Below are 57,671 nucleotides of genomic sequence, written 5' to 3' on the forward strand. Positions count from 1 at the left end.
TAACGGGTTCTTATGCCTTAGTTGTAAGTGTCTACCATGTCCCCGAACAAGTGTTCACCATGTCCCCGGACTGTACATTGGGAGAGGGCTGGGGTGAGGGGGAACATACGGCTGTGGAGGTTATTCCGTTCACTTTATGTTCCTTGCTACTCTGTAACGACAATACCTGTGAACGTGCCAGGGTGGCTCAGTCGCCACCACCCTGGCGACCCGGGCTCCCGGCGGTAAATCGCCGCTACGCGGTAACTTCGGCTTATTCCTTTCGGCTTATCGGGGACGGGCGGAGGTAACATCCCTGTAAAGCCCGCCCTCTCGGCGCATCCATGCGCCTCGCCCCGGCCTACAGGAAACGCCTCAGCGATTTACAGCCGGACCATGGCGTCGCTGTAAGACCTCTGCCCGCAGTATGCTTCTCATTGCGGTAATTTTGCGAGCCTCTTTCCAGAAATGGTAATATCCTCAGTGACATAGCTCAAATCTGTTGCCGCCTGTTTTGATGAGCAGTAAGTTCTCTTCGCACCTGCAAAATCAGGTGCCGGGTTTAGCATCCTGGCTTATCTTATCGGCGGCACATTTTGTGCAGCATGCTTTGCTACATCTCAATGGTGGGCTGAGCAGGGGCATCGAAAGATGCGCCGGTATCCGATAAGGCCGGTAATGCTAACTCTGTTCAGTCCACCACCAGCGAAATTAGCATTTCCCGTGGTGGAAGCTTTATCACTTATCGGAGGCTGCCAATATGGCTACTACCCCAACCCACGCTCATTCTTTATTCACTCTGCCCTTCAACCACGCGACCGACTTCACCGAACTGGCGGATAACTGCGAACGTTTTACCGACGCACTGGTAGATTGCGAAGAACCCGCTCCAAAAATGGCGCTTTACGGCAGACTCTATGCCTGTCTGAATCTTCTGCAACCCACGCTTCTGGATCCGGTTCCGGACGCTTTAAAAGCCAGCCTGACCGTGAAGGAACTCCCGTCACGCGTTCCAGCTTTCGAACCCGAATGCGATCAGTTGGGGCGCTACTGTCAGGAGATTACGCAGTTGCTGATGAACGGCTCACTGCCGCGACAATCTGAAATCGTGATGGAAGATTTGCTGTGCGAACTGGTCAGCTACTTTGCCGATACACTGAAGGCACCGCGCTGGCTGCAGACGGACGAAGGCACAGTCGCGATCGGCTAAACCTGCCGGATGACGCTGCGCTTATCCGGCCTACAAAAGCCCCATAAAAAAACCCGCCGAAGCGGGTTTTTAGCATTTGTAACAACGGGCACATTACTGCAGCAGCGAAATATCCGCCACGCGCAGGAACAGCTCACGCAGTTTTTCGAGCATTGAGAGACGGTTGATACGCAGTTCTTTATCTTCTACGTTCACCATCACTTTCTCGAAGAAGGCGTCGATCACGTCACGCAGTTCCGCCAGTTCTACCAGCGCTTCCTGGTAGCGACCTTCAGCGAAGAACGGCTCGAGCTTGTCACGCAGCACCACAACCTGCATTGCCAGAGCGATCTCTTCCGGCTCTTTCAGGGTCGCGGCGTTCACGCGCTCGTTCAGCGTTTCATCAGACTTCGCCAGAATGTTGGATACACGCTTGTTGGCCGCCGCCAGGGCTGATGCCGCCTCCAGCGTACGGAAGTGGGAAACCGCCTTCATACGTGCATCGAAATCTGCCGGACGAGTTGGACGACGCGCCAGTACAGCCTGAATGGTATCGACGGTGTAGCCTTCGTCCTGATACCAGGCGCGGAAACGACCGAGCATAAAGTCGATCACATCATCCACGACTTTCGCGTTGGTCAGCTTGTCACCATACAGACGCACCGCTTCTTCGGTCAGGGTCTGCAGATCCAGGTTCAGGTTCTTCTCAACGATGATACGCAGCACGCCCAGCGCAGCACGACGCAGCGCGAACGGGTCTTTATCGCCTTTCGGATGCTGACCAATGCCGAAGATACCCGCCAGGGTGTCCATCTTATCGGCAATCGCGACAGCGCAAGCCACCGGATTAGATGGCAGTTCGTCACCCGCAAAGCGCGGCTGATACTGCTCGTTCAGGGCAACCGCCACATCTTCCGCTTCGCCATCGTGACGCGCGTAGTGCATCCCCATCACACCCTGGGTGTCGGTAAATTCGAACACCATGTTGGTCATCAGGTCACACTTGGACAGCAGGCCAGCACGAGTGGCGTGGTTTACGTCCGCACCAATTTCACGTGCGATCCAGCCAGAAAGCTCCGCGATACGGTCAGTTTTGTCACGCAGCGTACCCAACTGTTGCTGGAACAGCACGGTTTGCAGGCGCGGCAGATTGTCTTCCAGACGCTTTTTACGGTCGGTGTTGAAGAAGAACTCCGCATCCGCCAGACGTGGACGAACCACTTTTTCGTTACCAGAGATAATCTGGATCGGATCTTTGGATTCGATATTGGCAACGAAGATGAAGTTTGGCAGCAGTTTGCCGTCGTTGGCATAAACCGGGAAGTACTTCTGGTCACCCTTCATGGTGTACACCAGTGCTTCAGCCGGAACAGCCAGGAATTTTTCTTCAAACTTCGCGGTCAGTACAACCGGCCATTCTACCAGTGAGGTCACTTCTTCCAGCAGACTGTCGCTCAGATCGGCATTACCGCCAATCTTGCGTGCCGCCTCTTCTGCGTCCGCTTTGATTTTTGCTTTACGCTGTTCGTAGTCAGCAATGACTTTACCGCGTTCCAGCAGGATCTCTGGGTACTGATCGGCGTTGTCGATGGTGAATTCAGGCTCGCCCATAAAGCGGTGGCCACGGATCACACGGTCGGACGCTACACCCAGAATGGTGGCAGGAATAACAGTATCGCCCAGCAGCAGGGTCACTGTGTGCACCGGACGCACGAAGTGTACGTCAGACGCGCCCCAGCGCATCAGCTTAGGAATTGGCAGCTTAGCCAGTGAGGTCGCGATCATGTCCGGCAGCAGCGCTTCCGCGCTTTCGCCTTTCACATGTGCACGATACAGCAGCCACTCGCCTTTATCGGTGGTCAGACGCTCAGCCTGATCAACGGTGATACCGCAACCACGTGCCCAGCCTTCAGCCGCTTTACTCGGTTTACCTTCGGCGTCAAACGCCTGGGCAATTGCCGGGCCACGTTTTTCGACTTCGCGATCCGGCTGAGACGCCGCCAGATTTGCCACTTTCAGCGCCAGACGACGCGGTGCAGCAAACCATTCAATTTTACCGTGTGCCAGGCCAGCGTTATCCAGCTCGGCGGTCACGTTCGCAGCAAAAGATTCAGCCAGGCTGCGCAGGGCTTTTGGTGGCAGCTCTTCAGTGCCGATTTCCACCAGGAAAGTTTTCTCAGACATGGCCGCCTCTTATTTGTTTCGATTGCACATCGGGAAGCCAAGGGCTTCACGGGACGCATAGTAAGCTTCTGCAACGGCTTTGGTCAGGGTACGAATACGCAGAATGTAGCGCTGACGTTCAGTCACGGAGATGGCTTTGCGGGCGTCCAGCAGGTTGAAGCTGTGGGCGGCCTTCAGAATACGCTCGTAAGCAGGCAGCGGCAGCGGAGTCTCCAGCGCCAGCAGCTGCTGCGCTTCTTTCTCGTACTGCTCGAAGCAGGTGAACAGGAAGTCCACATCCGCGTATTCGAAGTTATAGGTGGATTGCTCCACTTCGTTCTGATGGAACACGTCGCCGTAGGTGGTTTTACCCAGCGGGCCGTCGCTCCAGACCAGGTCGTAAACGCTGTCTACGCCCTGAATATACATGGCCAGACGTTCCAGACCGTAAGTGATTTCACCGGTGATCGGCTTACATTCCAGACCACCAACCTGCTGGAAGTAAGTGAACTGGGTCACTTCCATACCGTTCAGCCACACTTCCCAACCCAGACCCCAGGCACCCAGCGTTGGGTTTTCCCAGTTGTCTTCCACGAAACGAATGTCGTGAATGGTTGGATCCATACCCAGCTCTTTCAGTGACCCGAGGTACAGTTCCTGAATATTGTCTGGTGATGGCTTAATCACCACCTGGAACTGATAGTAATGCTGCAGACGGTTCGGGTTCTCACCGTAGCGACCATCGGTCGGACGACGGGAAGGCTGCACATACGCGGTCGCCATTGGCTCTGGCCCCAACGCGCGTAGGCTGGTCATCGGGTGTGAAGTGCCTGCGCCGACTTCCATGTCCAAAGGTTGAACAATGGTACAGCCCTGACGAGCCCAGTAATCCTGTAAGGTCAGGATCAGGCCCTGGAAGGTCTTGGTATCAAACTTTTGCATAGTATTTCGTGCTGGATACGTGTGGTTTTAAATGGAAGGGACCAGTATACCCGCTGGCTGCAAGATATACAGTATGAAACGGGTTTGTTTAGGGAAAATTGGGAAATAAGACGTCCAGCCAGAGCGCTGATGGCGTCTGGCTGTTGATTATACGAGCAGGCTAACGCATGGAGAGGTGTAAAAACTGGCCGTCCGCATCAAATGAGCAGATAAAGCCTTCTTTACGGGATGTATACCCCCTCAGCTCGTAACTTCCCTGAAAGCGCTCAAACCCGGTGACATCAATTTGCTGAACGTCCGAGTTATAGCGCCGGGCCGCCTGCCCCTTACAGAGCTGTTCCATATTCAGCGAACGTTCCGGGCTTATTTTCCCCTGCTGCGCTTTTTGCACGGGGGCTTCCTGTGGCGCACTGCATCCTGCCAGCATGAACAGCAGAAAGAGTGACGCCACACGCTTCATCATCATTTTTATTACCGCCCTGGTCAGTGGCTGTTATTTTTAGTATCAAAGCTTTTATAGATTATGGTCCGGCATTCTGCGAATCTCGCGGCCTCCCTACAAGTCTGCTGAATAAAACTCAGAATTTTCCAGACGAAGACTTTTGGACAATGGTAGTCACACTCAATTTACAGGGAAAACGAGGAACTGATGCAGTCAAAAATTAACTGGATTGATAACCTGAGAGGAATCGCGTGTCTGATGGTCGTCATGATCCACACGACGACCTGGTATGTCACGAATGCCCACAGCATCAGCCCCGTTAACTGGGATATCGCCAATATTCTCAACTCTGCGTCACGCGTCAGTGTGCCGCTGTTTTTTATGATTTCCGGCTTTCTCTTTTTTGGCGAGCGCAGCGCGCAACCGAAGCACTTCATCCGCATCGCTGCCTGTCTGGGGTTCTACAGCGCCGTTGCCTTGCTCTATATCACCCTGTTCACTTCCATTAATGCCGGGTTATCGCTGAAATACGTGCTGCAAAAACCGGTGTTCTACCACCTGTGGTTCTTCTTCGCCATAATCGTTATCTATCTGGTCTCTCCGCTCATTCAGGTGAAAAACGTCAGCGGCAAAATGCTTCTGGCTCTGATGGTGGTGATTGGCATTATCGCGAACCCGAATACAGTCTCGCAGAAAATCGACGGATTTGAGTGGTTACCGGTCAACCTCTATATCAGCGGCGATACTTTTTACTACGTGCTGTACGGCATGCTGGGGCGCGCTATCGGCATGATGAACACGCAAAAACGCGGTCTGAACTGGCTATGTGGGGCGTTGTTTGTCACTGGCGTCATCGTTATTTCGCGCGGGACGCTGCATGAGTTGCAGTGGCGTGGCAATTTTGCCGATACCTGGTACCTGTATTGCGGACCAATGGTCTTTATCTGTGCCGTATCGCTCCTCACGCTAGCCAAAAATACCCTGAATACACGTCCCCTGCCCTTGCTAAGCGTTATCTCGCGGCATTCTCTGGGGATTTATGGTTTTCACGCGCTTATCATCCACGCGCTACGGACGAGGGGCGTTGAGCTGAAAAGCTGGCCGGTGCTGGATATTATCTGGATTTTTGTCGCCACGCTGGTTGTCAGCCTGCTGCTGTCGATGCTGCTGCAAAAAATAGACACGCGGCGTTTCGTTAGTTAGCCCCTCGCTGTCGGGCACGATGGTACTGGCGCGGAGAGGAAAACCCTGCCGCCAGTGAAGCCTGCTCCACACCGCGCCCCTGCAACAACCACTGCTCCGCCACCGCCAGACGCAACTGCTCCAGATAATCGCGAACGCTAATCCCTAAATGCGACTGAAAAAGCCGGGTTAGATGACGTGGGCTGACATGCGCCACGGCGGCGATCTCAGGCAAATTCCATGTTTTTTGCGGCTCGGCGGTGAGTGCATCCTGTGCACGATGGATGGCCGGATGAAGATGATTGCGGTAGCGCAACCACGGGGATAACTGGGGGTCATCTCCGGAACGGCGGAACCAGACCACCATCTCACGTGCCACGGCCAGCGCCTTTTCCGGGCCGCACAGGCGGTTAATCATATGCAACGCCAGATCGATGCCAGAGGTGATCCCTGCGCTGGTCCAGATATTCTCATCCTGCACAAATATCCGGTTTTCTTTAATCGTCGCCGTGGGAGCCGCAGTGCGTAAACGGTTAATAACATCATGATGGGTTGTACACTGACGGTGATTCAGCAGGCCTGATTTTGCTGCCAGCAACGCCCCTGAACAGACGCACATCACGGTAATATCCTGGCGTTGGATCTGCGGCTGCAGGCGCATCAACCAGTGCTGGATCTGCTGCGCCTGCGGCGTTGAAAATTGACAGCGGGAGTCGCTCACTCCCGGCAGGACCAGCAGGCTGCCTGGAGGCAGGCTTTCCGGCAAGGGCTGAATGCCACTCATCGTCAGACCTATCGACGTCGGCACCTCCGGTTGCGGACCAATGTAATGCAGGTGAAACGCGTCGCCTGCCAGCACAAAGGTCTCCGCTGGTCCCGTCATATCTAATGACAGCACCCCGGGCAACATCACGAACCAGACGTCGATGTGCATTACAATGACTCCAGCGTCTCCGCTACTGTTTTAATCTCGGCAAAACGCCCGGACAGCACCGTCTCAGTACGATGACGAATTTCCGCTGCGCTAAGGGTAATTCCCTTGTAGGTCATTGGAAATGTAAGCATTGCCTCGCTAACAAAGGTCACAGCATAACCCAGATCGGATGCCACGCGTGCAGTGGTTTCACAGCATTGTTCAGTGCGAATGCCGCAGATAATAAGCTGGTTGATATCACGCTCGCGCAACCAGCGGTCAAGCCCGGTATCTGTGAAGGCATTATGGACATGTTTCTGGAAAACCACATCAGGTTGATGACGTAAAAAGGCCATCGGTTTGACATAGCCGCTCTGTAGGGTGAAAGGGCCATCTTCATCGACATGAAAGATATCAACGACCGGAATATTGCGTGCCTGGCAGCCTTCAATCAGCCCCAGCATCGCCTGCTGAAAGGCAGGAATGTCGTCCTCCTGCCAGTAATTACGATGATGGAATGACTGCTGCGTATCAATGTTGAGTAAGGCAATGCGTGACATGAGAGATCTCCTCGCCAGTGGGTGTATTACCATACTGGCAAGGAAAGTAAGGCACGCACAGACCAAAAAAGGACATCCTCGTGCCTCTGTCGGACAAGCGAATTTACGACATCAGCGGCAGCAACTGCTGATAGATTTTGCGGAACACGTCGCGCCTTTCCGCGTACCGCGCATGGCGCACCGCATCAGGCAGATGCGCCTGTTCAAGCGTAAGCTGTGGTAACAGTTGCGAAAGCGGTTGTTCCGGATGAATGGCTATCTGCGCCAGACGCGCGGCACCAAGCGCGGGGCCGACATCACCACCGGTGCGAAAATCCAGCTGCAATCCACTGATATCCGCCAGCATCTGTCGCCAGTAAGGGCTTCGCGCACCGCCGCCAATCAGGGTGACGCTCGTCGGTTTCAGGCCGCAGTCATGCACCACGTCCATTCCGTCAGCCAGCGCATAACCCACGCCTTCCAGAACCGCACGCGCCAGTTCTGCCGGGCCATGCTGATGGGTTAAGCCAAAGAACACCCCTTTCGCTTCCGGGTTGTTGTGCGGCGTACGCTCGCCGGAAAGATACGGTAAAAACCAGACGGTACCCGCAGCGTCATCCGCCTGCTGAGCTGCAGAAATGAGTGCCGGAACGTCAGCCATGCCGGTCAACTTCGCCGCCCAGTCCAGGCAAGACGCCGCACTGAGCATGACCGACATCAAATGCCATTTCCCCGGAAGGGCATGACAGAAGCTGTGTACCGCACTTTCAGGATTGCTGCGATATCCGTCGCTGACGGCAAAATAGACGCCGGAGGTTCCCAGCGACAGCATCGCCTGCCCCGCTTCAACCATGCCGACACCGACAGCGCCAGCCGCGTTATCACCGCCACCGGCCACCACCGGTACGGCAGGCATATTCCAGCGTTCAGCAACGGTGGGCAGCAGTGTGCCTGTCACCTCACAACCTTCATACAGCGCAGGCATATGTTCACGGGTCAGATGGCAGGCATCCAGCATCGTCTCGCTCCAGTCGCGTTTCGCCACGTCGAGCCACATGGTGCCGGCGGCATCGGACATATCGCTGGCGAAATCGCCCGTCATGCGAAAACGCAGATAGTCTTTCGGCAGCAGGACTTTCGCCACCTGACGGAAAATCTCAGGTTCATGACGCTGTACCCACAGTAATTTGGGCGCAGTAAAACCAGGCATCATCAGGTTGCCGGTAATCTCACGAGAGTCAGGAACACTCGCCTCAAGAAGCGCACACTCTTCTGCACAGCGGCCATCGTTCCAGAGGATCGCAGGACGAAGCACACGATGCTGGCTATCGAGCAGCGTAGCGCCGTGCATTTGTCCGGCAATCCCCAGCGCTTTCACGTCACGAAGACTGTGTTGCTCACCTAAGGCTTTGATTGCGCGATCCGTCGCCTGCCACCACTGCTCCGGATCCTGTTCCGACCACAGCGGATGCGGACGTGAAACCTGCAGCGTTTCCGTCTGCGTTGCTAACACGTCGCCCTGCTCGCTTAACAGGATGGCTTTCACACCCGATGTGCCAAGATCGATCCCGATGTACATATAGTGGATTCCTTAAGTGAAAATGCCCGGTGGCGCTGTGCTTACCGGGCCTGGATGCTGTTATTTATCGAACAGGTAGTGATTGACCAGATTTTCCAGCAACTCCTGGTGTCCACTCTGGTGCTGCGGTGCCAGTTGATGTTGTTCAGCGTACTTCGCGATTTCCGCAAGTGATAACTGGCCTTTCAAAATTTGCTGACCCAGCTCACTGTTCCAGCCGCTGTAACGCTTCGCCACGCGTTTATCCAGTTCACCGTCTTCAATCATACGAGCGGCCACTTTCAGCGCCAGTGCCATCGTGTCCATCGCGCCAATGTGGCCATAGAACAGATCGTATTTATCGGTACTCTGACGACGCACTTTGGCGTCAAAGTTCAGGCCCCCCGTGGTGAAACCACCCGCTTTGATGATTTCATACATCACCAGCGCATTCTCTTCCACGCTGTTCGGGAACTGGTCTGTATCCCAGCCCAGCTGTGCATCGCCCCGGTTAGCATCGACAGAACCGAAGATACCCAGCGCAATAGCAGAGGCAATCTCGTGATGGAAAGAGTGACCCGCCAGGGTGGCATGGTTGGCTTCAATGTTAACTTTAATCTCTTTTTCCAGGCCGAACTGCTTCAGGAAGCCGTACACGGTCGCCACATCGTAGTCATACTGGTGCTTCGTCGGTTCCTGCGGTTTTGGCTCAATCAGCAGCGTGCCGCGGAAACCGATTTTGTGCTTATGCTCGACAACCATCTGCATAAAGCGGCCAATCTGCTCGCGTTCCTGGCGCAGATCGGTGTTGAGCAGGGTTTCATAGCCTTCACGACCGCCCCACAGAACATAGTTCTCACCACCCAACTGATGCGTGGCGTTCATTGCCGTCACAACCTGCGTAGCCGCCCAGCTAAACACTTCCGGATCCGGATTGGTTGCCGCGCCCGCACCATAGCGTGGATTGGTGAAGCAGTTTGCGGTGCCCCACAGTAGCTTCACACCGCTTTGCTGCTGTTTCGCCGCCAGCACATCCACCATCTGCGCAAAATTGTTCAGATACTCTTTCAGCGACGCGCCTTCCGGCGACACGTCCACGTCATGGAAGCAGTAGTACGGCACGTTTAGCTTGTGGAAGAATTCAAATGCCACATCGGCTTTGCGCTTCGCCAGCTCGATGGCCTCACCAGGCTGCTGCCACGGGCGGTCAAAGGAACCCACACCGAACATATCGGCGCCATTCCAGCAGAAGGTATGCCAGTAACAGGCGGCAAAGCGCAGATGATCCTCCATGCGCTTACCCAGTACCAGCTCATCCGGGTTGTAGTGACGAAATGCTAAAGGATTGGTCGTTTTTGGGCCTTCGTAACGAACACGATCGAGTTGGTCGAAATAAGCTTGCATATTGAGCTCCATAATCAGGGGTATGCGGTGAGTCATAGATACAGGAGTAATAGTGAATAGACATTCTGGGTTGCTCAATTACGTTATTTCACACTGCTATTGAGAGAATGCACAACTGTGCACTGGCTCGCAAAATAATGCGCAAGCAAACTATTTTTCGGTGTGCATTCCAGAATCAAATGCAATTAAGACGTTACGTATTTTAAAATCCGATCGCGGTCATAAATTCAGAAATAAACCAAATATCATAATGAGAAGATAAAAATCTGTAATTGCCAGCCCGCCTTTCCCCGTTAAGAATTTGCTGCGTCTCAGTAGTGAATGTTTCTTTTATCTCAGCAACACATACCCCTACAAAAAGGCCTAATAATTATGAAGATAAAGAACCTGACCCTTACTCTATGCACAACGCTCCTCCTGGCCAGTTTTACCGGACATGCAAAGGAGGTGAAAATCGGTATGGCGATTGACGATCTGCGTCTGGAGCGCTGGCAAAAAGATCGCGATATTTTTGTTAAAAAAGCAGAATCACTCGGTGCAAGCGTGTTTGTTCAGTCGGCTAACGGCAATGAAGAAACGCAAATGTCGCAAATTGAGAATATGATCAACCGTGGCGTTGATGTCCTGGTCATTATCCCCTATAACGGCCAGGTATTAAGTAACGTGGTGAAAGAAGCTAAACAAGAAGGCATAAAAGTCCTGGCTTATGACCGTATGATTAATAATGCGGACATTGATTATTATATTTCTTTCGACAATGAAAAAGTCGGTGAATTACAAGCGCAAAGCCTGATCGACAAGGTACCTCAGGGCAATTATTTCCTGATGGGCGGTTCTCCGGTGGATAACAACGCGAAACTGTTCCGCGAAGGGCAAATGAAAGTCCTTAAGCCGTACATCGACAATGGGAAAATCAAAGTAGTTGGCGATCAATGGGCCGACGGCTGGCTGCCAGAAAACGCGCTGAAAATTATGGAAAACGCACTGACCGCCAACAATAACAAAATTGATGCGGTTGTGGCCTCCAACGATGCCACCGCAGGCGGTGCTATCCAGGCACTGAGTGCCCAGGGGCTGGCCGGTAAAGTCGCGATATCGGGCCAGGATGCCGATCTGGCCGGTGTAAAACGTATTATCGCAGGCACCCAAACCATGACGGTCTACAAACCCATTACCCAGCTTGCCAATACAGCTGCGGAAATCGCCGTAGAACTGGGTAATGGTAAGCAGCCTAAAGCAGACGCGACGCTGAATAACGGGCTGAAAGATGTTCCGGCTCGCCTGCTCACACCCATTGAAGTCAATAAAGAGAACATTGATGCCACTGTCATTAAAGACGGTTTCCACAAGAAGAGCGAACTGTAATCCGGCGCAGCCCCTGCTCTGCAGGGGCGCATCACGTTGTACTGTTCTTCCCTCGGGTTACGTGGAGCAGTTATGTCTTATTTACTTGAAATGAAAAGCATCACTAAGCGCTTCGGTACGGTGAAAGCCGTCGACAACGTGAGTCTCCGGCTGAACCCCGGCGAAGTAGTTTCGCTGTGTGGTGAAAACGGTTCGGGCAAATCAACATTGATGAAAGTGTTGTGCGGAATCTACCCGTACGGCAGCTACGAAGGTGAAATTGTCTTTGCCGGTGAAGTCATCCAGGCGACACACATTCGCGATACCGAACGTAAAGGCATCGCCATCATCCACCAGGAACTGGCACTGGTGAAGCATCTCACCGTGCTGGAGAACATTTTCCTTGGGGCTGAGATTTCCCGCCACGGCGTGCTGGACTACGACACCATGACGCTGCGCTGTGAAAAGCTGCTGGCGCAGGTGAGCCTCAGCATTTCACCAAATACTCGCGTGGGCGATCTTGGCCTGGGGCAGCAGCAGTTGGTCGAAATAGCGAAAGCACTGAATAAACAGGTCAGGCTGCTGATCCTTGATGAACCAACGGCGTCGCTCACCGAACAGGAAACGGCGGTACTGCTCGATATCATCCGCGATCTGCAAAACCACGGTATCGCCTGCATCTACATTTCGCACAAGCTGAATGAGGTCAAAGCCATTTCTGACACCATCTGCGTGATCCGCGACGGGCAACACATCGGCACGCGCGAAGCGGCTGGCATGAGTGAAGATGACATCATCACCATGATGGTGGGACGCGAGCTGACGGCGCTCTATCCGAGTGAGCCTCACACAAGAGGTGATGAAGTGTTACGGGTGGAGAACCTGACCGCGTGGCACCCCGTTAACCGTCACATCAAGCGGGTGAATAACATCTCGTTTTCACTTCATAGCGGCGAAATCCTCGGTATTGCGGGTCTCGTCGGTGCCGGTCGCACCGAAGCCGTACAGTGTCTGTTTGGCGTGTGGCCAGGACGTTGGGAGGGCACTATTTATATCGACGGTCAGCCGGTGAAAATCGACAACTGTCAACAGGCCATTGCCCGTGGCATTGCCATGGTGCCGGAAGACCGCAAAAAAGACGGTATCGTACCGGTCATGGCAGTGGGTAAAAACATCACCCTTGCAGCTCTTGATCAGTTCTCCGGTGCCCTGAGCAGCCTGGATGATGCCGCTGAGCAGCAGTGTATTCTCCAGTCGCTCGCCCGACTGAAGGTAAAAACATCCTCTCCGGAACTGGCGATTGGTCGTCTGAGCGGGGGCAACCAGCAGAAAGCAATTCTGGCGCGCTGCCTGCTTCTCAATCCACGCATATTAATCCTTGATGAGCCAACGCGCGGGATTGATATCGGTGCCAAATATGAAATCTACAAACTGATTAATCAGCTTGTACAGCAAGGGATTGCCGTCATTGTCATCTCGTCTGAATTACCCGAAGTGCTCGGTCTGAGTGACCGCGTGCTGGTGATGCACGAGGGAAAACTGAAAGCCAACCTGATTAACCAGAACCTGACGCAGGAGCAGGTGATGGAAGCCGCTTTAAGGAGCGAACGTCATGTCGAAAAGCAATCCGTCTGATATCAAAGTCGCGGTTCCGACGCCCGGATCATTTGCGGGGCTAAAAGCGCTGAATCTGCAAGTTTTCGTGATGATCGCGGCGATTATCGTCATCATGTTGTTCTTCACGTGGATGACGGATGGGTCGTACTTAAGTGCGCGTAACGTCTCTAACCTGCTGCGTCAGACGGCCATCACTGGCATTCTGGCTGTGGGCATGGTGTTCGTGATTATCTCAGCGGAGATCGATCTGTCAGTAGGTTCGATGATGGGGTTGCTCGGAGGCGTGGCGGCAATTTTTGACGTCTGGCTTGGCTGGCCGCTGCCATTGACCGTTGCGGTGACGCTGGTGCTGGGACTTGTGCTCGGTGCCTGGAACGGCTGGTGGGTTGCCTACCGTAAAGTCCCGTCGTTCATTGTCACTCTGGCAGGGATGCTGGCCTTCCGTGGGGTCTTAATCGGCATTACCAACGGCACCACCGTCTCCCCCACCAGCGCGGCGATGTCGCAGATTGGTCAGAGTTACCTCTCCGATAGCGTGGGCTTTACGATTGGCGTGGTAGGTTTGCTGGCGTTTGTCGCGTGGCAGTGGCGTGGCCGCATGCGCCGTCAGGCGCTGGGGCTGGCTTCTCCTGCATCAACGTCCGTGGTGGGGCGTCAGGCCCTTACGGCGGTTATTGTGCTGGGTGCAATCTGGCTTCTGAATGACTATCGCGGTGTCCCGACACCTGTATTGCTGCTGGCACTGTTACTGCTGGGTGGCATGTTTATGGCCACGCGTACCGCGTTTGGCCGCCGTATTTACGCCATCGGCGGCAATCTTGAAGCGGCCCGCCTCTCAGGGATCAATGTCGAGCGAACCAAACTCGCGGTCTTCGCCATTAACGGTCTGATGGTTGCTATCGCCGGGTTGATTCTCAGCTCACGTCTGGGGGCTGGTTCTCCCTCCGCCGGTAACATCGCAGAACTGGATGCTATCGCCGCCTGCGTCATTGGTGGTACCAGCCTCGCAGGTGGTATCGGTAGCGTGGCGGGGGCCGTGATGGGCGCATTTATTATGGCTTCGCTGGATAACGGGATGAGTATGATGGACGTCCCGACGTTTTGGCAGTATATCGTCAAGGGAGCCATTCTTTTACTCGCCGTCTGGATGGACTCGGCAACCAAACGACGGGCCTGATAACAGTATTATGACTTAATTGGGAAGAGAGCCATGTTCGAAAAGCGTCACCGCATTACGTTGTTATTCAATGCCAACAAAGCCTACGACCGTCAGGTTGTTGAAGGGGTTGGTGAATATTTGCAGGCGTCGCAATCCGAATGGGATATCTTTATTGAGGAAGATTTTCGTACCCGTCTGGAGAACATCAAAGACTGGCTGGGCGATGGCGTTATCGCCGACTATGACGATCCCGTCATTGAGCAACTACTGACAGACGTCGACGTCCCGATAGTGGGCGTCGGCGGCTCTTACCATTCCCCCGAACACTATCCGCCGGTTCACTATATTGCCACCGATAACCATGCCCTGGTCGAGGCTGCGTTTCTCCATTTAAAAGAGAAAGGTGTCCATCGCTTCGCGTTTTATGGCTTACCCGCCACCAGCGGCAAGCGCTGGGCCGCTGAGCGTGAACACGCGTTTTGCCAGTTGGTCGCGCAGGAGAAGTATCGTGGCGTAGTGTATCAGGGGCTGGAAACCGCCCCTGAAAACTGGCAGCACGCGCAAAACCGTCTGGCTGACTGGCTGCAAACGCTGCCACCGCAAACCGGGATTATTGCCGTCACGGACGCCCGCGCACGCCACGTTTTGCAGGTCTGCGAACATTTGCACATCCCGGTGCCGGAAAAACTGTGTGTGATTGGCATTGATAACGAAGAACTTACCCGCTATCTGTCTCGCGTGGCACTTTCCTCCGTTGCACAAGGGACGCGTCAGATGGGCTATCAGGCAGCGAAGTTACTGCATCGCCTGCTGGATAAAGAATCCCTGTCGCTTCAGCGGTTGCTCGTACCTCCTGTCCGCGTCGTAGAACGCCGCTCAACCGACTATCGTTCCTTAAGCGACCCGGCCGTCATTCAGGCCATGCACTATATTCGCAACCACGCCTGCAAAGGGATTAAGGTCGATCAGGTGCTGGACTCTGTGGGTATTTCTCGTTCAAATCTGGAGAAGCGCTTCAAAGAAGAAGTGGGTGAAACCATTCATGCTGTCATCCATGCGGAGAAGCTGGAGAAAGCGCGCAGCCTGCTCATCTCCACATCACTGTCGATCAACGAAATCTCGCAGATGTGCGGCTACCCATCGCTGCAATATTTCTATTCAGTGTTTCGCAAAGAGTATGACACCACGCCAAAAGAGTACCGGGATCGCTACAGTGAGGTGCTGATATAGAAAAGAAAACGCCTTCCAGTGGAAGGCGTTTTTTTGAGATTACATATGGGCGGCGATTAAGCGCTGGTTATCCTGGTACATGGCGAACAGATAGTTGTTATAGCTCTGTCCCTTCGTCGAATAACCTTTCAGCTTGTGGATCATCGTCGTGGCCGTCACTTCCTGATCCGCTTTACGCAGCTGTGCGCGTGATTTACGGAACGATGAGTAGGCCGGATGCGTGTTCAGATTCACCACGTAGGCACTCACGGAATCCTTCACGGATTCAAACTGCGAATAGCCTTTCACCTTACCAGGTGCATTGTTACAACGACCTTTCACACATTTCATGCCGAAAAGGTTGTTGTTGCTACGCGCCAGCTTTGACGTGCCCCAGCCGCTTTCGGCTGCCGCCATGGTCGCAACCATGCTATTCGGGATGATATCCACACGCTCCAGCAGAGAATTCCACGGCACACGACGCGTGTTACCGTTCCAGCTCAGCTTGTAGCGCTTCGTGATATCTTTCAGACGCGCGCGTTCTGACGGCGACCAGCGGCTATCGTACTGTTTGGAAATCAGCCAGTTACGATCCGCAGTAATCGCGGCATTTTGACTCGTGATGTAAGGCATTACCGTCCGGAGAAACGCTTTTTTCCTTGGTGTTCCGGAAGGGTATTTTCGCAAATCAGGAAGTGAACTACTCTTTGCACTATTGCGAGAATACTCTTGTTTACTGCTAACCTTACTACTTGTCGTCTTTATAACGTGGGCTTTCTTACTCGTTGTATCCGTGTGCGTCTTCGCAAGCACCTCACCCGAAAATGCCGTGGTGAGTAACATGAGTATCGCAGCCCCATATCGTCGAATGGGAGTCGATATCATTAGGTCTCCTGGTCGGATGTAATCATCCTAACACCTTATTTTTTTCACAAATTTGAGAGCGGAATCTCAAATCATATCAAAAATAGACTTCAAGAGCACGTATAGAAATAGTCCAATTCCGAAACTATGTCATCTAAAACTTGCTCACAAAAACACCATTCCCGAAAAAATGTGTGCGGTATCGCAGATAACTGCTTAATTTTGCGCGAGATCACTCATCCTCTCGCGTCCTCCTGGCAGAAAGCGATAAGGGATGAGTTTTTACCCACAACCTGATGGCACACTGGTCAAAAATGCCGCGACAGGAAAATGGAATGAAACGCACCGCAATAGCCTTTCTGATGTTACCCGCACTGGCACATGCAGGCTGGTCATCACCGGGGTTTACTGCATTTAACACCGAAGGCACCGGGATTTTCACCAGCCAGACAAAGCTCGCGAAGGGTACGCGTCCTCTTACACTAAGTTTTGACAAGACGTGCTGGCAGCCAACCGATGCGATAAAACTCAACGAGATGCTGTCGCTCAAACCCTGTGACGGCACGCCGCCGCAGTGGCGTCTTTTCCGCGACGGTGAATACCAGATGCGGATTGATACTCGATCCGGCACGCCCACCCTGCTGCTAACCATCCAGAGTGCAGCAGAACAGCCAGTTACCAACGTTATCCGCCAATGCCCGAAGTGGGACGGTAAACCGCTGACACTCGAGGTCAGCCATACCTTCCCGGAAGGCTCCGTCGTGCGCGACTACTACAGTAAACAGACAGCGACGGTGCAAAATGGAAAAATCACTCTGCAACCGGCCGCTAACAGCAACGGTCTGCTGCTGCTTGAGCGCGCCGAAACCGACAAGCCTGCGCCGTTTAGCTGGCAAAATGCCACCGTCTATTTCGTGCTCACTGACCGTTTCGTGAATGGTGACCCGAGCAACGACAACAGCTATGGCCGTCACAAAGACGGCATGCAGGAGATTGGTACCTTCCACGGTGGAGATCTCAAGGGGCTCGCCAGCAAGCTCGATTATTTACAGCAACTGGGTGTGAATGCGCTCTGGATAAGTTCCCCGCTTGAGCAGATCCACGGTTGGGTCGGCGGCGGCACCAAAGGTGATTTCCCTCATTATGCCTATCACGGCTATTACACTCAGGACTGGACGAAGCTCGACGCCAACATGGGTACCGAAGATGATTTACGTCATCTGGTCGATGAAGCGCATAAACGTGGCATTCGTATCCTGTTCGATATCGTCATGAACCACACGGGCTACGCGACGCTTGCGGACATGCAGGAGTATCAGTTTGGTGCCTTGTATCTGCAGGGTGATGAGCTGAAAAAGACGCTGGAAGAACGCTGGACGGACTGGAAGCCGGGCGCAGGCCAAAGCTGGCACAGCTTTAACGACTACATCAACTTTAGCGACAAAGCCGCGTGGGAAAAATGGTGGGGGAAAAAGTGGATCCGCACTGATATCGGTGATTACGACAACCCCGGCTTCGATGATTTAACCATGTCACTGGCGTTCTTACCCGACCTGAAAACGGAATCCACCTCACCTTCCGGGTTGCCTAATTTCTATCAACACAAGCCTGATACCCATGCGAAAGTCATACCCGGGTATACCCCGCGCAATTATCTGACCCACTGGCTCAGCCAATGGGTACGTGACTACGGCATTGATGGTTTCCGGGTTGATACAGCCAAACACGTTGAGCTGGCGGCCTGGCAACAGCTGAAAGACCAGGCCAGCCAGGCGCTGGCTGCCTGGAAAGGTGCTCACCCGGATAAAAAGCTCGACAATGCACCATTCTGGATGACCGGGGAATCCTGGGGCCACGGCGTCATGCAGAGCGATTATTACCGCCATGGTTTCGATGCGATGATTAACTTTGATTATCAGGAGCAAGCGGCAAAAGCGGTGAACTGTCTGGCGGATATCGACCTCACCTGGCAGCAGATGGCGGAAAAATTGCAAAGTTTCAACGTCCTGAGCTATCTCTCTTCGCATGACACGCGCCTGTTCCGCGAAGGGGGTCAACGCGCAGCTGAACTGCTCTTGTTAGCGCCGGGTAGCGTACAAATCTATTATGGGGATGAATCTGAACGTCCATTCGGGCCGACAGGCTCCGACCCACTGCAGGGCACCCGGTCAGATATGAACTGGCAGGACGTCACGGGCAAGCAGGCTTTAACCGTCACCCACTGGCAAACGCTGGGTCAGTTCCGCGCGCGCCATCCGGCGATTGGTGAAGGCAAACAAACCACGCTGTCGCTGAAAGAGGGATATGGCTTCGTGCGCGAGCATAATGGCGATAAGGTGATGGTAGTATGGGCAGGTAATTAATAACGGTTCACTCCTGTTCCCTCTCCCGTTGGGAGAGGGTTAGGGTGAGGGAAAAATCAACAGAACTATTCACTACACAAATCCATTCCCGCCACATAAAACAACAAATCCGACCACACCACCCGATTTGCACCAGCACGGTGCTAGCGTTATGGTTACCCACTTTCAAAATAAGCTCGACAGATCACCTGCTATGACGTTTTCACTTTTCGGCGACAAATTCACCCGCCATTCAGGCATTACTCGCCTGATGGAGGACCTCAACGACGGGCTGCGCACACCGGGCGCAATCATGCTCGGCGGCGGAAACCCGGCTCAAATCCCGGAGATGAATACCTATTTCCAGACGCTGCTCGCTCAGATGCTGGAAAGCGGCAAAGCAACCGATGCGCTTTGCAACTACGACGGCCCACAGGGTAAAACCGAACTGCTGGCACTCCTCGCCGAAATGCTGCGTGAAGAGCTGGGCTGGGATATCGAGCCACAGAATATTGCACTGACAAACGGCAGCCAGAGCGCGTTTTTCTACTTGTTTAACCTGTTTGCAGGACGTCGCGCCGACGGCACCACCAAAAAGGTGTTGTTCCCGCTGGCACCGGAGTATATCGGCTACGCCGATTCCGGCCTGGAAGAGGATCTGTTCGTCTCCGCACGCCCGAATATCGAGCTGCTGCCGGAAGGCCAGTTCAAATATCACGTCGATTTTGAACACCTGCATATTGGTGAAGAGACGGGCATGATCTGCGTATCACGTCCGACGAACCCGACGGGCAACGTGATCACCGATGACGAGCTTATGAAACTGGATGCGCTGGCGAATCAACACGGCATTCCGCTGGTGATCGATAACGCCTACGGCGTACCGTTCCCGGGCATTATCTTCAGCGAAGCACGTCCGCTGTGGAACCCGAACATTGTCCTGTGCATGAGCCTCTCTAAGCTGGGTCTGCCGGGTAGCCGCTGCGGCATTATCATCGCGAATGAAAAAATCATCACCGCCATTACCAACATGAACGGCATTATCAGCCTTTCACCGGGCGGTATCGGCCCGGCGATGATGTGCGAAATGATTAAGCGCAACGACCTGCTGCGTCTGTCCAATGAGGTGATTAAGCCGTTCTATTACCAGCGTGTTCAGGAGACAATTGCAACACTTCGCCGCTATTTACCGGAAGAACGCTGCCTGATCCACAAACCTGAAGGGGCGATTTTCCTGTGGCTGTGGTTTAAGGATCTGCCCATCACCACCGAACTGCTCTATCAACGCCTGAAGAAGCGCGGCGTGTTAATGGTACCGGGCGATTACTTCTTCCCAGGCCTGGATAAACCGTGGCCGCATACACACCAGTGCATGCGCATGAACTATGTGCCCGATCCGGAAAAAATCGAAGCGGGTGTCAAAATTCTGGCCGAAGAAATTGAAAAAGCCTGGCGCGAAGAGGGTTAAGGTTTTACGCCAGATGATGCTGTCGTTCCGTACGTAATCTGGCGGGATCAACACAGCGCAACGCGTGGGTTGGACAGGCCTCCACACAGGCAGGTCCGCCTTCGCGATGCATGCACAAATCACACTTCAGCGCGTGCGCCTTATTTCCCTCCAGCCGAACCTGCATCGCCCCAAACGGGCACGCCAGCATACAGCTTTTGCATCCAATACAGCACGTCTGCTCCACGAGCCAGGCTCCCGCAGTGCGGCGAATGGCATGGGTTGGGCAGACATTGGCGCAGGGTGCATCTTCGCACTGGTGGCAGCCAACAGCCGTGGTATATGACCCCCCTTTAACCACACGAATGCGTGGCGTAAAGGCATGTGCGGATACGGAATCCTGATGCGACACCGCGCAGGCTGCTTCACAGGTACGGCACCCAATGCATTTTGCCGAATCCGCCATGATAAATTGGTTCATCTGTTACGCCTCGCGTACGTTAAAACCCAGTTCTTTTGAAATAGCCTCTGCCGTTTCACGCAGTGGTTTAAGCAAGTTTTTCTCGCCCACCTGCTTCATGCGTGATGTCGATAGTGATATGGAGATCGCATACGGCACACGACCATGAATATCAAACACCGGCACGGCGATACAGGAGACACCCAGTTCGTTCTCTTCTTTGTCCATCGCCATGCTGCGATCGCGAATTTCCGCCAGCTCATCATACATGGCACTCAATTCTGTGATGGTGTTGCGGGTCAAAGGTTGGATCTGTTCCTGATGGCTTTCCCAGTAGCTCGCCACATAGTCCTGGTGACCAAACGCCATGTAGATCTTGCCCATCGCTGAGCAGTAGAGCGGCATATGCTGACCGATATAAGCACGCGTGCGCAGCATACCGGTTGTCGGCTCGAGTTTATAAATCAGGATCGCGTGGTCGTCTTCCCGGCTGGAAAAGTTCACCGTTTCACCGGTAGCAATATTCAGCGCTTCAAGGTGTGGCGCCGCCACGTGGATGATATTGAGCGACGACAGCGCCTTTTGCCCGACGGCGATAAATTTGGTGGTCAGACGATAACTGCCCGCCGCAGGCGCCGGGGTAACGTACCCGCAAGACTGTAACCCCTGAAGTAACCGGTGCACGGTGCTCTTATTCAAACCTGCCAGTTCCGATAAATGCGCAAGCGGGCACCCGTTCGGATAGTTGCTGAGGATCTCAATCAGCATCAGGCCGCGAAACAAGCTCTGGCTACCTGCTGGCCTCTCTTTTTCTTGCGTCATTTCGCTCTCTTTCATGCTCATTAAATGGCTCCTTTTTATCGCGCTCCTGATGGTAGCGCAAAGTGTGGTTTAGTTCACGATCTCAACAGAAAAAACACAACCAATTGATTTTAATGATTTTTGAAAAACATAAATGTCGTTGATCTGACAAATTTTGATCGTTATATTTGAAATCAGATTTCGCATAGTGAAATTTAACGATAAAAAAGCACTCGCACTGCCCCCTAAAATAAACAGGAGAACAGGGATGAAAGTGACCTTTGAAGAGTTGAAAGCGGCGTTTAATCGGGTCCTGCTCGATCGCGGCGTAAAAGCTGACGCCGCAGATGCCTGTGCGGAGATGTTTGCCCGCACCACAGAATCCGGCGTCTATTCACACGGCGTGAACCGTTTCCCGCGTTTTATTCAGCAACTTGAAGCTGGTGACATCATTCCTGACGCCCTGCCAAAACGAGTAACGTCATTAGGCGCCATTGAGCAGTGGGATGCTCAGCGCTCCATCGGCAACCTGACAGCGAAGAAAATGATGGATCGCGCCACGGAGCTGGCATCCGATCACGGTATCGGCCTGGTGGCTCTGCGTAACGCTAACCACTGGATGCGCGGCGGTAGCTACGGCTGGCAGGCGGCTGAGAAGGGTTATATTGGAATTTGCTGGACCAACTCCATTGCCGTGATGCCCGCGTGGGGATCAAAAGAATGCTGCATCGGCACCAACCCGCTAATCGTTGCGATTCCCTCCAACCCAATCACCATGGTCGACATGTCAATGTCGATGTTCTCCTACGGCATGCTGGAAGTGAATCGCCTGGCCGGGCGCGAATTGCCGGTTGATGGCGGGTTTGACGACGAGGGTAATCTCACCCGTGAACCCGGCGTCATTGAGAAAAACCGCCGCATTTTGCCAATGGGCTACTGGAAAGGATCAGGTCTGTCTATCGTACTGGATATGATCGCTACCCTGCTTTCCAACGGTTCTTCCGTAGCGGAAGTGACGCAGGACAACAGCGACGAGTATGGTGTATCGCAGATCTTTATCGCCATCGAGGTTGACCGCCTGATCGACGGGCCAACCCGTGATGCCAAACTGCAACGTATCATGGACTTCATCACCAACGCTGAGCGGTCCGATGAAAACGTCGCCATTCGTCTGCCGGGACATGAATTCACCCGTCTGCAGGAAGAGAACCGCCGTAATGGCATCACGGTCGATGACAGCGTGTGGGCGAAAATCCAGGCCCTGTAAGGAGTGGACGATGATATTCGGACATATTTCACAGCCAAATCCGTGCCGTCTCCCACAGGCGATTGAAAAGGCGCTCGATTTTCTGCGCACCACGGACTTCACGGCACTGGAGCCGGGCGTTGTTGAAATTGAGGGACGCAACATCTTTGCCCAGGTACTCGATCTCACCACCAAAGCGTGGCATGAGAATCGCCCGGAAGTACACCGACGTTATCTGGATATACAGTTTCTGGCATGGGGTGAAGAGCAAATCGGTATCGCTATAGATACCGGCACCAACAAAATAAGCGAATCATTACTGGAACAGCGGGATATTATTTTTTATCACGCCAGCGAAAATGAATCCTTTATCGAAATGATACCTGGCAGTTATGCCATATTTTTCCCGCAGGATGTCCACCGTCCTGCCTGTATTAAGAACAAAGAATCCACAATTCGTAAAATTGTGGTGAAAGTGGCAATCAGTGAATTGAATTAATTTTCTGATAAATACAGGAATGCGAAATGACCAACACCGGTTTTATTATTGGTGCGTACCCCTGCGCACCTTCGTTTCACCAGAAAGGAGAACAAGAAGAACAAACCTTCTGGCGGGAACTTTCCGACACACCCAACATCCGTGGGCTGGAACAACCTTGCCTTGAAAACCTGCATCCGTTTGGTGATGAATGGCTGTTCCGTCATACGCCAGGGGACTGGCAAATCGTGGTGACGGCAGTGATGGAAACCATGCGCCGCCGTGGTACCAACGGCGCGTTCGGTCTGGCCTCCGCCGACGAGCAACAGCGTAAGGCCTGCGTCGAATTCTATCGCCATCTACACCAGAAAATTGACGCCGTGAATGTCCGTTATCCCGGGAAAGTGATCGCCCTGGAGATGCAGGCAGCACCGCAGGCGGGTAACGCCTCTGTCGAACAAGCCACTGAGGCATTCTCTCGCTCCATTCGTGAAATAGCAGGTTGGAACTGGTCATGCGATCTGGTTCTTGAGCACTGCGATGCCATGACCGGCCCCGCACCGCGTAAAGGTTTTTTACCCCTGGAACAGGTACTGGAGGTGGTGAAAGAAACGGATATCAGCGTGTGTATTAACTGGGCGCGCTCGGCCATCGAAGGTCGTAACACTGCCCTTCCGCTTGAGCATGTTCAAACCGCACTCAACGCCGAAAAACTCGGCGCGCTGATGTTCTCCGGGACAACAGCAACCGGTGAATACGGTGACTGGCAGGATCTCCATGCACCGTTTTCTTCGTTCTGCGCCGACAGTTTAATGACCACTGAACACGCAAAAACACTCTTTACTGCGGCGAGCGCCGCAACATTGAAATTCTCCGGTATTAAATTACTGGAAATAAATGTTAATGCTGACGTCAGCCATCGCATTGCCATTTTGCGCGACGGCATTAGCGCCATGAATAAAGCGACACAATAAAAATAAAAATCTTATTCCGGTTACATTTACTGAGATATTAAATATGAACACGACCTCTCATGCTTTACATGCGGATATTCCGCGCCAGCGCTGGTTAAGAATCATTCCCCCTATTCTTATCGCCTGCATTATTTCTTATATGGACCGAGTGAATATTGCGTTTGCGATGCCAGGTGGTATGGATGAAGAATTAGGTATATCCGCCACAATGGCTGGCCTGGCGGGCGGTATCTTCTTTATCGGCTATCTGTTCCTGCAAGTTCCCGGCGGCAAGATTGCTGTTCATGGCAGTGGTAAGAAGTTTATCGGCTGGTCTTTGGTCGCCTGGGCGGTGATTTCAGTCCTGACCGGCCTTGTTACCCATCAGTATCAGCTGTTGGTGTTGCGCTTCTTACTGGGAGTGGCGGAAGGCGGGATGCTACCCGTTGTGCTGACGATGATCAGTAACTGGTTTCCGGATGCCGAACGTGGCCGTGCCAACGCGATTGTGATTATGTTTGTGCCCATCGCCGGGATCATCACAGCACCGTTGTCGGGTTGGATCATCACCGCGCTCGACTGGCGCTGGCTGTTCATCATTGAAGGGCTGATGTCCGTTGTGGTGCTGGTGCTCTGGGCCTTCACCGTGTATGACCGTCCACAAGAAGCTCGCTGGATATCGGAAGCCGAGAAAAACTACCTGGTGAAAACGCTGGCGGCGGAACAGCAGGCGATTGCCGGTAAAGAGGTGAAAAACGCCTCACTGAGCGCAGTGCTGTCCGACAAAACCATGTGGCAGTTAATCGCCCTGAACTTCTTCTACCAGACCGGAATTTACGGTTACACCCTCTGGCTGCCAACCATCCTGAAAGAGCTGACACACACCAGTATCGGCCAGGTTGGGATGCTCGCCATTCTGCCTTACATCGGCGCCATTGCGGGCATGTTCTTGTTCTCGTCTCTCTCTGACCGTACCGGCAAGCGCAAGTTGTTTGTCTCTCTCCCCTTGATTGGCTTTGCGCTCTGCATGTTCCTTTCCGTCGCGCTGAAAGCGAACACCTGGCTGGCCTATGCCGCGCTGGTAGGTTGCGGATTCTTTCTGCAGTCCGCTGCGGGCGTGTTCTGGACTATTCCGGCGCGTCTGTTTAGCGCCGAAATGGCGGGCGGAGCACGCGGTGTCATTAACGCGCTGGGTAACCTCGGTGGCTTCTGCGGCCCGTATGCGGTGGGTGTACTGATCACGCTGTACAGCAAAGACGCAGGGGTTTACTGCCTGGCGGTGTCTCTGGCACTGGCCTCGCTGCTGGCTCTGCTCTTACCGGCGAAATGCGATGCCGGAGCTGAGCCGAATCCCTCGGTGAACTCACATAAACGTGCGGCCTGATGCCCTCACCCAAGCCCTCTCCCACGGGGAGAGGGAGCAACACAAGAGAATCAAAGATGAGTGAAAAAGAGCCCTTCTGGCTGGGTATCGATTGTGGCGGTACTTATCTTAAAGCTGGTTTGTACACCCGTCAGGGAAAAGAGGTCTGTATTGAGCGCCGTTCGGTTGCCACTCTCAGCGCACGTCCTGGCTATGCTGAACGGGATATGCACCAGCTCTGGCAGCACTGCCACACAACCGTCGCACTGCTGCTCAAAAACGCCAGGGTCGATGGCGAGCAGATCAAAGGTGTCGGTATTTCGGCCCAGGGCAAAGGGCTGTTTCTGTTTGATAAACAGGATCAACCGCTGGGCAACGCCATGCTCTCCTCTGACCGTCGGGCACTGGAGATTGTACAGCGCTGGCAGCAGGACGGCATTCCCGAGAAACTCTACCCGCACACGCGCCAGACGCTGTGGACCGGGCATCCGGCTTCGCTCCTGCGCTGGGTCAAAGAGAACGAACCGCAGCGTTATCAGCAAATTGGCTGCGTGATGATGGCGCACGACTACCTGCGCTGGTGTTTGACGGGGGAAAAAGGCTGCGAAGAGAGCAATATCTCGGAGTCCAATCTCTACAACATGAGCACCGGTCAGTACGATCCACAGCTGACACGCTGGCTCGGAATCAGAGAAATAGAAGGCGCACTGCCGCCGATTGTCGGCTCAGCAGAAATTTGCGGGGAAATCACCGCTCAGGCAGCCACTCAGACCGGTCTCGCGGCGGGCACGCCCGTCGTTGGTGGACTGTTTGATGTGGTTTCCACCGCGATCTGCGCCGGGCTGCAGGACGAAAATACGCTTAACGCCGTGATGGGTACCTGGGCCGTGACCAGCGGGATTGCCAATGCGCTTCGTGACAACGAGCCGTTCCCCTATGTGTATGGCCGTTACGTCCACCCGCAGCAGTACATCGTTCATGAAGCCAGCCCGACTTCATCCGGCAATCTTGAGTGGCTCACTGCCCAATGGGGCGATATGTCATTCGATGAAATCAACCATGCCGTCGCCAGCCTGCCGAAAGCGGAAAGCGATCTGTTCTTCCTGCCGTTCCTCTACGGCAGCAACGCCGGGCTGGAGATGACCAGTGGTTTTTACGGCATGCAGGCGCTACATACCCGCGCGCATCTTCTGCAGGCCGTTTACGAGGGCGTGGTGTTCAGCCACATGACCCACCTCAACCGCATGCTTGAGCGCTTTACCCAGGTGCAGGCGCTGCGCGTCACGGGTGGCCCGACCCATTCGGACGTGTGGATGCAAATGCTCGCCGACGTCAGCGGCCTGGCGATTGAGCTGCCGCAGGTGGAAGAGACCGGCTGCTCCGGCGCGGCGCTGGCGGCGCTGGTAGGCACCGGCGTCTACCCCGATTTCCACGCTGCACAGCTCACCCTCAAACACGACATCAGGGTGATTGAACCCGACATGCACGCCCATGCGGCCTACCAGCGCAAATATCACCGTTACCAGTTACTGATTTCAGCACTTCAGGACTATCACGCCCGTATTAAGGAGTACGACCTATGAGCCGACCATTACTGCAGCTGGCGCTCGACCATACCTCACTTCAGGCCGCCCAGCGCGACGTCGCGACGCTTTCAGATCACGTCGATATCATCGAAGCGGGCACCATTTTGTGCCTGACCGAAGGGCTGAGCGCCGTTCGCGCCCTTCGCGAGCAGTGCCCGGACAAAATCATCGTGGCGGACTGGAAAGTCGCCGATGCCGGAGAAACGCTGGCTGAGCAGGCGTTTGGCGCGGGCGCGAACTGGATGACCATCATATGCGCCGCCCCGCTGGCAACCGTTGAGCGAGGCCACGAGGTCGCACTGCGCTGCGGGGGAGAAATCCAGATGGAGCTGTTTGGCAACTGGACGCTGGACGACGCGCGTGCGTGGCATCGCGTTGGCGTGAAGCAGGCAATCTATCACCGCGGGCGCGACGCGCAGGCGAGTGGTCAGCAGTGGGGCGAAGCGGACCTCGCGAAAATGAAAGCGCTCTCTGACATCGGGTTGCAGCTTTCGATTACCGGCGGGATCACTCCTGCCGATCTGCCGCTGTTTAAGCAGATCAACGTCAAAGCCTTTATTGCCGGGCGAGCACTGGCAGGGGCAGAACACCCATCACAGGTGGCACAGGCATTTCATTCACAAATCCGCGACATCTGGGGAGAGTAACCATGCGTCAGCATCCGTTAGGTATTTACGAAAAAGCGCTGTCGAAAGATCTCACCTGGCCGGAACGTCTGGTGCTGGCGAAAAGCTGCGGGTTTGATTTTGTCGAAATGTCGGTTGATGAAACTGACGAACGTCTGTCACGTCTTGAGTGGAGCACCACGCAGCGTGCATCGCTGGTTGAAGCCATGCTGGAAACCGGCGTAGCGATTCCATCCATGTGCTTATCTGCCCACCGTCGTTTCCCGTTTGGCAGCCGCGATGAAGCCGTGCGCGAGCGCGCGCACGAAATCATGACCAAAGCCATCAGGCTGGCGCGTGATTTAGGTATCCGCACCATTCAGCTTGCAGGTTATGACGTCTATTACGAAGAACATGATGAAGGCACTCAACAACGCTTCGCAGAAGGGCTGGCGTGGGCGGTGGAACAAGCCGCTGCGGCACAGGTGATGCTGGCAGTGGAGATCATGGACACCGACTTTATGAACTCCATCAGCAAATGGAAAAAGTGGGACGACATGCTCGCTTCACCGTGGTTCAGCGTTTACCCGGATGTCGGCAATCTGAGCGCGTGGGGCAACGATGTCACCGCCGAGCTAACGCTGGGCATTGACCGTATTGCCGCAATCCACCTGAAAGATACCCAACCTGTCACTGAACACAGCCCTGGACAGTTCCGCGATGTGCCGTTTGGCGAAGGCTGCGTTGATTTTGTTGGCGTCTTTAACACGCTTAACCAACTGAACTATCGTGGCGCGTTTCTGATTGAAATGTGGACTGAAAAAGCAAAAGAACCCGTACTGGAAATCATCCAGGCGCGTCGCTGGATTGAAGCCCGTATGCAGGAAGGAGGCATGACATGTTAGAACAACTCAAAGCTGAAGTGCTGGCAGCAAACCTGGCGCTTCCCGCCCACCAGCTGGTGACATTTACCTGGGGTAATGTGAGCGCGGTCGATCGTGAAAACGGGCTGATGGTGATCAAACCCTCCGGCGTGGAGTATGACGTGATGACCGCAAACGATATGGTGGTGGTTGATATTGCCACGGGTGCGGTAGTCGAAGGCAGCAAAAAACCGTCATCCGACACGCCAACGCATCTTGCGTTGTATCGCCGTTACCCTGAGATTGGCGGCATCGTCCATACACATTCCCGCCACGCCACAATCTGGTCGCAGGCGGGTTTGGATTTACCTGCCTGGGGCACCACGCATGCCGACTACTTTTATGGTGCGATCCCCTGCACACGGCTGATGACCACGGCTGAAATTGCCGGGGAATACGAATATCGGACGGGTGAAGTGATCATCAAAACATTCGAGGAGCGCGACTTAAACCCGATGCAAATTCCGGCAGTGCTGGTCCATTCTCACGGTCCGTTTGCCTGGGGAAAAAATGCGGCTGATGCAGTACACAACGCGGTGGTGCTGGAAGAGTGCGCCTGTATGGGCCTGTTTTCACGCCAGCTGGCACCGCAGCTCCCAGTGATGCAACAGGAGTTGCTGGATAAGCACTATCTGCGCAAGCACGGGGCGAATGCGTATTACGGGCAGTACCCCAGCGATCATCGAAACACCAAATGAGTCATCAACTATTGAGGAAGTAATTACAGGAAAGGAAAACAGTAGACCTGGTGCTATCAAAAAGTACCCGGTGACGCTTCGCTTACGCGGGCTGACTATAACTATAATGATACCCATGAAGGCCGGGTAAGGCGAAGACGCCACCCGGCTTTACCGTATCAGAAACGCCAGGTCAGGCCGGTCATCAGCGCGAAGCTGTCGTCACGGTCGATCATCGGGCTGTTCTTCACGTCATCAGGTAACACGGTATAAACCGCGCTGGCATTGAGGAACAGTTTCTGGGTTAACTGATATTTAGCCGCCAGACCAACGTATGGCGTCCAGCTGTCACCCGCGGTGTATTCGTCCAGGCCTGAACGACGAGACTCACTGCCGGATACCCCGTAGTAGTAGTCGTTATAGCTCTCATCGCTATAGAAAATACCGACAGATGGCGTCAGTGTCAGGCGTTCCATACGGATTGGACGGAAGTAGGATACCTCACCGATCACGCCGCCGCTTTCATCCGTGGCATCACCAGAGACCGCCACTTTCAGCGAACCCCAGCTTTCATGGCGGTAGTATGCACCACCGAGGAAGGCAGAGGCTTTTCGCTCATCAAGCTTTTTCATCTGATGGTCGTCGTTGTCATCAGGATCAAAGTGGAGCGGCATCCAGGATGCAGTCAGGCTGAATTCATTTTTTTCATCTTTCCACAGGATCCACCCTCCTGTGGTCTGGCGCACGTAGAAACGATCGCCTTCGTAGCTAATTAACGGTACTGCGGTAGTATTTTCGTTATATCCTTTGTAAGGAGACTCATTAAATACAGCCCCCGCTCCAAGTGAAAAGTCACCGGCCATTGCAGATGATGTTGCAAATAACGTGGCAGCGATGAGTAAATTGTATTTAATAGTCATTACATGTAATCCATTTAAACGCCAAACAAGCGAGGCGAATAATAATGGTTACAAATTTGTCAATGCAACGCTGCACTTTATATAATATTATATATAAAAGCATATAGATGGGTGTGCATGATGAGTAAATTACAACTAAAGCCACGCGAATTAAAAATTATATCCGTCATCGCAGCAACCCACAGCATTGGTGATGCCGCCGCCCTGCTGGGTATGGCGCAGGCCAACGTCAGTAAATATCTGTCTGATTTTGAAACACGGGTTGGACTCAAGGTTTTTGAGCGCACCACTCGCCAACTGGCCCTAACCCAGTTTGGTGAAGCATTACTCCCTTACATTAACGCTTCGCTGGACAAAAACAGCCAACTTGTTAATTTCATTGCCGATTATAAGCATGAAAAACGTGGAAAAGTCACAATCTATGCCCCAACGGGCATTGTGACCTACCTCGCGCGACACGTGATCCACAAGATAGAGGACATCGGTGATATCCGCATCTCCCTGAAAACGTACAACCTGGATCGTAATGAATATTCTGAAGGTGTTTCCTTTCCGGATGACTGCGATATTTTAATTACCTATGCGCAACCAAAAGACGAAAGTCTGGTTGCGAGTGTTTTAACAAAATATTCGGTTACAGCATTTGCAACCAAAGAGTATTTAAATAAACACCCCTTAACGGGACCTGAAGATTTAATTAACCACTCCTGTATTCTTATAGACTCCATGCTGGTTGATGATGCAAACATCTGGCGTTTCCGCGTGCATGGTAGCGATGAGGTCCATGATTACAGAGTGACCGGGAACTATATTTGCGACAATACGCAGACGGCTCTGGAACTGGCAAGAAATAATCTTGGAATTGTTTTTGCTCCCAAAGAGAGTCTGAAAAAAGAATTAACGCAGGGCATGTTAGTCCCTTGCTTCCCGCATCAGGAGGAGTGGTGGCTCGACCTGACGACGATATTCCGCAAGCGTGAATATCAGCCCTGGCGTGTGCAATACGTCCTGGATGGCGTACTAAACTGCCTGCGCCAGCAAATTGCTCAGGCCGCCCATGGACGACCTGAGCTGAGTGATTAGAACAGTCCCAGAGGTTTATCGGAATAACTGACCAATAGACATTTTGTCTGCTGGTAATGCTCCAGCATCATCTTATGCGTTTCACGCCCGATGCCAGATTGCTTATAACCACCAAATGCCGCATGCGCCGGATAGGCATGGTAGCAGTTAGTCCATACGCGCCCGGCCTGAATGCCTCTTCCCATTTTATAAGCCAGATTTCCATTGCGGCTCCAGACACCTGCCCCCAGGCCATACGGTGTGTCATTCGCAATTTCCAGTGCCTCCTCCATCGTTTTGAAGGTCGTCACTGCCAGAACCGGTCCGAAAATTTCCTCCTGGAAGACTCGCATATTGTTCTTACCGAACAGGATCGTCGGCTCAAGATAATACCCTTCCTGCAGATCCCCACCGAGCACTTTACGGCGGCCACCGGTCAGAATATCTGCCCCTTCTTTCTTGCCGATATCAATATAGTTGAGGATCGTTTCCAGTTGCCCATGAGAGACCTGTGCGCCCATCTGGGTGACACTATCAAGCGGGTTACCGCTGCGGATAGACTCCACACGACGGATCGCGCGCTCCATAAAACGCTCGTAAATAGATTCCTGAACCAGCGCCCGGCTCGGGCAAGTGCACACTTCCCCCTGATTGAAGGCAAACAGAGCAAACCCTTCCAGGGCTTTATCGAAGAAGGCATCTTCTTCATCCATCACGTCCGCAAAGAAGATATTCGGGGATTTCCCCCCCAGTTCCAGCGTTACCGGAATGATGTTCTGCGTGGCGTACTGCATGATCTGCTGACCCACTTCCGTCGACCCGGTAAATGCCACTTTGGCGATACGTTTTGAGGTTGCCAGATATTCACCAATTTCACCTCCGGCACCGTTCACCACGTTGACCACCCCTGGTGGCAACAGATCGCCAATCACTTCCATCAATAACAGGACCGACAGCGGGGTCAGGCGCGCCGGTTTAAGCACAATACAGTTCCCGGCAGCCAGCGCAGGTGCCATTTTCCAGCTCGCCATCAGCAGCGGGAAGTTCCACGGAATGATTTGCCCCACCACGCCCAAAGGTTCGTGGAAGTGATACGCCACGGTATCGCTGTCGACCTCACTGATTCCGCCCTCCTGAGCACGAATACAGGAGGCAAAATAGCGGAAGTGGTCAATGGCCAGCGGCACATCAGCCGCCATTGTTTCCCGGATAGGCTTGCCGTTATCCCAGGTTTCCGCCGTCGCCAGCAGCTCCAGATTTTGCTCCATCCGGTCGGCAATTTTGAACAATATGGCCGCACGGTCCTGGACGGAAGTATGGCCCCATTTATCTTTCGCTTTATGCGCCGCATCCAGCGCCAGATCGATATCACGCTTGCCGGAGCTGGCTATTTCACACAATGGCTGGCCAGTGACAGGTGTCAGGTTGGAATAGTATTCGCCGTCGACGGGAGCCACCCAGGCGCCGCCAATAAAGTTGTCATAACGGGGTTTCAGCTTGAGGGGAAAACCATACTCGCCAGGCTGGATACGCGATGAGGGAGGATTGTTTGTCATGACCGTCTCCTTGCTGTTGGTGTACAACAAGGGTAGTCCCGGCTGACGATTTTCTCGCCAGCCGGTGACGGGTTTACGACAAGGGTCACATCGCGGCGCGATAAATTTCCATTATCTCTTCATGGGTCGCCTGAACCGGGTTGGTGAACCCACAGGCATCCTTCAGCGCATTGGTTGCCAGGACCGGAATATCTTCCTCTTTGACGTTCAGTTCGCGAAGACCCGCCGGGATATTGACCTTGCGGGCAAGCGCACGGATCTCAACGATGCAGGCCTGCGCCCCCTGCATGTCGGTCATCTCACTCACATTCACGCCCATGGCTTTTGCACAGTCGCGCAGACGCCCCGCCGCCGCCTTGCTGTTAAACACCTGAACGTGCGGAAGCAGTACAGCATTACAGACGCCATGCGGCAGATCGTAGAAACCACCCAACTGATGCGCCATCGCGTGTACATAGCCTAGTGAAGCATTGTTAAACGCCATGCCAGCGAGGAATTGTGCATAGGCCATCGCTTCACGCGCCTGAGCGTTACTGCCATCTTCAACGGCATGTACCAGGTTTTCACTAATCATCGTCACCGCTTTCAGCGCACAGGCATCAGTAATAGGTGTGGCCGCCACAGACACATACGCTTCAATCGCGTGCGTCAGGGCATCCATACCGGTTGCCGCTGTCAGTGAGGGTGGCATTCCTGACATGAGCGAGGAATCGTTAACAGACAGTACTGGCGTAACGTGCTTATCCACTATCGCCATTTTAATATGACGCGTCTCATCAGTAATAATACAGAAACGCGTCATTTCCGACGCCGTACCCGCGGTAGTATTAATCGCAATCATCGGCAATTGTGGTTTTGCAGAGCGATCGACACCTTCATAATCACGAATATCACCGCCGTTCACTGCCACCAGTGCAATACCTTTTGCACAATCGTGAGGTGAACCACCACCCAGTGAAATAATACAGTCACACTGATTTGCTTTTAATATTTCCAGACCTGCCGCCACATTTGCTGTCGTCGGATTAGGGTGCGTGCCGTCATACACAACGCTGGAAATATCACGTTCTTTCAGAGCATGTTGAATACTGGCGACCATACCCAGCTTGCTCAGCATGGTATCGGTGACAATCAGCGCGCGGCGCCAGCCGTAGTCGCGCATGGTATCCATTGCGGTGTCTAATGAATCAGAACCAATAATATTCACGGAAGGAATATAAAATACGGATGCAGCCATGATATTTCCTCAAAGAGATAAAAATTGTCGGCAGCATAAGGTAAAGATTACGCAAAAAACATGATCAAAAATATGATTTTGCGAAGACCTTCGCAGGTTGAATAAATTTAACCCTGCGAAGGTGTGAATTAATATTTAAATCTCTTTCTATCTATTCTATTTTTGTATTAATTCCTGCTTTATGTTTGCGGAAATAATAGTGAATCGCGTAATAAATGATCATTCCCACGACGACGGGTAAACCCGATACGGTTGAAATATTCCAGGATCTGGATCGCCAGCTTGCGGCCAACATTCAACCGGTCGCGGAAATCGGCTGCACAGGTAGAGCCTCGTTCCTGATCCAGCTCGCGGATCAAGTTGGCAAACGCAACAATGCGATCGTTACGATAATAACGATCTTTCACGATCGCGACGATAAGCCCCTGCTGAGCCGCATGGCGCAATACCTGGCGCATCACTTGCTCGTCAGTGTTCGTTTGGCGGGCCAGGTCGCGAACCCACCATGGCTCATCGCCAAACAGTGATGCCACTTTTTGCCATACTGCCTCTTGCTCAGCGGTAAACCCGGCTTTGTGATCCGGCAGATGCAGCCAACCGTGGTGACTTTTAATCACCCCCGTTTCGCGCATATTTTCAATCAACAGCAGCACCAGCGCATCGTCTTCCATCGGCAGCGCCATGCGTCGCAGACGCTCGCGGCCGGGGCCCGGTTCATCCTGATGCTGTTCGTGGTAAGTCGCAAGCGTGTTCAATATTTTACGCTGCCAGTGTGCCGCCACCGGGGCGTTCAGCAGACTGTTGCCAGCCTGAATAAATCCCGGCTCCTGGGTCAGCTGACGTAAACCTTCTTCACTCAACTGGCGAGCCCATGCAAAATCAGCAAGATTCACCGCACCGCGCTCGAGATGAACCAGCAACGCTGTTTTATCATCCGTCGCCTGCGCCAGCGCAGACAGCCAATGCAGATACTCAGGTTTACGCTTGCCACGTCGCGGTGAGTGGAGTGTCACCACTCGCGCCCCGGCCAGCGTTTCCCGCGCTGAAATATCGCGCAGAACCAGACGGTCATTATCTGCAAGCCAGAGTGGTGAATCGAAAACCAGCTCGGCAAGGTCGTTTTCCAGCAGCGAGATGCGTCCGGTAATATGGCTGGCCGCGTGGTGAATATGCAGCGGTTGCCATTGAGTCAGCGGCAAGTGCGTCTGCAGAGAGACGATCACGCGCTCAGACGGTTCTGGAGGAGTGCCAGCCAGCAGCCAGTCACCACGGTTAAGCTGGTCTTTTTCCGCATCACCGGCAATATTAAGTGCGATTCGCTGCCCGGCATGAGCATGCTCTACGGGCTGGTTTTGCGCATGTAAACCACGCACACGCATCGGTTTGTTAACGCCCGTCAGCCATAAAGTGTCACCCACTCTCACTTCGCCGCTTAGCGCCGTACCCGTGACGACCAAACCCGCACCTTTAACAGTAAACGCCCGATCAATCGCCAGACGGAAACGATGATGGCTGGCGTGATCGCGCGATGATAATTGCTGCAAATGGCGGCGAAGATCGTCGATACCGCGACCTTCAGTCGCTACCGTGACAAAAAGCGGCGCATCGGCAAAACCATATTCACGTAAGGTCGCCTGTACCGTTTCGCGCACTTCACTGATGCGCGCCTCATCCACGCGATCGGCTTTGGTCAGCGCAACGGTTAACTGCGGGTTGCCCGTCAACTGCAGGATCGCCAGATGCTCGCGCGTTTGCGCCATTACACCGTCATCACAGGCCACCACCAGCAGGGCATGATCGATACCCCCCACGCCCGCCAGCATGTTTGAAAGAAACTTTTCATGCCCCGGAACATCAATAAAACCCAGTACACGACCATCAGGCTGAGGCCAGTAGGCATAGCCCAGATCGATGGTCATGCCGCGCTTTTTCTCTTCCGGAAGACGATCGGCATTTACGCCTGTAATCGCCTGCAATAACGTGGTTTTTCCGTGGTCGACGTGACCGGCGGTGGCAATAATCATTTCAACAACATCTCCAGAAATCGCTCTTCATCTTCAAGACAGCGTAGATCCAGCCACATTCTGCCGTCGTAAATCCGCCCGATAACCGGCGTCGGCAACGCGCGCCAGCGCGACGACAGGGTGTCAAGGTGGCTACCGCGCCCGTCACGCGGGGTGAACGTGAGCGCTTCACTCGGTAGTCTGTCCACTGGCAATGAACCGCTACCAATCTGCGACTGGCAAGGTTCAATGCGAACGTCAAAATCAGGGTAATGAGGGGCAACGCGGGGTAGCAGCAATTCACCCTGAGCACGAATTGAAGCAGCATCCCGGGTTAGCAGACGCAGCGTAGGCAGGCGGTCAGCCAGTTTCTCCGGATGCAGATAGAGCCGCAATGTTGCTTCCAGTGCCGCGAGCGTCATTTTATCCGCACGCAGGGCTCGCTTGAGCGGATGCTGCTGCAACTGTGCAATCAGCTCATGCTTACCCACAATGATCCCCGCCTGCGGTCCCCCCAGCAGTTTGTCGCCGGAAAAGCTCACCAGGCTAACACCCGCCGCAATCATCTCTTGTGGCATCGGCTCTTTTGGCAAACCGTACTGGCTGAGATCGACCAGGGAACCACTACCGAGATCGGCAATCACCGGTATATTCAACTCGCGCCCAATCGCCGCCAGTTCAGCTTCTTCAACGGTTTTGGTGAAACCTTCAATATGGTAATTGCTGGTATGAACCTTCATCAGCAGGGCGGTATTTTCATTCACCGCCGCGCGATAATCTTTCGCATGAGTGCGGTTAGTGGTGCCCACTTCATGCAGCGAACAGCCTGCCTGACGCATCACGTCCGGAATGCGAAACGCACCGCCAATCTCCACCAGCTCGCCACGGGAAACCACCACCTCTTTGCCGCTGGCGGTGGCCGCCAGCATTAACAGCACCGCCGCGGCGTTGTTATTCACAATGCAGGCATCTTCCGCGCCGGTCAGCTGGCAGAGAAGGTCCGCCAGTGCGCGATCACGATGTCCTCGCCCTGCACCGTCCAGATCGTACTCCAGCGTCACAGGCATTCGCATGGCCTGCACGACCGCAGCAACCGCCTCTTCCGCCTGTTGCGCGCGCCCCAGGTTGGTGTGCAGTACCGTACCCGTCAGGTTAATCACCGGACGAAGTGCGCTTTGCGTTTTCTCATCCAGACGCTTTTCAACTTCCTGTTCCCACGCCGCGCACCAGTCAGGCAATGTGTTTTCTGCCTGAATGTGGTGTCGGGCTTCGTTCTGAAGCAGACGTAACATCTCAACCGTCGCGGTATGGCCGAAACGCTCAACTGCAGCATGAATACGAGGTTCGTGAAGAAGACGGTCGGTAGCAGGAATCTGGCTGTACAGCGAATGATGAGTAGTCATGAAAGCGCCTGGCGAGTAAATATCATCCCCCCTCCCGACGGGAGAGGGAGTTAACATGTGGAGGGATTGTACCGCCTCCGGCAGCGAAGTGTTATAACCCGCATCAAGCCTTTGGCGGTTCGGTGCGGGCAAAACTCTCACGGCTAAAAAGCGTTTCGGCTAGTTTTACCAGCAACGGGCGGTCGACGCACCAGCCAGGGGAAACATGACGGAAGTTGAGATAACCGATGGCACAGGCGATCGCAATCGTCGCCAGATCCACTCTGTCGGGCTGGATTTTTCCCTCCTTAATGAGCTGCTCACACATATCCAGGCTGCGGCTGATTTTTTCACGCTGGCGTAGCAGTTCTGTTTCCGACTGTTGGGCTGCGGGTCTTGCCTGCTCACGTACGGAGGTTAACGCCGCATCCATAATGCCATCGGCCAGGGCTTCAATTTGCTTCACAGCCAGCGCCGCTTTTGGGTCGGCCGGTAGCATTGCCGGGGCGACGCCCAGCAACTCGATGTACTCCGCAATAATCGGGGAATCAAACCAGTATTCACCCTCGTTCGTCACCAGTGCCGGGACTTTACCTAGCGGGTTGTACTGCGCGACGCCGTTTTCGGCGTTGTAAGGCTGTTCATTGACGAATTCAAATTCAATCCCTTTCTCCAGCAGGAGAATCGATATTTTTCGCACGAAGGGACTGGTGTAGCTACCGATGAGTTTCATTGCCTGATCCTTGATGCCGGAAAAAAATCAGTATGGATCAAGCAACGAAAAAAGGGCAGGTATGCATGTCGCATTCCTGCCCTGAAAGGATTAGTGATCGAGGTAGAGGTAGTGCATCCAGCTGGTCATACGCAGCAGCACTTTACGCATCACCGAAACATGAGCGAAATGGTCCGAATAAACCGCCACCTGGGCATAAATACCGTCTGGCAGTGCATCGACATCGGCATTCGGGTCAAGCTCGATAGTCCCCAGCACGCCATCCGTACCCGGCGTTACCGTCAGAGACTGCAACGCACCCTGAGCCTGATATGATCCTCCCGGCACCACCGGCAGAATGCTGGTGAGCTTACCTGAGAAGACCTGCCCCGGTAGGGCATTGAACACCACTTCGGCCTCATCACCCGGTTTCAGACGCAGCAATGAGTTCTGACGGAACTGCGCCACAATCTGACGTTTCTGTTCCGGGATAAAGACCATAACCGGACGCAGAGGCAGCGCCGCGGCATAGGTCCCCGGACGAATCAGCACCTGGGTGATATAGCCATTGCTTGGCGCACGTACCACGGTCTGTTCCAGGTTGTATTTGGCTTCGGCAAGCTGAGCACGCAGAGAGGCAACCTGAGATTGCTCACCGTTAACCATGCTGTCTAACTGAGTCTGGATTTGTGTCTGTTCGGCTACAGAGCCTTTAACCAGCGCGTCTTGTGCCAGATAGTTCTGGCGCGCATTGTCGATATCGCTTTCAGAGAACGGGTTAACCTTTGCCTGGCTGCCTTTCAGGTAGCGCTGATAATCTTTATACAGACGATCGCGTTCCGCAGACACCCGCGTGGTATTGGCGACCGCTTCCGACAGTTGTGCCTTAAGGTTGTCGATATTGTGCGTCGCAGTCACCAGGTCAGCCTGGAGTCTGTCTACACGCGCCTGGTAGCGACCTGGATCAAGTTTAAATAACACTTCACCCTTTTTAATGAGCTGATTATTTTTATCAGTCACTTCACTGACCACCCCGGTAACCTGCGGCGTAATCGGAATAGAAATAACCGCCTTTTGAGCCGTAAAGGTATACGGGTGGTTATAGTTCATTAGCAGGATAAGTCCGGCGACAATAAATATCCCGCCTAATGTCGCGGTGGCGAGCGTCCACTGGTTAACGGGAATACGGAATATTTTAAAGATGGCCCAGGCAAATGCCACATAGGTCAGAATAATCAACAGATCCATGATTAGTGCTCCAGCGTGTTCTTATCAGCAGTGGGTTTTACCGCTGCCAGCTTTTGTTCAAGCTCCGCCACGCGTTTGGTCAGTGCATCCATGCCGGGAACCTCATCAGGCTTCACGATGTGGTTCTGCATCCCCCAGCCGCGATCTTCACGGTACAGCGTGGCCCAGATCCACAGGAACGGCCAAATGGCATGGAGCGTAAACAGGCTGATCCATCCTGCCGTATGAATCGCATCAGCATGGGGATGGTTACGCTTTTTGGCCATATTATACGGGATGTCATGAATGGCGATGACGCCGTAAAAAAGGACCAGGAAAACAAAAATCAATACGCCCAGCGCAAAATAGTTGAGAAACATATTCTCCTCACTTAAACAACGTCAACTCATTAAATTAATAAAACAATACGCAGCCTAATTAGTTTTTTATAGAAACAGTAATCACTTGCTATTTTCAGCAGCCGGGGAGTATGGATTTTTATAATATCTCCATGCAAGTTTATAAACGTGTCAAAATATAACCTGAATAATAATAGACTTAACCTTACAATATGAGCGTAATCCACGTTTTAACTTTTCGCCATACCACATATGAAAAGTGGTTTTTTAGCTTTCTGTGTCGCCTGATGCCATCCTGACGCTAAATCACAAAACAGAATTTGTTGAGGATCACAGCCGGAGAATTCTGCATAAAAATATTTTGTGAATGAGGTCACAATACAGAGACAAACCCGCCACAATCAAATGTGACAAAAATCACAAAAAAGGGTGCTTTCTGCTCCATTTTTCGTCATCGTATTTTTTTTGCCCGCTTATTTTGTGATTAAGATCACCTCATTGATATCCATACCCCCTACCTTTACGTGACACGCATCACACAAATTTTCGTCATCTGGACAGTTGAACGATTCAGTGCCAGATTTCACAGCATGAACAGGGCCCGGCTACCTCTGCCGCCTCACATTAACAATAAACCTCGGGCCGCAAGCCTAAGCGTAAACAGAAGAAGGGGTGTTTTATGTCATCCGATTTCAAGATCAAAGTACAAAGCTTTGGTCGTTTCCTCAGCAACATGGTGATGCCAAATATCGGCGCGTTTATCGCGTGGGGTATCATCACCGCATTATTCATTCCTACAGGGTGGTTGCCTAACGAAACGCTGGCGAAACTTGTTGGCCCAATGATTACTTATCTGCTGCCACTGCTCATCGGTTTCACCGGTGGTCGTCTGGTGGGCGGTGACCGTGGCGGTGTAGTGGGTGCAATCACCACCATGGGTGTGATTGTCGGTGCGGATATGCCAATGTTCCTGGGCGCAATGATTGCGGGTCCTCTGGGCGGTTGGGCAATCAAACACTTTGATTCCTGGGTAGACGGTAAGATTCGCTCTGGCTTCGAAATGCTGGTGAACAACTTCTCCGCAGGCATCATTGGTATGATCCTGGCGATTCTGGCGTTCCTCGGCATTGGCCCTGCGGTTGAAGTGCTGTCCAAAATTCTGGCAGCAGGCGTTAACTTCATGGTTGCGCACGACATGCTGCCGCTGGCGTCTATCTTTGTTGAACCGGCGAAAATCCTGTTCCTTAACAACGCCATCAACCACGGTATCTTCTCACCGCTGGGTATTCAGCAGTCTCATGACCTCGGCAAATCCATCTTCTTCCTGATTGAAGCGAACCCGGGCCCAGGTATGGGTGTTCTGCTGGCGTACATGTTCTTTGGTCGCGGTAGCGCGAAGCAGTCTGCTGGCGGTGCGGCTATCATTCACTTCCTGGGTGGTATCCACGAAATTTACTTCCCGTACGTGCTGATGAATCCGCGTCTGATCCTGGCCGTTATCCTCGGCGGTATGACCGGTGTGTTCACCCTGAGCGTGCTGGGCGGTGGTCTGGTTTCTCCGGCGTCTCCGGGTTCTATCCTGGCAGTACTGGCGATGACGCCAAAAGGGGCTTACTTCGCAAACATCGCGGCTATCTGTGCAGCAATGGCGGTCTCCTTCGTGGTCTCTTCTATCCTGCTGAAAACCAGCAAAGTGAAAGAAGATGATGATATCGAAGCGGCTACCCGTCGTATGCATGACATGAAAGCGGAATCCAAAGGCGCTACACCGCTGGCGGCTGGTGATGTCTCTAACGACCTGAGCCACGTGCGTAAAATCATCGTTGCCTGTGACGCCGGTATGGGTTCCAGCGCAATGGGTGCAGGTGTGCTGCGTAAGAAAGTGCAGGATGCGGGTCTGACTAACATCTCTGTAACCAACAGTGCCATCAACAGCCTGCCACCGGATGTGGACCTGGTTATCACGCACCGCGATCTGACCGAACGCGCCATGCGTCAGGTTCCACAGGCACAGCATATTTCGCTGACCAACTTCCTCGACAGCGGCCTGTACACCAACCTGACTGAGCGTCTGGTTGCCGCACAGCGTCACGAAGACAACGAAGTGAAAGTGCGTTCCAGCCTGCAGGACAGTTTCGACGAGAGCAACGCCCACCTGTTCAAACTGGGTGCGGAGAACATCTTCCTCGGTCGTACTGCGACCAACAAAGAAGAGGCGATTCGCTTTGCCGGTGAGCAACTGGTGAAAGGTGGCTACGTTCAACCTGAATACGTTGATGCGATGCTGGAACGTGAAAAACTGACGCCAACCTACCTGGGTGAATCCATCGCGGTTCCGCACGGTACGGTTGAAGCGAAAGATCGCGTGCTGAAAACCGGCGTCGTATTCTGTCAGTATCCGCAGGGTGTGCGCTTCGGTGAAGAAGAAGACGACATCGCCCGTCTGGTGATTGGTATCGCCGCTCGCAACAACGAGCACATTCAGGTGATTACCAGTCTGACTAACGCCCTGGATGATGAGTCTGTCATTGAGCGTCTGGCCAGCACCAGCAGCGTGGAAGAAGTACTGGCACTGCTGAACAAGTAAACGCATTTCCACCCTCTCCCCACTGGGGAGAGGGCTAGGGTGAGGGGAAAGTTATGCGGTTCCTCACCCCAGCCCTCTCGGGTAAAAACATTGATGAAGGTTAATACTATGAAAGCATTACATTTTGGCGCAGGTAATATCGGTCGTGGCTTTATCGGCAAACTGCTGGCAGACGCGGGCATTACGCTGACATTCGCCGATGTGAACCAGGTGGTGCTAGACGCCCTGAATGCCCGTCATAGCTATCAGGTTCACGTAGTGGGAGAAAACGAGCAGGTTGAAACGGTTTCAGGTGTGAATGCAGTAAGCAGCATTGGCGACGACGTTATCGACCTTATTGCCAGCGTTGACCTGGTTACCACTGCTGTGGGTCCGGTCGTGCTTGAGCGTATCGCTCCTGCGGTGGCGAAAGGCCTCGCAAAACGTAAAGCGCAGGGCATTGATACCCCGCTGAACATCATCGCCTGTGAAAACATGGTGCGCGGCACCACGCAGTTGAAAGGCCATGTGCTCGCTGCTGTTGCCGACGAAGATAAAGCCTGGGTTGAAGCGCACGTGGGGTTTGTTGATTCCGCCGTTGACCGTATCGTCCCGCCGTCAGAATCCGCTACCCACGATCCGCTGGAAGTGACTGTAGAAACCTTCAGCGAGTGGATCGTCGATAAAACGCAGTTTAAAGGCGCGCTGCCAACCATTCCGGGAATGGAATTAACTGATAACCTGATGGCATTTGTCGAACGCAAACTCTTCACGCTGAACACCGGGCATGCTATAACCGCGTACCTCGGAAAATTGGCCGGTCATCAGACCATCCGTGACGCGATTCTCGATGAGAACATCCGCGCTGTGGTAAAAGGGGCAATGGAAGAGAGCGGCGCGGTGCTGATCAAACGCTACGGTTTTGATGCTGATAAACATGCAGCATACATCCAGAAAATCCTCGGTCGTTTTGAAAACCCGTATCTGAAAGATGACGTTGAGCGCGTTGGCCGTCAGCCGCTGCGCAAACTGAGCGCGGGCGATCGCCTGATTAAACCGCTGCTGGGCACGCTGGAATACGGCCTGCCGCACGCCAACCTGGTGAAAGGGATTGCCGCCGCAATGCACTACCGCAGCGAGCAGGATCCGCAGGCGCAGGAACTGGCTCAACTGATTGACGATAAAGGCGCGCAGGCTGCGCTGGCGCAGATTTCAGGTCTGGATGCCAACAGCGACGTGGTTGTGGAGGCGGTTAACGCATACAACGCAACCAAATGATGCAGAGTGTGGCGCAGGTAACCCTGCGCCCTGATTACAGATTGTCAGATATGCAGGCAATAATGGAACAAACCCAGGCCTTTGAAAATCGTGTGCTTGAGCGTCTGAATGCTGGCAAAACCGTACGAAGCTTCCTGATTGCCGCCGTCGAGTTGCTAACCGAGGCGGTGAATATCCTGGTGCTTCAGGTGTTTCGCAAAGACGACTACGCGGTAAAATATGCTGTAGAACCGTTACTGGACGGAGATGGCCCGCTGGGCGATCTCTCAGTGCGTCTGAAGCTGATTTATGGTCTTGGTGTGCTAAGCAGACCAGAGTATGAAGACGCTGAGCTGTTGATGGCACTGCGCGAAGAGTTAAATCATGACGGTAATGAGTACACCTTTACCGATGATGAGATCCTTGGACCTTTCGGCGAGTTGCATTGCGTCACTGCCCTTCCCCCTGCACCTCAGTTTGATAACAGTGATCCTGAACTATACGCGATGCAAAAGCTGCGTTATCAACAGGTTGTTCGCTCCACAATGGTTCTCTCCCTGACTGAGCTGATTTCCCGAATCAGCTTAAAAAAAGCGTTTCAGAAGTAAGCCTGCTCACATTGGTGTATCCTTCCCTGTAAATTCCCCGTTTTCAGAGTTATTTGTCATGAAAGAAGTCGAAAAGAACGAAATTAAACGCCTGAGCGACCGTCTGGATCTGATCCGTCACCAGATGGCTGGCCTGTCACTGGTCGATTCCGCCGAGAAGTACGCTGAGCTGGAAAAAGAGGTCGCCACGCTGAAAACCGAAATCGAGCGCCTGCGCGAAGTCAAAGGCCAGAAGCTGAGCAAAGAAGCGCAGAAGCTGATGAACATGCCGCACCGCCGTGCGATCACCAAAAAAGAGCAGGCCGACATGGGCAAGCTTAAGAAAAGTGTTCGTGGTCTGGTGGTTGTGCACCCAATGACCGAGCTGGGCCGTGAAATGGGCCTGAAAGAGATGACGGGTTTTTGTAAGACCGCGTTCTGATCATTCTCTCTCTCCCGTTGGGAGAGGGCCGGGGTGAGGGCAACAGACCTTACCCCACTCAAATTGGCCCAACCAATCCCCCTTTTCTTTCTTCCCCGCTTCACAAATCCATCATTTCTGCTCACAAAACCATTGCCAGCTCATAACATCTGGTTAACCATTTGTTGTCATTACCCCTACAACACAACATTGGCAGGACCACTTTTACACAGATTGTGACGCAGAGATGAGCGGAGACTCACCCGCAGCACAGGCTGTCTGGTCCCCAGGAGACCTGCATGAGCCTCTGGCAACAAAACTACGACCCGGCCGGAAATATCTGGCTGTCGAGCCTGATCGCATCGCTTCCGATCCTGTTCTTCTTCTTTGCGCTGATTAAGCTCAAGTTGAAGGGCTACCTTGCCGCCACCATCACCGTTGCCATTGCGCTGATGGTGGCATTGTTGTTCTACAAAATGCCTGTCGACCGTGCGCTGGCTTCTGTGGTTTACGGTTTCTTCTATGGCCTGTGGCCGATTGCGTGGATCATCATCGCCGCGGTCTTTGTCTATAAAATCTCGGTGAAAACCGGACAGTTCGACATCATCCGTTCGTCGATTCTCTCCATTACCCCTGACCAGCGCCTGCAGATGCTGATTGTCGGCTTCTCCTTTGGGGCGTTCCTGGAAGGGGCGGCAGGTTTTGGCGCACCGGTGGCGATCACCGCCGCGCTGCTGGTCGGTCTGGGCTTTAACCCGCTGTATGCCGCGGGCCTGTGCCTGATTGTGAACACCGCGCCGGTTGCGTTTGGCGCGATGGGCATTCCGATTCTGGTGGCCGGACAGGTGACCGGGCTGGATAGTTTTGAGATTGGCCAGATGGTTGGCCGCCAGTTACCGTTCCTGACCATTATCGTGCTGTTCTGGATCATGGCGATTATGGACGGCTGGCGTGGAGTGAAGGAGACCTGGCCTGCGGTGATGGTGGCGGGTGGTTCGTTCGCCATCGCCCAGTATCTCAGCTCCAACTTCCTCGGCCCTGAACTGCCAGACATTATCTCTTCGCTGGTTTCGCTGGTTTGTCTGACGCTGTTCCTGAAACGCTGGCAGCCGGTACGTATTTTCCGTTTTGCCGATATGGGTGCCTCGCAGGTTGATCAAACCCTGGCGCGTACAGGCTATACGGCAGGACAGGTGATCCGCGCCTGGTCGCCGTTCCTGTTCCTGACTGCAACGGTCACGCTGTGGAGCATCCCACCTTTCAAAGCCCTGTTTGCCCCGGGTGGCGCGCTGTACGACATGGTGATTAACATCTCCGTACCGTTCCTCGACAAGATGGTCGCCCGTATGCCGCCAGTGGTCCACGCCGCAACGCCGTATGCCGCGGTGTACAAATTCGACTGGTTCTCCGCGACCGGTACGGCGATTCTGTTTGCCGCTATCCTTTCTGTTGTCTGGCTGCGCATGAAGCCTGTCGCCGCAGTACAAACCTTTGCGGCGACCATTAAAGAGTTGATGCTGCCGATTTACTCCATCGGCATGGTGCTGGCGTTCGCGTTTATCTCAAACTATTCCGGTTTGTCATCAACGCTGGCTCTGGCGCTGGCGCATACCAGCCACGCATTTACCTTCTTCTCGCCGTTCCTCGGCTGGTTAGGGGTGTTCCTGACCGGTTCAGATACCTCGTCTAACGCCCTGTTTGCTGCTCTGCAGGCGACGGCGGCCCAACAGATTGGCGTGTCAGACGTCCTTCTGGTGGCGGCTAACACCACTGGTGGCGTGACCGGGAAAATGATCTCCCCACAATCCATCGCCATTGCCTGTGCGGCGGTGGGACTGGTCGGTAAAGAGTCGGACCTGTTCCGCTTTACCGTGAAACACAGCCTGATATTCACCTGCATGGTCGGGGTGATCACCACCCTGCAGGCCTATGTCTTAACCTGGATGATTCCATGATAGTGATGCCCAGACGCCTGTCCGACGAGATCGCCTCTCGCGTGCGGGCGCTGATTGAAGAACAACAGCTGGAAGCGGGCATGAAATTGCCCGCCGAACGCCAGCTCGCCGCCCAGCTAGGTGTATCACGTAATTCGCTGCGTGAAGCACTGGCGACACTGGTCAGCGAAGGGGTACTGGTGAGCCGCCGCGGTGGTGGCACCTTTGTCCGCTGGCAGCATGATGACTGGTCTGAGCAAAACATCGTTCAGCCGCTGAAAACGCTGATGGAGAACGACCCGGACTACAGCTTCGACATCCTTGAAGCGCGTCACGCCATCGAAACCAGTACCGCCTGGCATGCAGCCATGCGGGCAACCGAAGCCGATAAAGAGAAGCTAAAAGCCTGTTTTGAGGCCACGCAAAGCAGCAACCCGGATATCGCCTCCCAGGCGGACGTACGTTTTCACCTGGCGATTGCCGAGGCATCGCACAACGTGGTTCTGCTGCAGACCATGCGCGGTTTCTTCGACCTGCTGCAATCCTCCGTGAAGCAGAGCCGCCAGCGTATGTATTTGGTCCCGCCAGTGTTTGCCCAGCTAACCGAACAACATGAGGCGGTGCTCAACGCCATTCTGGCCGGTGATGCCGAGGCCGCGCGAAAAGCGATGATGGCGCATCTGGGCTTCGTACACACCACCATTAAACGATTCGATGAAGATCAGGCCCGACAGGCGCGCATTACCCGTCTGCCTGGCGACAGTGATATTTCCAGGGAGAACAAAGCATGATTATTTCAGCAGCTAGTGACTATCGCGCCGCGGCGCAGCGTATTTTGCCACCATTCTTGTTTCACTATATCGACGGCGGAGCCTATGCCGAGCACACCCTGCGTCGTAACGTGGAAGACTTGTCGGAAGTGGCTCTGCGCCAGCGCGTGCTGAAGAATATGTCTGACCTGAGCCTTGAGACGAAATTGTTCAATGAAACGCTCTCAATGCCTGTCGCGCTCGCCCCCGTAGGCCTGTGTGGCATGTACGCTCGTCGTGGCGAAGTACAGGCGGCCGCAGCGGCAGATGCCAAAGGTATTCCGTTTACGCTATCCACCGTTTCCGTCTGCCCGATTGAAGAAGTCGCCCCAACCATTAAGCGCCCGATGTGGTTCCAGCTGTACGTTCTGCGCGATCGCGGGTTTATGCGTAACGCGCTGGAGCGCGCCAAAGCGGCGGGTTGCTCAACGCTGGTCTTTACCGTTGATATGCCAACTCCCGGCGCACGCTACCGTGATGCTCACTCAGGCATGAGCGGCCCGAATGCCGCCCTGCGACGTTACTGGCAGGCGGTGACGCATCCGCAATGGGCCTGGGATGTCGGTCTGAACGGACGTCCACACGATCTGGGCAATATCTCGGCTTACCTCGGTAAACCGACCGGGCTGGAAGATTACATCGGCTGGCTGGCGAATAACTTCGACCCGTCCATCTCCTGGAAAGACCTGGAGTGGATCCGCGAATTCTGGGACGGCCCGATGGTGATCAAAGGGATCCTCGACCCGGAAGATGCCCGTGACGCGGTACGCTTTGGCGCAGACGGGATTGTGGTTTCTAACCACGGCGGACGCCAGCTTGACGGTGTGCTCTCTTCCGCACGAGCCCTGCCTGCGATTGCCGATGCAGTGAAAGGCGACATCGCTATCCTGGCCGACAGCGGTATCCGCAGCGGGCTGGACGTGGTGCGTATGATCGCGCTGGGCGCTGACAGCGTACTGCTGGGGCGTGCGTACCTGTATGCCCTGGCGACGGCTGGCCAGGTCGGCGTGGCAAACCTGCTTAACCTGATCGAAAAAGAGATGAAGGTGGCGATGACGCTGACCGGCGCGAAAACGATCGGTGAAATCAGCAGAGATTCTCTGGTACAGGAGTTTAATAAATTATCGACGACGCTGGCTCCCCTTGCTCAGGGAAACGCAGCCTGAGTCTTCCCCCGTTAACACCTCTTTTTCACGCGCCCGCTTCCCCCTCGGGCGCTTTTTTTATACCGAAAATAACATCCAGATAACATATTAGATAAGAAAATTTGACATCGACCTGCTCCGCGCAATTGTATAGACAAGCAAATACAAGAACACAAAAACAACATCTGATCAGAGGGGAGCGTATGACGTATTCAGGTAAGGTGGATATTCAGCAGGTGATCGATGAGAGTCCCTTTTCAGGGTTTCACTGGCTTCTTATCGTGCTGGGTTTTCTGGTTCTGGCGATCGATGGTTTTGATACGGCGGCGATGGGTTACATCGCGCCTACGTTATCGGCAGAATGGGGGATACACAAACAGGATCTGGGGCCGGTGCTAAGCGCTGCGCTACTGGGGCTTTCGTTGGGTGCGCTGATCGCTGGTCCGGTATCGGACCGGATGGGACGCAAGCGCGTGTTGGTCTTTTCGTGCCTGTTCTTCGGTCTTGCAAGCCTGGGAACGGCCTGGGCGCAAAGCCTGAACACCCTTACGCTGTGGCGCTTTCTTACAGGCCTGGGACTCGGTGCTGCAATGCCTAACGCCATTACGCTGATCTCCGAGTTTGCCCCCCAGCGCTGCCGCGCAATGGCGATTAACACCATGTACTGTGGCTTCCCTCTGGGTGCTGCAGGCGGTGGAGCGATCTCTTCATGGCTTATCCCCCACCACGGCTGGCGAAGCGTGCTGCTGACCGGCGCAATTGCTCCACTGATTTTAACGCTGCTTCTGGCACTGCTTTTACCAGAGTCTGTGAAGTTTTTGGTACAACGCGGGAAAGACGTCATGCAGGTCCGCCGCATCGCCAGCCGGTTTGCACGCAGCACGCTGGATAGCGTCACGGGCTTTTTCCTGGCGGAAGAAAAGGTGGTCGCTAAAAAAGGGAGCGTGGCGCAACTGTTTGCTATGCCCTGGCTGCCCGGCACCCTGATGCTGTGGGTGACCTACTTTATGGGGCTGGTCATTTACTACGTCCTGCTGAGCTGGATGCCAACGCTGATGCAGGGGATGGGTTATGCTCTGGCGGAATCCGCCTGGCTCACCTCGCTGTTCACCTTCGGTGGTACCGCAGGCATTCTGCTCGCGGGCTGGATGATGGACCGCTGGGAAGCGCACAAGGTGGTCGCAGGGGGATTTGTCCTGACAATGGGACTGATCCTGCTACTCGGCCTTGAGCATAACCATATCGCCCTGTTTGGCGGGTTGATTTTCCTGATGGGGATCGCGATGAACGGCGCGCAATCGGGCATGCAAACCCTGGCCGCTACCTTTTACCCTACCGAGTGCCGTGCGACGGGCATCGCCTGGATGCAGGGGATCGGCCGCTTTGGCGGGGTGGCGGGAACCATGACCAGCGCCCAGCTTCTTTCCATGCAGTGGCAGGCAGACAGTATTTTAATGATCCTCAGCGTGCCTGCCCTGGTGGCCGCTGCGGCAACCGTCTACAAAATGCTGTATAGCCGCTCGCAGGAACCCGGCGTCGCGTAGTTCCTCTCTTTTCTGCTATTCTGCCCCCGCAATTAAGGGGGCATCATGCTTAACATCGTTTTATTCGAACCAGAAATCCCGCCGAATACCGGCAATATCATCCGCTTGTGCGCAAACACCGGTTTTCGACTGCATATCATTGAGCCAATGGGCTTTACGTGGGACGACAAACGTCTGCGGCGTGCGGGGCTCGATTATCATGAATTTACTGCCGTGGTGCGCCATCATGATTACGCCGCGTTTCTGGAAGCCGAAAAGCCGCAGCGCATGTTCGCCCTGACTACCAAAGGCACGCCAGCGCATAGCGCCGTGAGCTATCAGGCAGGTGACTATCTGATGTTTGGCCCGGAAACCCGTGGCCTGCCCGCAACAATCCTGGATGCCCTGCCCGCTGAGCAGAAAATCCGGATTCCAATGATGCCCGACAGCCGCAGCATGAACCTGTCGAATGCGGTGTCAGTGGTCGTGTATGAAGCATGGCGCCAGTTGGGATACCCGGGCGCCATTCTTAGAAGTTAAATACCGTCGCCATACTCAAAGGTATGGTGGATACCATTGAAGTGCTGATCCATATCCATTGACGGTTTATCGCTGTCTGGCTTGCCGACAATACGTGCCGGTACGCCAGCGGCGGTGGTGTGTGGCGGAACAGGTTGAAGTACCACTGAACCCGCACCAATCTTCGCCCCGCGCCCTACTTCGATATTCCCGAGGATCTTGGCGCCTGCGCCAATCATCACCCCTTCACGGATCTTCGGATGACGATCACCGCTGGTTTTGCCCGTACCACCCAGCGTGACCGATTGCAAAATAGACACGTCATCTTCAATCACCGCCGTTTCACCGACAACAATGCCGGTGGCGTGGTCGAGCATGATCCCGCGGCCAATTTTCGCTGCCGGGTGAATATCAACCTGGAACGTCACGGACACCTGGTTTTGCAGGAAGATAGCTAGCGCACGGCGGCCTTCTTTCCACAGCCAGTGGCCAATGCGGTAGGCCTGTAAGGCGTGGAAGCCTTTCAGGTACAGCAGCGGCGTAGAGTATTTATCGACTGCCGGGTCACGCGTGCGCACGGCCTGGATATCACAGGCGGCAGAGGCGATCATTTCCGGGTCTGCGGCGTAGGCTTCTTCCACCACTTCGCGTATGGCGATGGCAGGCATAATTGAGGAAGCCAGTTTGTTGGCAAGCATATAGCTCAGGGCGCTGCCGAGGTTTTCGTGCTTGAGTAGCGTCGCGTGGTAGAAACTGGCCAGCATAGGCTCACAGTCGGCCAACGCCCGGGCTTCGGCTTTAATATTGTTCCAGACGATATCCAGTTCTTCACACGGCATTGCTTACTCCAGACGTAATAGTACGATCGGCCAGTCTTTGCTGGCCGTATCGTTGAGGTGACAACGGTTCCCTGCGACTAGTTGCTGCTGCGCTCGTCCTTGCGCGCACGACCTAATAAGGTCAATGCTGCCTCGCGCGCATTTTTTCCGCAATACAATACCTGATAAATTTCCTCGGTTATTGGCATTTCAACGCCAAACCGATGCGCCAGTTCGCGAACTTCTTTGGTATTGCGGTAGCCTTCAACCACCTGACCAATCTTCTCCTGCGCGCCTTTTACATCGCTGCCCTGTCCGAGCATCATGCCAAAGCGGCGGTTACGCGACTGGTTGTCGGTACAGGTCAGCACCAGGTCACCCAGGCCAGCCATCCCCATAAAGGTCGCCGGATCGGCACCCAGTGCCGCTCCCAGACGGGACATTTCTGTCAAACCACGGGTGATCAACGCCGTACGTGCGTTGGCGCCAAAACCAATGCCGTCGGACATCCCGGCACCAATCGCAATCACGTTCTTCACCGCGCCACCCAGTTGCACACCGATAAAATCGGGGTTGCTGTAGACGCGGAAGCTCTTGCCACAGTGCAGCAGGTGCTGAAGATCGTCAGAAAAAGCCTGATCGGTTGAAGCCAGCGAAATCGCCGTTGGCAGGCCAGCGGCCAGCTCTTTGGCAAACGTCGGCCCGGAAATGACTGCCAGCGGGATGGTATCGCCCAACGCTTCGCGGGCGACATCCTGCAGCAGACGTCCGGTTTCAGCTTCCAGTCCTTTCGTCGCCCATACAATACGTGCATCCGGACGCATCAGCGGCTTGATCTGGCGCAGCACTTCGCCAAATACATGGCTTGGTACCACAATCAGAATGTTGCGGCTGGCTGCCAGCGCTGTCGCAAGATCGCTTTCCAGGTGTAGGGTGTCAGGGAACGGAACGTCAGGGAGAAACGCCACGTTGCAGCGGTCGTGTTGCAACGTCGCGATATGTTTTGGATCGTGGCCCCACAGAACCACATCGTGACCATTTCTTGCCAGTGTGATGGCAAGAGCGGTGCCGTATGAGCCGGCACCGATCACAGTCATTGACGCATTAACAGTGCTCATCAGGCATCCTGATGTTGTTCAGCACCTTCGCCAGCTTGCTGCTGCAGATAGTTCATGAACAGCGCATCAAAGTTTACTGGCGCAAGGTTCAGTTGCGGGAATGTACCGCGAGAAACCAGGCTGGTGATGCATTCACGCGCATACGGGAACAGGATGTTCGGGCAGTATGCACCCAGGCAATGCGCCATCTGGTTGCCTTCAATGCCGCCAATGGAGAAGATACCGCCCTGCTGTACTTCACACAGGAAAGCCGTTTCTTCGCCCAGAGAAGCGGTAACTGTCACACGCAGTACGACTTCATACACATCATCCGCCAGTTGGGTGGATGCGGTATCCAGATCAAGTTTAACCTCTGGCTGCCAATCTTTCTGGAAAACGTGTGGCGCATTTGGCGCTTCGAAAGAGACATCCTTGGTGTAGATGCGCTGGATCTGGAAAGTCATTTCGGTGTTGTTTTGTTCTGACATGGAAAAACCCTTTTTAATTGTCCTAAAGTCTCTTAGCGCAGCAGGGGATCGAGTCCACCACGTGCGTCGAGCGCATACAAGTCATCACAGCCGCCAATGTGCTGCGCATCAATAAAAATCTGCGGAACCGTCGTGCGACCACTACGTTGAATCATCTCTTCGCGTTTAGTCGCGTCACCGTCGATAGGCATTTCCTGGAACGTGACGCCTTTGCTGTTAAGCAGTGCTTTCGCACGATGGCAGAACGGGCAGGTTGCTTTGGTGTAGATCTCAATATTGGCCATCACTGAACTCCTTATTTACCGCGAACCAAAGGAAGGTTTTCCCCGCTCCAGCCGGAAATGCCTTCTTTCAGTACCGTTACGTTTTCGAAACCTGCTTTGTGCAGTGCGTTAGCCGATTCCTGCGCCTGCATGCCAGTACCATCCACGACGATAATTGGCTGGGCTTTATACTTATCCAGCTCACCAACGTTATTCGCTTTGATTTCAGCAGGCAGCAGGTTGATAGAACCTGCGATGTGGCCTTTGCGGAAATCATCACGCTGACGGAGATCGACAACCACAGCGTCTTCTTTGTTGATCAGGCGCGTGGCTTCACCACGGGTGATCACCTTAATTTTAGACGTCAGCCCTTTAAAGGTGGTGAACAGCACAGCGGCCAGCAGACCAATCCACGCGATGCTCAGAACCGGGTGGCGGCTAACAAATTGCATAATTTCTTGCATGGGGGGTAACAACTCCCGACTAAGTGATTAAAAAAACCAGGACAGGAGTATACCTGTGCGTTGTGGCAAATACAGCCAGCGACATTAAGCTAATCCATTTTCTGCGGCATGCCACGAAAAAAAAGCCTCAAAATGACCAGAGAAGCGCCTTGCCCCTACGCATTCTTTGATCTTCTGCGGCTATTTGATCGATTCAGCTGTAGTAAAATTACGCAAATTTTTTGTCTCTTGAGCATGAGGTTGTCGCAATGTCGGTTTCTAAAAAACCTATGGTACTGGTGATTCTGGATGGCTATGGCTACCGTGAAGATCAACAGGATAACGCCATTTTCAACGCCAAAACCCCGGTCATGGATGCACTGTGGGCAAAACGTCCCCATACCCTGATTGATGCATCCGGCCTGGAAGTCGGTCTGCCGGATCGCCAGATGGGTAACTCCGAAGTGGGTCACGTTAACCTGGGCGCGGGCCGTATCGTGTATCAGGATCTGACCCGCCTGGACGTTGAAATCAAAGAACGCACCTTCTTCTCCAACCCTGTTCTGTCTGGCGCGGTAGATAAAGCCGTGGCTGCAGGTAAAGCCGTTCACATCATGGGCCTGCTCTCTGCTGGCGGCGTTCACAGCCACGAAGATCACATCATGGCGATGGTTGAACTGGCCGCTGAGCGCGGTGCGGAAAAAATCTATCTGCATGCTTTCCTGGATGGTCGCGATACGCCACCACGCAGCGCTGAAGGTTCGCTGAAAGCCTTCGAAGACAAATTTGCTGCATTAGGCAAAGGCCGCGTGGCATCCATTATTGGTCGTTACTACGCGATGGACCGCGACAATCGCTGGGATCGCGTTGAACAGGCCTATGACCTGATGACCCTGGCGAAAGGTGAATTCCAGTTCGCCACCGCTGTTGAGGGTCTGGAAGCTGCTTACGCGCGTGATGAAAACGACGAATTCGTGAAAGCAACCGTCATTCGTGCTGAAGGCCAGGCTGATGCCGCCATGGAAGATGGCGACGCGCTGATCTTCATGAACTTCCGTGCTGACCGTGCGCGTGAAATCACCCGTGCGTTCGTTAACAGCGATTTCGACGGTTTTGCCCGTAAGAAAGTGGTAAACCTCGATTTCATCCAGCTGACTGAATACGCGGCAGACATCAAAGCCCCATGCGCATATCCACCAGCCTCGCTGGCCAATACTTTTGGTGAGTGGATGGCGAAGAACGACAAAACGCAGCTGCGTATCTCCGAAACTGAAAAATACGCACACGTGACCTTCTTCTTCAACGGTGGTGTGGAAGAGCCATTCAAAGGCGAAGACCGTATTCTGATCAACTCGCCGAAAGTCGCCACCTACGATCTGCAGCCAGAAATGAGCTCTGCGGAACTGACCGAAAAACTGGTTGCGGCTATCGAGAGCGGCAAGTACGACACCATCATCTGTAACTACCCGAATGGCGACATGGTTGGCCATACCGGGGTCATGGAAGCAGCGGTAAAAGCAGTTGAAGCGCTGGATCATTGTGTTGATCAGGTCGCGAAAGCTGTTGAATCTGTTGGCGGTCAGCTCCTGATCACCGCTGACCACGGTAACGCTGAACAGATGCGTGACCCGGCAACCGGCCAGGCACATACTGCCCATACCAACCTGCCTGTTCCACTGATTTATGTCGGTGATAAAGCTCTGAAAGCAGTGGAAGGCGGCAAGCTTTCTGACATCGCGCCAACCATGTTGTCGCTGATGGGTATGCCGATCCCTGAAGAGATGACTGGTAAGCCGCTGTTCATCGTGGAATAATCCCTCCCCATGAGGGGAAAGGCGATTTTTTCAATCACATGGGTCGTGAAGCCGCTTAGGTTATCAGTCAGACCTCTGCTTTACGCCAGCGCACTCAGCGCTGGCGTATTGCTGTGCGCCGCATCCGCCCACGCGGATGACCGGGACCAACTCAAATCTATTCAGGCCGATATCGCCGCTAAAGAGCGTGCGGTACGTCAGCAACAACAGCAACGCTCCGCACTGCTTGCTCAGCTTAAGCAGCAGGAAGAGGCGATCTCCGCTGCCGCACGTAAACTTCGTGAAACACAAAACACCCTTGCCCAGTTGAATAAACAGATCGACGAGATGAACGCGTCGATTGCCAAACTGGAACGTCAGCGTGATGCGCAGGAACGTAACCTTGCGGCGCAGCTTGATGCCGCATTCCGCCAGGGTGAGCACACCGGCCTTCAGCTGATCCTCAGCGGTGAAGAGAGCCAGCGTGGTCAGCGCCTGCAGGCTTACTTTGGCTATCTGAACCAGGCGCGTCAGGAGACTATCGCGCAGCTGAAACAGACACGCGAAGAGGTCACCACACAAAAAGCCGAGCTGGAAGAGAAGCAGAGCCAGCAGCAGACGCTGCTCTACGATCAGCAGGCCCAGCAGGCAAAACTCGAGCAGGCACGTAACGAGCGTAAGAAAACCCTTTCCGGTCTGGAATCCTCCATTCAGGAAGGACAGAGCCAGCTGAGCGAAATGCGTGCCAACGAATCAAAACTGCGCAACAGCATCGCCCGTGCAGAAGCCGCAGCGAAAGCACGTGCCGATAAAGAGGCCCGTGAGGCACAGGCCGTTCGCGACAAACAGCAGGAAGCGTCCCGCAAAGGGACAACCTACAAACCAAGCGAAAGCGAACGTTCCCTGATGTCGCGAACCGGTGGTTTAGGCTCTCCTCGCGGTCAGGCATTCTGGCCCGTACGCGGTTCAATTCTGCATCGTTATGGCGAACAACTGCAGGGTGAGCTACGTTGGAAAGGGATAGTTATCGGTGCGTCTGAAGGTAGCGAAGTGAAAGCCATTGCCGATGGCCGTGTGATCCTGGCCGACTGGCTGCAGGGTTACGGGCTGGTGGTAGTGGTCGAACACGGTAAAGGTGATATGAGTCTTTACGGCTACAACCAGAGCGCGCTGGTCAGCGTCGGCACTCAGGTGCGCGCTGGCCAACCCATCGCCCTTGTGGGCAGTAGTGGCGGTCAGGGCCGCCCGTCACTCTATTTCGAAATTCGTCGCCAGGGTCAGGCGGTCAATCCACAGCCGTGGTTGGGAAGATAAGTTTTGCTTCAATTTCGTCGAATTGTTCTCTCCGTCGCCAGCGTACTGGCGCTGGTCGCACCGGTATACGCCGGTAAACTCGCTATAGTGATTGATGACTTCGGTTATCGTCCGCAAACTGAAAACCAGGTGCTGGCCATGCCGTCAGCCATCTCTGTTGCCGTCCTCCCCAATGCACCGCACGCGCGCGAAATGGCAACCAAGGCCCATAACAGCGGGCATCAGGTTCTCATCCACCTGCCGATGGCACCGCTCAGCAAGCAGCCACTGGAAAAAGATACCCTGCGCCCGGATATGAGCAGCGATGAGATCGAGCGCATCATCCGCGATGCATACAACAAAGTGCCGTATGCCGTAGGGCTGAACAACCACATGGGCAGCGCGATGACATCGAGCCTGTATGGGATGCTCAAGGTGATGCAGGCGCTGGAGCGTTACAACCTCTACTTCCTCGATAGCATGACGATTGGCAACAGCCAGGCGATGCGCGCCGCTCAGGGAACGGGTGTGAAGGTGATTAAGCGCAAGGTGTTCCTGGATGATACGCAAAATGAAGCGGACATTCGTGTACAGTTCAATCGTGCCGTGCAGTTGGCCAGACGTAATGGCTCAGCTATTGCTATCGGTCACCCGCATCCGTCTACCGTCCGTGTCCTGCAACAGATGCTGCCGACATTACCGTCTGACATCACGCTGGTACGCCCGAGCGACCTGCTGAATGAACCGCAGGTGGACACATCTACACCGAATTCTGGGCAACCCGCCCCAACAGCTCCGCGTAATCCGTTCCGCGGCGTGAAGAGTTGCAAACCAAAACAGCCTCCAGCGCCGGTCTACGCGACCCGCTTCTT

52 protein-coding genes and 1 pseudogene (1 of these 53 running past the window's edge) are annotated in these 57,671 nt (G+C 54.0%); 30 read left to right on the forward strand and 23 right to left on the reverse strand.

Going from position 1 to position 57,671, the window contains the following annotated elements:
• Positions 1-626: 626 nt before the first annotated feature.
• Both V6E55_RS20520 and V6E55_RS20525 read left to right on the forward strand, forming a co-directional pair.
• Positions 627-851, forward strand: a pseudogene (locus V6E55_RS20520) (hypothetical protein); the annotation flags it as partial.
• Positions 812-1,189: a hypothetical protein gene (locus V6E55_RS20525; RefSeq protein WP_332637323.1), complete on the forward strand. Its 378-nt coding sequence runs from the start codon at positions 812-814 to the stop codon at positions 1,187-1,189. The pseudogene V6E55_RS20520 and the gene V6E55_RS20525, both read left to right, overlap by 40 nt.
• 93 nt (positions 1,190-1,282) lie before the next feature.
• Here the strand turns inward: V6E55_RS20525 and glyS are convergent, their stop codons facing one another.
• From glyS to V6E55_RS20540, 3 genes are all read right to left on the reverse strand, one after another.
• Positions 1,283-3,352 carry a glycine--tRNA ligase subunit beta gene (glyS, locus tag V6E55_RS20530; RefSeq protein ID WP_129996935.1) on the reverse strand — a complete coding sequence of 690 codons (2,070 nt, stop codon included), beginning with the start codon at positions 3,350-3,352 and terminating at the stop codon, positions 1,283-1,285.
• 9 nt (positions 3,353-3,361) lie between these two features.
• Positions 3,362-4,273 (reverse strand): glycine--tRNA ligase subunit alpha, encoded by a 912-nt coding sequence (gene glyQ / locus V6E55_RS20535; protein ID WP_003860141.1) that lies wholly within the window; start codon positions 4,271-4,273, stop codon positions 3,362-3,364.
• Between the two features lie 160 nt (positions 4,274-4,433).
• On the reverse strand, positions 4,434-4,739 hold the full coding sequence (locus tag V6E55_RS20540) for a YsaB family lipoprotein (RefSeq protein ID WP_316943776.1): 306 nt from the start codon (positions 4,737-4,739) through the stop codon (positions 4,434-4,436).
• Positions 4,740-4,922: 183 nt separating this feature from the next.
• Between V6E55_RS20540 and V6E55_RS20545 the strand changes: the two genes are divergently transcribed.
• Positions 4,923-5,918 (forward strand): acyltransferase, encoded by a 996-nt coding sequence (locus V6E55_RS20545; RefSeq protein ID WP_316943777.1) that lies wholly within the window; start codon positions 4,923-4,925, stop codon positions 5,916-5,918.
• On the opposite strand, the gene V6E55_RS20550 is transcribed toward V6E55_RS20545, so the two are convergent.
• From V6E55_RS20550 to xylA, 4 genes are all read right to left on the reverse strand, one after another.
• Positions 5,911-6,831, reverse strand: coding sequence for a GlxA family transcriptional regulator (locus V6E55_RS20550; protein ID WP_316943778.1), 921 nt, complete (start codon positions 6,829-6,831; stop codon positions 5,911-5,913). The two genes, V6E55_RS20545 and V6E55_RS20550, sit on opposite strands and share 8 nt — an antisense overlap.
• A complete protein-coding gene (locus V6E55_RS20555; RefSeq protein ID WP_316943779.1) occupies positions 6,831-7,370 on the reverse strand; it encodes an isochorismatase family protein in 540 nt (179 codons plus the stop codon). The genes V6E55_RS20550 and V6E55_RS20555 overlap by 1 nt, the downstream gene beginning before the upstream one ends.
• A gap of 103 nt (positions 7,371-7,473) precedes the next feature.
• On the reverse strand, positions 7,474-8,928 hold the full coding sequence (xylB, locus tag V6E55_RS20560; protein WP_114978930.1) for a xylulokinase: 1,455 nt from the start codon (positions 8,926-8,928) through the stop codon (positions 7,474-7,476).
• 60 nt (positions 8,929-8,988) lie between these two features.
• Positions 8,989-10,311 carry a xylose isomerase gene (gene xylA / locus V6E55_RS20565; protein WP_014830210.1) on the reverse strand — a complete coding sequence of 441 codons (1,323 nt, stop codon included), beginning with the start codon at positions 10,309-10,311 and terminating at the stop codon, positions 8,989-8,991.
• Between the two features lie 372 nt (positions 10,312-10,683).
• Here xylA and xylF point away from each other — a divergent pair, with 372 nt between their 5' ends.
• From xylF to xylR, 4 genes are all read left to right on the forward strand, one after another.
• The gene (gene xylF, locus V6E55_RS20570; protein WP_114979056.1) at positions 10,684-11,676 is read left to right on the forward strand and encodes a D-xylose ABC transporter substrate-binding protein; all 993 of its coding nucleotides are present in this window, start codon (positions 10,684-10,686) and stop codon (positions 11,674-11,676) included.
• 72 nt (positions 11,677-11,748) lie between these two features.
• The gene (locus V6E55_RS20575; protein ID WP_316943780.1) at positions 11,749-13,290 is read left to right on the forward strand and encodes a xylose ABC transporter ATP-binding protein; all 1,542 of its coding nucleotides are present in this window, start codon (positions 11,749-11,751) and stop codon (positions 13,288-13,290) included.
• Complete coding sequence (xylH, locus tag V6E55_RS20580) at positions 13,268-14,449, forward strand: xylose ABC transporter permease XylH (RefSeq protein ID WP_114978933.1); 1,182 nt, start codon at positions 13,268-13,270, stop codon at positions 14,447-14,449. The genes V6E55_RS20575 and xylH overlap by 23 nt, the downstream gene beginning before the upstream one ends.
• 33 nt (positions 14,450-14,482) lie before the next feature.
• Complete coding sequence (gene xylR, locus V6E55_RS20585) at positions 14,483-15,661, forward strand: D-xylose utilization transcriptional activator XylR (RefSeq protein WP_114978934.1); 1,179 nt, start codon at positions 14,483-14,485, stop codon at positions 15,659-15,661.
• A 39-nt stretch (positions 15,662-15,700) separates the two neighbouring features.
• Here the strand turns inward: xylR and V6E55_RS20590 are convergent, their stop codons facing one another.
• Positions 15,701-16,525 carry a protein bax gene (locus V6E55_RS20590; RefSeq protein ID WP_032666887.1) on the reverse strand — a complete coding sequence of 275 codons (825 nt, stop codon included), beginning with the start codon at positions 16,523-16,525 and terminating at the stop codon, positions 15,701-15,703.
• Positions 16,526-16,839: 314 nt separating this feature from the next.
• On the opposite strand from V6E55_RS20590, the gene V6E55_RS20595 reads away from it, so the two are divergent.
• Together V6E55_RS20595 and avtA are read left to right on the forward strand one after the other, a co-directional pair.
• The gene (locus tag V6E55_RS20595; protein WP_316943781.1) at positions 16,840-18,867 is read left to right on the forward strand and encodes an alpha-amylase; all 2,028 of its coding nucleotides are present in this window, start codon (positions 16,840-16,842) and stop codon (positions 18,865-18,867) included.
• A 193-nt stretch (positions 18,868-19,060) separates the two neighbouring features.
• Complete coding sequence (gene avtA / locus V6E55_RS20600; RefSeq protein ID WP_114978936.1) at positions 19,061-20,314, forward strand: valine--pyruvate transaminase; 1,254 nt, start codon at positions 19,061-19,063, stop codon at positions 20,312-20,314.
• 4 nt (positions 20,315-20,318) lie between these two features.
• Here avtA and V6E55_RS20605 read toward each other — a convergent pair whose 3' ends face one another.
• The gene (locus V6E55_RS20605; RefSeq protein WP_316943782.1) at positions 20,319-20,774 is read right to left on the reverse strand and encodes a 4Fe-4S dicluster domain-containing protein; all 456 of its coding nucleotides are present in this window, start codon (positions 20,772-20,774) and stop codon (positions 20,319-20,321) included.
• Positions 20,775-20,777: 3 nt separating this feature from the next.
• The gene (gene yiaJ / locus V6E55_RS20610; RefSeq protein WP_021242452.1) at positions 20,778-21,596 is read right to left on the reverse strand and encodes an IclR family transcriptional regulator YiaJ; all 819 of its coding nucleotides are present in this window, start codon (positions 21,594-21,596) and stop codon (positions 20,778-20,780) included.
• Between the two features lie 226 nt (positions 21,597-21,822).
• Here yiaJ and yiaK point away from each other — a divergent pair, with 226 nt between their 5' ends.
• From yiaK to araD, 8 genes are read left to right on the forward strand one after another with little or no spacing between them, the layout of a single operon-like run.
• Positions 21,823-22,821 carry a 3-dehydro-L-gulonate 2-dehydrogenase gene (yiaK, locus tag V6E55_RS20615; RefSeq protein WP_114978938.1) on the forward strand — a complete coding sequence of 333 codons (999 nt, stop codon included), beginning with the start codon at positions 21,823-21,825 and terminating at the stop codon, positions 22,819-22,821.
• Positions 22,822-22,831: 10 nt separating this feature from the next.
• Positions 22,832-23,299, forward strand: a complete 468-nt coding sequence (locus V6E55_RS20620) for a YhcH/YjgK/YiaL family protein (protein WP_316943783.1) — start codon at positions 22,832-22,834, stop codon at positions 23,297-23,299.
• Positions 23,300-23,325: 26 nt separating this feature from the next.
• The gene (locus tag V6E55_RS20625) at positions 23,326-24,252 is read left to right on the forward strand and encodes a DUF4862 family protein (RefSeq protein WP_316943784.1); all 927 of its coding nucleotides are present in this window, start codon (positions 23,326-23,328) and stop codon (positions 24,250-24,252) included.
• A gap of 43 nt (positions 24,253-24,295) precedes the next feature.
• Positions 24,296-25,615 (forward strand): MFS transporter, encoded by a 1,320-nt coding sequence (locus tag V6E55_RS20630; RefSeq protein WP_316943785.1) that lies wholly within the window; start codon positions 24,296-24,298, stop codon positions 25,613-25,615.
• 56 nt (positions 25,616-25,671) lie between these two features.
• Positions 25,672-27,177 (forward strand): FGGY-family carbohydrate kinase, encoded by a 1,506-nt coding sequence (locus V6E55_RS20635; RefSeq protein WP_316943786.1) that lies wholly within the window; start codon positions 25,672-25,674, stop codon positions 27,175-27,177.
• Positions 27,174-27,827, forward strand: coding sequence for a 3-keto-L-gulonate-6-phosphate decarboxylase UlaD (ulaD, locus tag V6E55_RS20640; RefSeq protein WP_316943787.1), 654 nt, complete (start codon positions 27,174-27,176; stop codon positions 27,825-27,827). Before V6E55_RS20635 ends, ulaD begins: the two co-directional genes overlap by 4 nt.
• Positions 27,828-27,829: 2 nt before the next feature.
• Complete coding sequence (locus V6E55_RS20645; RefSeq protein ID WP_316943788.1) at positions 27,830-28,690, forward strand: L-ribulose-5-phosphate 3-epimerase; 861 nt, start codon at positions 27,830-27,832, stop codon at positions 28,688-28,690.
• Positions 28,684-29,406: an L-ribulose-5-phosphate 4-epimerase gene (gene araD, locus V6E55_RS20650; RefSeq protein ID WP_316943789.1), complete on the forward strand. Its 723-nt coding sequence runs from the start codon at positions 28,684-28,686 to the stop codon at positions 29,404-29,406. The genes V6E55_RS20645 and araD overlap by 7 nt, the downstream gene beginning before the upstream one ends.
• A 158-nt stretch (positions 29,407-29,564) precedes the next feature.
• Here araD and V6E55_RS20655 read toward each other — a convergent pair whose 3' ends face one another.
• Positions 29,565-30,305: a MipA/OmpV family protein gene (locus V6E55_RS20655; RefSeq protein ID WP_049006241.1), complete on the reverse strand. Its 741-nt coding sequence runs from the start codon at positions 30,303-30,305 to the stop codon at positions 29,565-29,567.
• 117 nt (positions 30,306-30,422) lie between these two features.
• Between V6E55_RS20655 and V6E55_RS20660 the strand changes: the two genes are divergently transcribed.
• Positions 30,423-31,388: a LysR family transcriptional regulator gene (locus tag V6E55_RS20660; RefSeq protein ID WP_114978947.1), complete on the forward strand. Its 966-nt coding sequence runs from the start codon at positions 30,423-30,425 to the stop codon at positions 31,386-31,388.
• Here V6E55_RS20660 and aldB read toward each other — a convergent pair.
• From aldB to V6E55_RS20695, 7 genes are all read right to left on the reverse strand, one after another.
• On the reverse strand, positions 31,385-32,923 hold the full coding sequence (aldB, locus tag V6E55_RS20665; protein WP_028018230.1) for an aldehyde dehydrogenase AldB: 1,539 nt from the start codon (positions 32,921-32,923) through the stop codon (positions 31,385-31,387). The genes V6E55_RS20660 and aldB overlap by 4 nt on opposite strands.
• Positions 32,924-33,008: 85 nt before the next feature.
• Positions 33,009-34,160: an L-threonine dehydrogenase gene (gene yiaY, locus V6E55_RS20670; RefSeq protein ID WP_316943790.1), complete on the reverse strand. Its 1,152-nt coding sequence runs from the start codon at positions 34,158-34,160 to the stop codon at positions 33,009-33,011.
• A 179-nt stretch (positions 34,161-34,339) separates the two neighbouring features.
• Complete coding sequence (gene selB, locus V6E55_RS20675; RefSeq protein WP_316943791.1) at positions 34,340-36,184, reverse strand: selenocysteine-specific translation elongation factor; 1,845 nt, start codon at positions 36,182-36,184, stop codon at positions 34,340-34,342.
• A complete protein-coding gene (selA, locus tag V6E55_RS20680) occupies positions 36,181-37,566 on the reverse strand; it encodes an L-seryl-tRNA(Sec) selenium transferase (protein WP_316943792.1) in 1,386 nt (461 codons plus the stop codon). Before selA ends, selB begins: the two co-directional genes overlap by 4 nt.
• A 103-nt stretch (positions 37,567-37,669) precedes the next feature.
• Positions 37,670-38,278: a glutathione S-transferase gene (locus V6E55_RS20685; RefSeq protein ID WP_316943793.1), complete on the reverse strand. Its 609-nt coding sequence runs from the start codon at positions 38,276-38,278 to the stop codon at positions 37,670-37,672.
• Between the two features lie 90 nt (positions 38,279-38,368).
• The gene (locus tag V6E55_RS20690; protein WP_114978953.1) at positions 38,369-39,505 is read right to left on the reverse strand and encodes an HlyD family secretion protein; all 1,137 of its coding nucleotides are present in this window, start codon (positions 39,503-39,505) and stop codon (positions 38,369-38,371) included.
• A 2-nt stretch (positions 39,506-39,507) separates the two neighbouring features.
• Positions 39,508-39,864: a DUF3302 domain-containing protein gene (locus V6E55_RS20695; protein ID WP_129996956.1), complete on the reverse strand. Its 357-nt coding sequence runs from the start codon at positions 39,862-39,864 to the stop codon at positions 39,508-39,510.
• Positions 39,865-40,522: 658 nt separating this feature from the next.
• Here V6E55_RS20695 and V6E55_RS20700 point away from each other — a divergent pair.
• The 9 genes from V6E55_RS20700 to trmL all read left to right on the forward strand — a co-directional run bounded on the left by V6E55_RS20700 (position 40,523) and on the right by trmL (position 50,625).
• Entirely contained in the window at positions 40,523-42,430 is a 1,908-nt protein-coding gene (locus V6E55_RS20700) for a PTS mannitol transporter subunit IICBA (protein WP_114978955.1), read from the forward strand.
• A 108-nt stretch (positions 42,431-42,538) separates the two neighbouring features.
• Positions 42,539-43,687 carry a mannitol-1-phosphate 5-dehydrogenase gene (gene mtlD / locus V6E55_RS20705; protein ID WP_129996958.1) on the forward strand — a complete coding sequence of 383 codons (1,149 nt, stop codon included), beginning with the start codon at positions 42,539-42,541 and terminating at the stop codon, positions 43,685-43,687.
• Positions 43,684-44,274 (forward strand): mannitol operon repressor MtlR, encoded by a 591-nt coding sequence (gene mtlR, locus V6E55_RS20710; RefSeq protein WP_028018221.1) that lies wholly within the window; start codon positions 43,684-43,686, stop codon positions 44,272-44,274. Before mtlD ends, mtlR begins: the two co-directional genes overlap by 4 nt.
• Positions 44,275-44,332: 58 nt before the next feature.
• Positions 44,333-44,695, forward strand: coding sequence for a YibL family ribosome-associated protein (locus tag V6E55_RS20715; RefSeq protein WP_316943794.1), 363 nt, complete (start codon positions 44,333-44,335; stop codon positions 44,693-44,695).
• A 278-nt stretch (positions 44,696-44,973) separates the two neighbouring features.
• Entirely contained in the window at positions 44,974-46,629 is a 1,656-nt protein-coding gene (gene lldP / locus V6E55_RS20720; protein ID WP_114978957.1) for an L-lactate permease, read from the forward strand.
• Positions 46,626-47,399 carry a transcriptional regulator LldR gene (lldR, locus tag V6E55_RS20725; protein ID WP_114978958.1) on the forward strand — a complete coding sequence of 258 codons (774 nt, stop codon included), beginning with the start codon at positions 46,626-46,628 and terminating at the stop codon, positions 47,397-47,399. Before lldP ends, lldR begins: the two co-directional genes overlap by 4 nt.
• A complete protein-coding gene (gene lldD / locus V6E55_RS20730; protein WP_316943795.1) occupies positions 47,396-48,583 on the forward strand; it encodes an FMN-dependent L-lactate dehydrogenase LldD in 1,188 nt (395 codons plus the stop codon). The genes lldR and lldD overlap by 4 nt, the downstream gene beginning before the upstream one ends.
• A gap of 182 nt (positions 48,584-48,765) precedes the next feature.
• Complete coding sequence (locus V6E55_RS20735) at positions 48,766-50,106, forward strand: MFS transporter (RefSeq protein ID WP_114978960.1); 1,341 nt, start codon at positions 48,766-48,768, stop codon at positions 50,104-50,106.
• Between the two features lie 45 nt (positions 50,107-50,151).
• A complete protein-coding gene (gene trmL, locus V6E55_RS20740) occupies positions 50,152-50,625 on the forward strand; it encodes a tRNA (uridine(34)/cytosine(34)/5-carboxymethylaminomethyluridine(34)-2'-O)-methyltransferase TrmL (protein WP_033147028.1) in 474 nt (157 codons plus the stop codon).
• Here trmL and cysE read toward each other — a convergent pair.
• The 5 genes from cysE to V6E55_RS20765 all read right to left on the reverse strand — a co-directional run bounded on the left by cysE (position 50,622) and on the right by V6E55_RS20765 (position 53,734).
• The gene (cysE, locus tag V6E55_RS20745; protein ID WP_013094922.1) at positions 50,622-51,443 is read right to left on the reverse strand and encodes a serine O-acetyltransferase; all 822 of its coding nucleotides are present in this window, start codon (positions 51,441-51,443) and stop codon (positions 50,622-50,624) included. The two genes, trmL and cysE, sit on opposite strands and share 4 nt — an antisense overlap.
• Positions 51,444-51,520: 77 nt before the next feature.
• Positions 51,521-52,540 (reverse strand): NAD(P)H-dependent glycerol-3-phosphate dehydrogenase, encoded by a 1,020-nt coding sequence (gene gpsA, locus V6E55_RS20750; protein WP_114978961.1) that lies wholly within the window; start codon positions 52,538-52,540, stop codon positions 51,521-51,523.
• Positions 52,540-53,007, reverse strand: a complete 468-nt coding sequence (gene secB, locus V6E55_RS20755; RefSeq protein ID WP_003860835.1) for a protein-export chaperone SecB — start codon at positions 53,005-53,007, stop codon at positions 52,540-52,542. The genes gpsA and secB overlap by 1 nt, the downstream gene beginning before the upstream one ends.
• 32 nt (positions 53,008-53,039) lie before the next feature.
• Positions 53,040-53,291 (reverse strand): glutaredoxin 3, encoded by a 252-nt coding sequence (gene grxC, locus V6E55_RS20760; protein WP_114978962.1) that lies wholly within the window; start codon positions 53,289-53,291, stop codon positions 53,040-53,042.
• 11 nt (positions 53,292-53,302) lie between these two features.
• Positions 53,303-53,734, reverse strand: a complete 432-nt coding sequence (locus V6E55_RS20765; RefSeq protein ID WP_316943796.1) for a rhodanese-like domain-containing protein — start codon at positions 53,732-53,734, stop codon at positions 53,303-53,305.
• Positions 53,735-53,982: 248 nt separating this feature from the next.
• On the opposite strand from V6E55_RS20765, the gene gpmM reads away from it, so the two are divergent.
• The 3 genes in view from gpmM to V6E55_RS20780 are tightly spaced (at most 33 nt apart) and all read left to right on the forward strand, a layout consistent with a single transcriptional unit that may run on beyond the window.
• Entirely contained in the window at positions 53,983-55,527 is a 1,545-nt protein-coding gene (gpmM, locus tag V6E55_RS20770) for a 2,3-bisphosphoglycerate-independent phosphoglycerate mutase (protein ID WP_236920079.1), read from the forward strand.
• Positions 55,528-55,560: 33 nt separating this feature from the next.
• A complete protein-coding gene (gene envC, locus V6E55_RS20775; protein ID WP_316943798.1) occupies positions 55,561-56,820 on the forward strand; it encodes a murein hydrolase activator EnvC in 1,260 nt (419 codons plus the stop codon).
• Between the two features lie 3 nt (positions 56,821-56,823).
• Positions 56,824-57,671 carry the 5' portion of a divergent polysaccharide deacetylase family protein gene (locus tag V6E55_RS20780; RefSeq protein WP_316943797.1) on the forward strand. Its footprint extends 88 nt past the window's final position, so only the first 848 of its 936 coding nucleotides appear in the window; it begins with the start codon at positions 56,824-56,826; its stop codon lies off the right edge, out of view.

This window comes from Enterobacter sp. 342 (genome assembly GCF_036663495.1).
GTDB lineage: Bacteria > Pseudomonadota > Gammaproteobacteria > Enterobacterales > Enterobacteriaceae > Enterobacter.

What these genes read in the sequence shown, in the direction of transcription:
- glyS (WP_129996935.1), bottom strand. Translation starts at nt 3,352, where the DNA reads ATGTCTGAGAAAACTTTCCTGGTGGAAATCGGCACTGAAGAGCTGCCA.
- glyQ (WP_003860141.1), bottom strand. Translation starts at nt 4,273, where the DNA reads ATGCAAAAGTTTGATACCAAGACCTTCCAGGGCCTGATCCTGACCTTA.
- V6E55_RS20540 (WP_316943776.1), bottom strand. Translation starts at nt 4,739, where the DNA reads ATGATGATGAAGCGTGTGGCGTCACTCTTTCTGCTGTTCATGCTGGCA.
- V6E55_RS20545 (WP_316943777.1), top strand. Translation starts at nt 4,923, where the DNA reads ATGCAGTCAAAAATTAACTGGATTGATAACCTGAGAGGAATCGCGTGT.
- V6E55_RS20550 (WP_316943778.1), bottom strand. Translation starts at nt 6,831, where the DNA reads ATGCACATCGACGTCTGGTTCGTGATGTTGCCCGGGGTGCTGTCATTA.
- V6E55_RS20555 (WP_316943779.1), bottom strand. Translation starts at nt 7,370, where the DNA reads ATGTCACGCATTGCCTTACTCAACATTGATACGCAGCAGTCATTCCAT.
- xylB (WP_114978930.1), bottom strand. Translation starts at nt 8,928, where the DNA reads ATGTACATCGGGATCGATCTTGGCACATCGGGTGTGAAAGCCATCCTG.
- xylA (WP_014830210.1), bottom strand. Translation starts at nt 10,311, where the DNA reads ATGCAAGCTTATTTCGACCAACTCGATCGTGTTCGTTACGAAGGCCCA.
- xylF (WP_114979056.1), top strand. Translation starts at nt 10,684, where the DNA reads ATGAAGATAAAGAACCTGACCCTTACTCTATGCACAACGCTCCTCCTG.
- V6E55_RS20575 (WP_316943780.1), top strand. Translation starts at nt 11,749, where the DNA reads ATGTCTTATTTACTTGAAATGAAAAGCATCACTAAGCGCTTCGGTACG.
- xylH (WP_114978933.1), top strand. Translation starts at nt 13,268, where the DNA reads ATGTCGAAAAGCAATCCGTCTGATATCAAAGTCGCGGTTCCGACGCCC.
- xylR (WP_114978934.1), top strand. Translation starts at nt 14,483, where the DNA reads ATGTTCGAAAAGCGTCACCGCATTACGTTGTTATTCAATGCCAACAAA.
- V6E55_RS20590 (WP_032666887.1), bottom strand. Translation starts at nt 16,525, where the DNA reads ATGATATCGACTCCCATTCGACGATATGGGGCTGCGATACTCATGTTA.
- V6E55_RS20595 (WP_316943781.1), top strand. Translation starts at nt 16,840, where the DNA reads ATGAAACGCACCGCAATAGCCTTTCTGATGTTACCCGCACTGGCACAT.
- avtA (WP_114978936.1), top strand. Translation starts at nt 19,061, where the DNA reads ATGACGTTTTCACTTTTCGGCGACAAATTCACCCGCCATTCAGGCATT.
- V6E55_RS20605 (WP_316943782.1), bottom strand. Translation starts at nt 20,774, where the DNA reads ATGAACCAATTTATCATGGCGGATTCGGCAAAATGCATTGGGTGCCGT.
- yiaJ (WP_021242452.1), bottom strand. Translation starts at nt 21,596, where the DNA reads ATGAGCATGAAAGAGAGCGAAATGACGCAAGAAAAAGAGAGGCCAGCA.
- yiaK (WP_114978938.1), top strand. Translation starts at nt 21,823, where the DNA reads ATGAAAGTGACCTTTGAAGAGTTGAAAGCGGCGTTTAATCGGGTCCTG.
- V6E55_RS20620 (WP_316943783.1), top strand. Translation starts at nt 22,832, where the DNA reads ATGATATTCGGACATATTTCACAGCCAAATCCGTGCCGTCTCCCACAG.
- V6E55_RS20625 (WP_316943784.1), top strand. Translation starts at nt 23,326, where the DNA reads ATGACCAACACCGGTTTTATTATTGGTGCGTACCCCTGCGCACCTTCG.
- V6E55_RS20630 (WP_316943785.1), top strand. Translation starts at nt 24,296, where the DNA reads ATGAACACGACCTCTCATGCTTTACATGCGGATATTCCGCGCCAGCGC.
- V6E55_RS20635 (WP_316943786.1), top strand. Translation starts at nt 25,672, where the DNA reads ATGAGTGAAAAAGAGCCCTTCTGGCTGGGTATCGATTGTGGCGGTACT.
- ulaD (WP_316943787.1), top strand. Translation starts at nt 27,174, where the DNA reads ATGAGCCGACCATTACTGCAGCTGGCGCTCGACCATACCTCACTTCAG.
- V6E55_RS20645 (WP_316943788.1), top strand. Translation starts at nt 27,830, where the DNA reads ATGCGTCAGCATCCGTTAGGTATTTACGAAAAAGCGCTGTCGAAAGAT.
- araD (WP_316943789.1), top strand. Translation starts at nt 28,684, where the DNA reads ATGTTAGAACAACTCAAAGCTGAAGTGCTGGCAGCAAACCTGGCGCTT.
- V6E55_RS20655 (WP_049006241.1), bottom strand. Translation starts at nt 30,305, where the DNA reads ATGACTATTAAATACAATTTACTCATCGCTGCCACGTTATTTGCAACA.
- V6E55_RS20660 (WP_114978947.1), top strand. Translation starts at nt 30,423, where the DNA reads ATGATGAGTAAATTACAACTAAAGCCACGCGAATTAAAAATTATATCC.
- aldB (WP_028018230.1), bottom strand. Translation starts at nt 32,923, where the DNA reads ATGACAAACAATCCTCCCTCATCGCGTATCCAGCCTGGCGAGTATGGT.
- yiaY (WP_316943790.1), bottom strand. Translation starts at nt 34,160, where the DNA reads ATGGCTGCATCCGTATTTTATATTCCTTCCGTGAATATTATTGGTTCT.
- selB (WP_316943791.1), bottom strand. Translation starts at nt 36,184, where the DNA reads ATGATTATTGCCACCGCCGGTCACGTCGACCACGGAAAAACCACGTTA.
- selA (WP_316943792.1), bottom strand. Translation starts at nt 37,566, where the DNA reads ATGACTACTCATCATTCGCTGTACAGCCAGATTCCTGCTACCGACCGT.
- V6E55_RS20685 (WP_316943793.1), bottom strand. Translation starts at nt 38,278, where the DNA reads ATGAAACTCATCGGTAGCTACACCAGTCCCTTCGTGCGAAAAATATCG.
- V6E55_RS20690 (WP_114978953.1), bottom strand. Translation starts at nt 39,505, where the DNA reads ATGGATCTGTTGATTATTCTGACCTATGTGGCATTTGCCTGGGCCATC.
- V6E55_RS20695 (WP_129996956.1), bottom strand. Translation starts at nt 39,864, where the DNA reads ATGTTTCTCAACTATTTTGCGCTGGGCGTATTGATTTTTGTTTTCCTG.
- V6E55_RS20700 (WP_114978955.1), top strand. Translation starts at nt 40,523, where the DNA reads ATGTCATCCGATTTCAAGATCAAAGTACAAAGCTTTGGTCGTTTCCTC.
- mtlD (WP_129996958.1), top strand. Translation starts at nt 42,539, where the DNA reads ATGAAAGCATTACATTTTGGCGCAGGTAATATCGGTCGTGGCTTTATC.
- mtlR (WP_028018221.1), top strand. Translation starts at nt 43,684, where the DNA reads ATGATGCAGAGTGTGGCGCAGGTAACCCTGCGCCCTGATTACAGATTG.
- V6E55_RS20715 (WP_316943794.1), top strand. Translation starts at nt 44,333, where the DNA reads ATGAAAGAAGTCGAAAAGAACGAAATTAAACGCCTGAGCGACCGTCTG.
- lldP (WP_114978957.1), top strand. Translation starts at nt 44,974, where the DNA reads ATGAGCCTCTGGCAACAAAACTACGACCCGGCCGGAAATATCTGGCTG.
- lldR (WP_114978958.1), top strand. Translation starts at nt 46,626, where the DNA reads ATGATAGTGATGCCCAGACGCCTGTCCGACGAGATCGCCTCTCGCGTG.
- lldD (WP_316943795.1), top strand. Translation starts at nt 47,396, where the DNA reads ATGATTATTTCAGCAGCTAGTGACTATCGCGCCGCGGCGCAGCGTATT.
- V6E55_RS20735 (WP_114978960.1), top strand. Translation starts at nt 48,766, where the DNA reads ATGACGTATTCAGGTAAGGTGGATATTCAGCAGGTGATCGATGAGAGT.
- trmL (WP_033147028.1), top strand. Translation starts at nt 50,152, where the DNA reads ATGCTTAACATCGTTTTATTCGAACCAGAAATCCCGCCGAATACCGGC.
- cysE (WP_013094922.1), bottom strand. Translation starts at nt 51,443, where the DNA reads ATGCCGTGTGAAGAACTGGATATCGTCTGGAACAATATTAAAGCCGAA.
- gpsA (WP_114978961.1), bottom strand. Translation starts at nt 52,540, where the DNA reads ATGAGCACTGTTAATGCGTCAATGACTGTGATCGGTGCCGGCTCATAC.
- secB (WP_003860835.1), bottom strand. Translation starts at nt 53,007, where the DNA reads ATGTCAGAACAAAACAACACCGAAATGACTTTCCAGATCCAGCGCATC.
- grxC (WP_114978962.1), bottom strand. Translation starts at nt 53,291, where the DNA reads ATGGCCAATATTGAGATCTACACCAAAGCAACCTGCCCGTTCTGCCAT.
- V6E55_RS20765 (WP_316943796.1), bottom strand. Translation starts at nt 53,734, where the DNA reads ATGCAAGAAATTATGCAATTTGTTAGCCGCCACCCGGTTCTGAGCATC.
- gpmM (WP_236920079.1), top strand. Translation starts at nt 53,983, where the DNA reads ATGTCGGTTTCTAAAAAACCTATGGTACTGGTGATTCTGGATGGCTAT.